This is a genomic window from Streptacidiphilus alkalitolerans, assembly GCF_042511045.1.
Lineage (GTDB): Bacteria > Actinomycetota > Actinomycetes > Streptomycetales > Streptomycetaceae > Streptacidiphilus > Streptacidiphilus alkalitolerans.
This window is the reverse complement of the sequence record NZ_JBHEZX010000017.1, coordinates 53,114-109,013: the sequence shown is the minus strand read 5'-3', so window position 1 is coordinate 109,013 and position 55,900 is coordinate 53,114. Positions and strand designations below refer to the sequence as shown.

The window sequence follows — 55,900 nt, the reverse complement described above, 5'->3', positions numbered from 1 at the left end:
CGGCCAGGACCCAGTAGGGCTGGTCGGCCAGCTGCGCCGCGACCAGGTTGCGGGTCACAAAGGTCTCCGCGAGCACCACCCGGGCCGGGACGGCGCGTCCCAGCGACCAGACGTGGTGCTCCCCGGGCGCGGCGAACAGCGCCAGACCGTCCCCGGCGTAGGCGAGGTCCACCGGGTCTATCTGCGAGGCCGCCTGGTCCAGCTGATCGAGGACGGCGATCCGGTCCGCGCGGGAGACCGCCGGGTCCGCCTGCACCAGGTCCTTCGCCTCGGCGAGGAGATTGCGCAGCCGCACCGGGTCCTGCGCGTTCTCCGGCTCGCGCCGATGGGTCGGCACCAGGACCGAGACCGCGGGGTAGCCGCGCGGGCGACGCAACTCGCTGAGGATCTGAGCGCTGAGATCGGGATACATGGCGGAGCCCTTCTGACATGGGTGCGTCGCCCAGGGCGAGCCCCCTTCAGATCACGACAGGCCCGCGCCGGTATGGACGTAGATAAATCCATTTGTTCATATTCCGAGCCCGGGCGCAGTTCGGCAGGGGGAGTGCCAAGCTCAGCGAGTATCGGGTGTCGCTGTGCGAAGCCGCTGGTAGAGGACGTGTCGGGACTGCCGGGTGCGGGTGACGAGCCCGGCGCGGTGGAGGATCTGGAGGTGGTAGGAGACGGTGGCCGGGCTCAGATAGAGCCGCTGGGCGATCTCCGTGGTCGATCGCGGTTGGCTCAGCTCGGCCAGGAGCTTGAGCCGCATCGCACCGATCAGCGGGTGGTCCTGCGCCGGAGGGTGGGCGTCGACCTGCGCGGTGGGGTAGACGATCAGTGGCGTGCGTGGGGCCGGCGCTCCGGGCGGCTCCGCGGCGCAGAACACGGCTCGGTCGGCGAAGACGCTCGGCGTCATGATCACTGCGTCTGCGTCCAGCGTCAGGCGATGGATGCTGCCCGGAGAGAGGTGGATGACCAGTTCGCCTTCGTGGCACTCCAGGTTCGGAGCCAGGCGGTTGAGGGCCTGGGTGAGTCCGTGGTGGGCGATCTGGGAGGCCCGTGCGGTGACGTCGGCTTCCAGGCGGGCCCGGATGGCTGGCCAGGAGGGCGCCAGTGCCGTGTGCCAGAACTGTGCCATCTCGTCGGCCAGGCGGCGGGCGAAGTGGTCCTCTCCGCGGTCGAGGGCCTGGAGGAACTGCCGCGGGGCGGGACGGGTCGACTCGGGATCCCAGGAGTGGCCGTTGACGGCCTCGGATAATTCGTAGCGGATCCGCTCGTGGGGAGTCGTCGCGATCTGGTGCAGTTGGGTGTCGGTGTCGGTCTGGAAGGCTTGGGGCTCGGGTCGGAGGAAGTCCGGGGTGTAGCCGAGCGGACCCCCGGCGCCGACCACGGCCAGCAGCCCGAGCCGGTGCCGGGAGAGGGCGTGGCTGGTCCTGCTCCGCCAGGGCTGCGCCAGCTTGCCGGGGCTGGAGCCGATGAGGCTGAGCAGGTCCTTGGCGGAGCCCAGCGGTGGAACGGCGAACCTGACGCTTCCCAGGCCCTTGGCCCCCAGGCGGATCCGGATCACAACTATTCCCCCTTCGCCAGTTCCTTCGAGAGCAATCGAATCATTCGGTCGGTCAATTGGCGTGGTGTTCCCTGGATTCACAGCGCAGACCAGCGGCTTTCCCGTCGGTGCCACGAGTCATGGCTGGTCCGCGTTTCGATCGACTGCGTCCGCATGGGTGCGGTCCCACCGAGGGAGAACGATCATGAATGTTCGCAGGAAGCTCGCGGCAGCAGTCCTGACCGGAGGCGTCCTGGCCGGCGGCATCGCCATGGCGGCGCCGGCCAGCGCCATCACCCAGGTGAGCTGCCCCACGCAGGGGATCACCATCTACTACAGCGGTGGCCACAAGGCCTACTGCTACGCGGGCAGTGTCGGCTACGGGTACGCCGACATCCAGGGCGTCACCAGGGTCACGTCGGGGGTGAACAACGGGGAGATCAGGCTAGAGGACCCCAACGGGGACACCTCCTTGGTGTTCTTCGGGCATCCCTACGACCACTCCTTCCCCAACGTCTGGGTGACCGGGGTCTGGATCAACTGACGTTCCGTCCCATCACCGCTTGGCCCGATGCAGCCTCCCGTGGAGCGCCGGCCCCGGGGGGCTGCGCCGAGCGGAGATTGACGGTAAGTCAGACGCGGGGAGCAGGCGGTGGCTCAGTGCGCGGCACCGCCAGGGGGTATCGTGCGGCGATGCCTCACCGATGCCGACTTCAGCGTCATCACCGACTGGATGCCCCGCAGCCGATGATCCGCCCCACCGGTCACGTTCAGTAGCCAATAGACTGAACGCCGCTGGCCGGCGTCCATGGTGGGAGGAAATCTATGCGGGTGCTGGTGACCGGTGCGTACGGGTTTGTGGGCAACGCTGTGGTGCGGGAGCTGGCGCGGGCCGGGCATGAGGTGCATGCGCTGACCAGGGGGTCGGGTGCTGGTGGGCTGTCGGAGCTGCCGGTTGCCCGGGTCTGGCGTGGGGATCTTCGGGACGCTGCGGCTCTGCGTCCGGCGCTGGAGGGGGTGCAGGGGGTGTGCCACCTGGCCGCGCTGACCGGGGTGCGCGAGGTGGTCGGGACGGACGACTACAGCGCGGTGAATGTGCGGGGGACCGAGACCCTGCTTGACGTCCTGGCGGAGTCCGCCCGGGCGTCGGGGACGGTGCCCGCCGTGGTGCTGGCGTCCAGCGCGGCCGTCTACGGCCCGGCGGCTGAGCCGATCACCGAGGGGGTGCCGCCGGAGCCGGCGAGTCCGTACGGACGGTCCAAGGTGGAGGCCGAGGCGGTGCTCCGCGAGCGGGCAGAACGCGGCGGGGTCGCGGGTGTGGCGCTGCGCTGCTTCAACATCTCCGGGGCGGTCGCCGGGGTGGGGGACCGGGACGAGAGCCGCATCATTCCGAAGACCCTGGCGGTCGCGGCCGGTCGGGCGGCGCAGCTGACGATGAACGGCGACGGGACGGCGGTGCGCGACTTCGTGCACGTCGGCGATGTGGCGGTGGCCTTCCGTCTGGCGCTGGAATCCACCGCAGGGGAGCGGTACCGCTGCTACAACGTGGGTGCGACCGGTGCCGGCATGGGCGAGATCGTGGCCCTCGCCCGGGAGGTGACGGGCCGGCCCATTCCCGTCACGATGCGCCGTCCTCCGTTGCCGGAGATCCCGGTCAGCCTCGCCGACACCGCGCGCATTCGCGCCGAGCTCGGGTGGCTGCCGAAGCGGTCCTCGCTGCGGGAACTGCTTGCAGACGCCTGGAACGCCGCCGGTTGCTAGGCGGGTTGTGTACGAGGGATCACGAAGCAAGAAGGGAATGGGGGCGGTGAACGTTCGTTGAACAGCGGGTAAGAGGGGCGATTTGTCCGCTACGGGCACGGCAGACTCACAGGGTCCGGTGCCGATGGCACGCCTGACCTGCTGCCGCTGACCGTGGCGGCGTGCGGTAGGAGTTCCCCCTTGAACGCTGCTTCCCGCTTCCGGGGTGCCGGCGTTGCCTCCGTCGTGACCGGTCGACTGCGGCGCGTTCCGGCGCGCCTGCGGCTGCCCCTTGCGGTGTTCGCGGCCTGCCAGACGATCTATCTGCTCTGGTGGGCGGCGTTCTTTCCCGGGCTGATGAGCTATGACTCGATCACCTATGTGTGGGAGGTGACGACCAACCACTGGATCTCGGACCATTCGATCCTCTACGACAGCCTGGTCTGGCTCTCGCTGGAGGTCAGCGGCGACCTGTGGCCGCTGACGCTGCTGCAGACGGTCGCCGCGTCCGCGATCCTCGCCTACACCTGCGTGGCCCTGCGCGACCTGGGGGTGCGCGGGCGCTGGAGCGCTGCCGCCGCCCTGGCCGTGGCGCTGCTGCCGTCGACCGGTACCTTCACCGAGTTCGTCTGGAAGGACGCCGCGTTCACCCTCTCCACCCTGCTGGCCTTCGCGGCCACGGCCCGACTGGTCGCCCGCAGGATGCGTGGCCGGGAGGCCGTCCGCGACCGCTGGTTCTACCAGCAGATGGCGCTGCTGGCGGCCGGTTTCATCGGCATCGCGCTGTTCCGCAACAGCAGCATCACCGTGGTGCTCGCGGCCCTGCCGCTGCTCCTGCTGGCGCTGCGGAAGATGCGGCTGTGGATCACCGGCCTCGCGGCCATGGCCACCGCGCTCTACTTGGTGCTCAACTTCGCGGTCTATCCGGCGGTGGGCATCGCGTCACCCGACATCACCTCGTACTACGCGTTCAACTACGCCGACATCGCCGTGGCCTACGGCACTTCGCCGTCCAGCTTCACCGCCGCCGACAAGGCCGTGATGCGGCAGGTGGCCCCGCTCAAGGCGTGGGGCGGACGGGCCGCCAACTGCTGGGACGTCGACTGGACCATGCACGCGCTGGACCGAAAGGCCGCTGCCAGGCTCAACAGCCAGCTGATGCACGTGTGGTGGGAGGTCGTCCAGCGCAGCCCCGGGACGGTGGCCCACGCGCACCTCTGCCGGTCGCAGATCGCCTGGGGCATCTGGCCCGGTCCGGCCGCCCTCAACGGCGACACCCTGATCGTCGGGTCCAACATCCCGGCCGACCTCTTCGGGCAGGCGGCCGATTCCCACTCCCGGATGGCGCACAGCCAGTACCGCCCGGTGCTGCGGCCCCGGCCGCTGGTGCAGGCCCTGCACACGGTCGCCCGGCCGCTCTACCGGAAGAGCAGGCTTCCGCAGTTGCAGTGGCTGGTCTGGCGCGGGGCCTTCTGGAGCTATGCCAGCTACCTCGTTGTCGGGCTGGTCGCCCTGCGGCGGCGTGGGGCGGGGGCTGTGGTGCCGCTGCTGGGGCTGGTCTCGATCGTCTTCGGCATCCAGGTTTCCATCATGATCGCCAACCCGGCTCCGCTGACCCGCTACATGCTGCCGGCCGTCATGATCGGCATCATGACCCTGCCCCTGCTCAGTCTGCTGCGTCGGCCGCGGGGACGGCAGCGCCCCCCGGAGCCGTTGACGGCGCCTGCGGCCACGCCGCGCGAGAGGTCAGTCCTGGCGCCGTAGGGCGCGGTCGACCAGGGGCCCGGCGGCCCCGGTGTAGTCGGCCGGGTCGAGCAGCCGGACCAGCGCGTCGGCGTCGAGGTGCTCGGTCACCGCGTCCACCTCGGCGAGCACCTGGGCCAGCGGGCGGCCGGTCGACTCCGCCGTGTGGGAGGCCTCGGTGAGCAGTTGCCGTGCCCTGGCCTTGCCCAGCAGCGGGGCGAGCACCGCCACCAGCCGCTCGGAGACCAGTTGACTGCCCGTCAGGCCGACGTTGGCGCTCATCCGTTCGGGTCGGACGACCAGGCCCGCGCTGAGTTCGACGGCGGTGTGCGCGGCCCCGCCGGTCAGCCGCAGGCACTCGCGCAGCAGCAGCCACTCGGCATGCCACACCCCGGCCGAGCGCTCGTCCTCGGCCAGCAGACACTGGGTCAGGCCCATTGCCAGACAAGGGACTTGAAGCGCAGCGCTGCGGATCAGCGTGGCCAGCACCGGGTTCCGCTTGTGCGGCATCGCGGACGAGCTGCCGCGCCCGGTCACCGCCGCCTCGGTGACTTCGCCGACCTCGGTCCTGGTCAGTGACTGCACATCAACGGCGATCTTGCCGAGCGCGCCCGCGGTGAAGCTCAGCGCGGCGGCCAGGTCCGCGATCGGCGTACGCAGGGCGTGCCAGGGGAGAACCGGCCGGTTGAGGCCGGTCTCCGCGGCATAGGCGGCGGTCAGCCGGTCCGCGAAGTCGCCCGGGTCGGGCTTTCCGGCGGTGGCGTCGAGCGCCGCGTACTCCAGGTAGCCGGCGAGGGTCCCGGCGGCGCCGCCGAGGGAGACCGGCAGGCCGTGGTCCTGGACCCGGCCGATCCGCTCCGCCGCGTCCAGGACCAGGTCCCGCCAGCCGGCGGCCTTGAGGCCGAAGGTGGTGGGCACGGCGTGCAGGGCGAGGGTCCGGCCGGCCATCAGGGTGTCGCGGTGCTGCTCGGCGAGTTCGCCCAGCGCGTCGGCGGTCCGTTCCAGGTCGGCCCTGACGATCGCCAGGGCCCGGGCGCAGACCAGCATCACCCCGGTGTCGAGCACATCCTGACTGGTCGATCCCCGGTGCACATACGGCGCCGCGTCCGGGTCGGTCCGGCCCACCGCCTCGGTGAGCGCCGCCACCAGGCCGACCACCGGATTCGCGGTCTCCCGGGCGGCGAGGGCCAGCGCCCGCAGGTCCAGCAGTTCGGCCCGGGCGGCGCGGGTGATGGCCTCGGCGGCGGACGGGGGGAGCGTGCCGAGTCCGGCCTGTGCGCGGGCCAGGGCGGCCTCGGCGTCCAGCATGGCCTGCAGATAGGCCCGGTCGCTCACGGCGGCCTCGACCGGGGTGCCGACCCGGACCGGGGACAGCAGCCCGGCGTCCAGGTCCGGGGCGCTCTCCGCCGCACCCGTGTCCTGTGCGCTCATATCATGGCTCCCTTCAGATCGGTGTGCGGCTGCTCGTCCCGCCGGGGCGCGCCACTCGGGACGCTGCTCAGGATCGCGCGGGCGATGGCGTCGGAGTCCCCGAGGGTCACCGAGTTGACGCCCGGCCGGATGCCCGCGGCGGTCACCCAGTGCACGGTCTCCGTGGGGACACCGTAGGCGAACAGCCGTGGATGCACCTGGCCTTCGCCGTCGATCACCCGGTACGGGCGGCCGGTCACCGCCAGCCCGCCGGTCTCGTACTCCGCCCCCTGCCCCACCGCGATGCGGTGGGTTCGGCACCGGGCGGTGCGGAGCAGCTGCTCCAGCAGCGGATCGGCGGTGCGTCGCAGGTCGGGCTCCGGCAGTCGGGCCTCGATCAGCGCGGTGGCCCGGACCGGCTCGCCGCCGACGGAGGGGGACTCCGCCGTGAACGCGGGCCCGTCCGGGTCGATACGGACGCGCATGCCGGGGCCGACCAGCTCGACAACACCCGCTTCCAGTAGGGCCATCAGCTCCTCGATTCGCGAGGCGGGCGGACCGATCGAGACAAAGGCGTTCAACGGTGTGTACCAGCCCTGGAGTTCGTCCCGGTAGGAGTTGCCCTCCAGGCCGCCGTGGTCCACCGCGAGCCGCAGCTCATTGCGCAGGTCGCGGAGGACGTCCAGGGCCGCCTTCACCGGGCCGCTGACATTGCCGGCCCGCGCCTCACGGACGTCCTCGGCCAGGTAGTGCAGCAGCCAGCCGCGGAACTCCTCCCGGTCGGCGAACTCGGCGCCGCCGTGCGGCAGTGCGATCCGGTCCCAGTTCCAACGCTGGTCGGCGCTGATGCCGTAGCGGTCCAGCAGGGCTTCTGCAGAGGCATTCTGAGTGATGGTCAGAAAGGCTTCGGTGAAGCTCGGTTGCTCATCTCCCCGTCCCTGAACGGCCAGCAGCGCGCCGTAGTAGACGCTCTCCACCTCGCGGGCGATCAGCGGCCACAGGTCCGAGCCGAAGTACACGTGCCCACCGGCCGCCGCGCGGGCCCTCAGCTCGGCGATGAGTTGCGGTGTCAGCAAGCGGGGGTGGTGGCGGCCGTGGGCGCCCTTCTGGTTGTCGCCACGGGCGTGGTAAGGAATCCCGCGCCGGGAGCCCGCGTACATCTTCGGCTCCTGCCCCGAGGGCAGGTAGACGAGTCGGCCGTCCTCCCGGGTGAACTCCCCGCCGCGGCCCACCGTCAGCAGTGCCATGTGGTCGAAGAAGTTCAGGCCGAGGCCGCGCAGCAGCAGCGCCTCGCCGGGCTTGACCGCGGAGAGGTCCAGATCGGCCGGGTTGGCCGGGAGCAGATAGGTCAGCCCATGGGCGTCCGCCGTGCGGGCCAGCTCCGCCTGACGCTCCGTCGGCCGCGCCGGGACGTGGCCCTGCGCCAGCACGATCGCGTCCAGGCCGGTCAGCCGGGTGCCGTCGGCGAGGGTGAGAATCTGTGTGCGGTCGGGGCCGAACTCCTCGTGCAGGCCCACCGCCAGTGTGCTGTGGACCTGGACCGTCACCTGCCGCGGCGCCCCGGACACCACCCGATCGAACACATGCTCAAGGTAGCGGCCGTAGAGGGCGCGGGTGGGGTAGTCGTCCGGTCCCAGCCGGTCGGCCTCGGACCGGAAGTCCTCGTCGAGCGGGGGCGCGGACCGCGCCCACTCGTACAGGCTCGGGCCGGGCTCGACCGGCCCCGCCATCTCCACACTGTCATCGGTGAACGCCGTGACCTGCGAGGACACGGTGTTCATCAGCAGCTGGCGGGACTGGCTGCTGCGCCACACCTGGCCGGGCCCGGGACGGAACGGGTCCACCAGATGGATCGTCATCGGTGCCCGCCCGTCGGAGTGGAGGCGCGCATTGGCACACAGGCGCTCCAGGACGGACAGGCCGCGCGGGCCGGCGCCGACGATGCAGACCTGGAGGTAACCGCTCGGCATGTGCGTTCTCCGTGAGGTGTGGGGGAGCGACGAGCAGGGGAGTGGACGGGGCGGGCGGTCAGTCCGACTGGAAGCGTTCCCGCAGGTAGCGCGCTGCCTGGAGGTTGGCGGTCCGGGCGGCGTCGACGGTGCCGGCCATGGCGAAGAACCCGTGCGCCATGCCGGGGTAGCGGCTGAGCTCCACCGGCACTCCGGCCGCCGTCAGCCGCTCGGCGTAGGCCTCGCCCTGGTCGCGCAGCGGGTCGTACTCGGCGGTGATGACCAGGGCCGGAGGCAGTCCGCCGAGGTCGGTCGCCCGCAGCGGCGAGGCCAGCGGGTCGGCGGCGTCCTCCGGCTTGGCCAGGTAGTGCCGGATGTACCAGGCCACCGAGTGGTGGTTGAACAGCCAGGGGTCGGCGTTGTCGTGCATCGACCGGTCGTCGGCCAGCTGGTCGGTGTTGGGGTACACCAGCAGTTGGCCGACCAGTTCGAGGTCGCCCTCCGCACGGGCGAGCAGGGTCACCGCAGCCGCCAGGTTGCCCCCGGCGCTGTCGCCGCCGACGGCGATCCGGGCAGGGTCCGCGCCGAGTTCCCCGGCGTTGTCGGCGACCCAGCGCAGAGCGGCGTGGCAGTCCTGCACGGCGGCCGGGAAGGGGTGCTCGGGGGCCAGCCGGTAGCCCACGGTGACGACCAGGCAGCCGACCTCCTGGGCCAGGGTGCGGCAGAGCACGTCGGCGGTGTCGATGCTGCCGAGGGTCCATCCGCCGCCGAAGTAGTAGAGCAGCGCGGGCAGCGGTCGCTCGTCGCTGGGCCGGTAGATCCGGACCGGCAGCTCGCCGTCGGGTCCTGGCAGGAACCGGTCGACGACCTCGTACACATGGGGCGGCTTTCCGGCCGCCGCCTGGATCGAGGCCAGATCGGCGGCCCGGGCCCGGTCCACCGAGAGGGTGTAGAGCGGGGCCGCGCCGCTCCCGGCGCGCTGCTCCCGCAGGGCCTGGATCTGTGGATCGAGGGGCATGCCGTGTTCCTCCGTCGGGGTGGTCGTTCGTCAGGTCCGGGCGGCCGTCAGCCGGTTCGGCCGCCGGCTGCCGGGCCGGGCCAGGTCCAGCGGCGCCAGACCACCCGGTAGCCCCCCGGCCCGGCCAGGGCGACGGCCGCCCGGTAGCCGCGCGGCGCGGGCACGTCCGTGATGCGGTAGCCGCGGGACCAGGCGGCGTCGGGGCCGCCCGGCACCCTGCCGGGGGTGTGCACCGGGATCCGCAGCCCCTGGGTCAGTCGGCCGCCGTGTGCTTTGACCAGGGCTTCCTTACGGGCCCAGAGCCGGGCGAAGCGGTCGGCCCGGCTCTCGGCGTCCGGCGCCGCGCGGATCAGACGGATCTCCTCGGGCGGGAAGTAGCGGTTGGCCATGGCGGTGGCGTCCACCCGGGGCAGCACCCGCTGGACGTCCACGCCGACCCGCCGCGTGGTGCTGACCGCGACCATGCTGACCTCGTCCGAGTGGGACAGGTTGACCTGCGTCCCGGTCCAACGGCCGGTCAGTTCGGGTTTGCCGTGCGGCCCGCGCTGCCAGCGGAGCTCCTCGGCCGGGGCGCCGAGGCAGCGGCTGACGATGTGTCGGACGGCGCCGTGGGCGACGATGAACCGGCGGCGGTCGTCGGCCGAGCGGTAGGCGTCGGCGCGGCGCCGTTCCTCGGCGTCCAGCACGGCCAGCAGGTCCGTCAGCGTCGCCTCGGACCGCTGGTCGGGCACCAGCCACACCTGGACGGCGTCCGCGACGCCGTCGGACCCGGTCACCGGGCCACCGCCGGTTCGGGCTCCGAGCGGTCGCGGACCAGCGCGGCCAGGCGGCGCACGCCCTCCTCGATCTGCTCCGGTGCCAGCGCGCTGCAGGACAGCCGGATCGAACGGCGTCCTCCGCCGTTGCTGTAGAAGAAGCTCATCGGGGTCCACAGCACCCCGTAGTCGCGCCCGGAGACCTCCAGCAGCTCGGCGTCCGCGGTCAGCGGCACGTCGACCACGGCGAAGAAGCCGCCGTCGGGCGCGTTCCAGCGGACCCGGGGGTGGTCGGCGAAGCAGCGCTCCAGCGCGGCCAGCAGGGTGCGCAGATTGTTGCGGTAGAACCGGATCTTCTGCTGTCCGGCGGCCCGCAGGCTGTAGTCGGCCTCGATCAGGAAGCCGCCGATCAGGGCCTGGGCGACCGGCGAGGTGTTCACCGTGAGCAGGCTCTTGACCGTGGAGAGCTCCTCCGCCAGCAGGGACCGCCGCCCGTCCGCGTCGACCACGGTCTGGTCGGCGACCAGGAACCCCACCCGGGCGCCGGGGAAGCAGGACTTGGCGAAGGAGCCGAGGTAGATCACCCGTTGCCGGGTGTCCAGCGCCTTGAGCGCGGGCCGGGGCTCGTCGTCGAGGCCGAACAGGCCGTAGGGGTCGTCCTCCAGGATCAGCAGGTCGGCCTCCGCGGCCACGTCGAGCAGTCGGCGCCGGGCCGGCACCGGCATCGAGGCCCCGGACGGGTTGGCGAAGCTCGGCACCAGGTAGAGGGCCCGCGGACGCCGTCCGCTCGCCCGGACGGCGCGGGCCACCTCCAGGACCGTCTCCGGGTCCAGCCCGTCGGCCGACTCGGGCACCGGAACGACCTCCACGCCGAGCAGCCGGGCCGCCCCGGTGAGCCCGACATAGCAGGGCTCGACGGCCAGCACCACGTCGTCGGGCCCGGCGCAGAGCCCGCGCAGGGCGATGACCATGGCCTCCTGGCAGCCCGCGGTGACCATCACCGCCTGCTCCGGCACCTCGATCCCCTCGTCCACGGCGAGCATCCGGGCGATCAGCGCGCCGATGGTGCCGTTGGTCCGGCCGTACTGCAGCAGCTGGCGCTGCCGCTGTTCGTGGCTGAGGCCGAGCTCCTCCAGGTGGGCGAGGTAGGTCTTGAGGTAGCGGTCCAGGTCGTCGGTGGTGTGGAAGCCCTCGTACGGGCGTCCCGCCGCGAGCGAGACGGCGTCCGGGAACCGGGCGGAGACCTCGTTGAGGAAGTTCATCGACGCCGACGCCGGGTCGGACACCGACTCGTGCAGCGCCTCGCGGGCCAGTTCCACCGTCACAGTCCCTTCCTGAGAACCACTGCGGACCTGTCGACCGCCGCCAGCCCGGGACGGCCGGTGAGTGCCATGGTGTGGGCCAGTTCCTCGGTCGCCAGCTCCAGTACGCCGGCCACCCCGGCGGCGCCGGCCGCGGCCAGCCCCCACAGCACCGGTCGGCCCAGCAGGACGCTGCGGGCCCCCAGCGCGAGTGCGGCGAACACCTCGGTGCCGCCGCGCACCCCGCCGTCGAAGAGCACCGGGCAGTCGGCCCCGACCGCGTCCACCACCTCGGCCAGCGCGTCCAGGCTGGCGGTCGCGCCGTCGAGCTGCCTGCCGCCGTGGTTGGAGACCACGATGGCGTCGGCGCCGTGCTCCACGGCCAGGAGGGCGTCCTCCGCGGTGAGGATGCCCTTGAGCACCAGCGGCAGACTGCTCCGGGCCCGCAGCCAGGCCAGATCGGACCAGGTCACTGACGGATCGACAGCTTCCGCGGTGTGCACGGCCAGCGCGGAGCGGCCGGGGTCGGCGCGGTGGGCCGAGGCCATCAGCGCGGCGTCGAGGTTGACGGCGGAGATGCCGGAGCCGATGGCGAAGCCGTTGCGGGCGTCCCGGTGGCGGCGGCCCAGCCGCGGCGCGTCCACGGTCAGCACCAGCGCCCGGAAGCCCGCGGCGGCGGCCCGGTCGACCAGGGCGGCCAGCACCTCGCGGCGGCGCAGCCAGTAGAGCTGGAGCCAGAGCGGCCCGGTGGCCGCGGCGGCGATGTCCTCCAGGGTGCGGCTGGCGAAGATGCTGACCACGTAGAGCGCCCCGGCCGTCCCGGCGCCGAGGGCGGTGGCGACCTCGCCCTCGGGGTGGGCCAGCCGGTGGTAGGCGGTCGGCGCGATGCCCACCGGTGTGGCGAGTGGGGCGCCGAGGAGTTCGGTGCGTGTGTCGCAGTGGGAGACGTCGACCAGGACCCGGGGCCGCAGGGTGACCCGTTCGAAGGCACGCCGGTTGGCGCCGAGGGTGCGTTCGGTCTCGGCTCCGCCCTCGATGAAGTCCCAGACGTCCTGGTCGAGTCGCAGCCGGGCCAGGCGCCGGTAGTCCTCGACGCAGACCGGGGGCGGGAGCACGGGGGCGGTCATCGCAGCGGCCCGCCCACCCGGACCTCGGCCTCGGCGCCGGACTCGGCGCCGACCCCGATCGCGGCCAGCGAGAGGTAGCGCAGCCCGGGGTCGTAGTCGGCCAGCAGCAGGCGTCGGGGCTCGGCGGCCGGATCGGCCAGCTCGTCGGCCAGTTCCCACCACACCCCGGTGCCGGGCTGCCCCGCGGCGGCGACCGTCAGCTGCTTCACCCCGTCCAGCGCCGAGGACTGGGCCGGGAGGGTGGCCCCGAGGATGGCGGTCACCGGCTCCGACGCCTCGCCGAACCCGGCGAACGCGCCCAATTCGGCGTCGATCGCCGCCTCGGAGGGCAGGGCGTGGGTGGCCACCGGGCCGAGCCGGGCCACCCGTTCGCCCGGGGCCGGCTCGCCGAACAGCAGCGCCACGCCGGTGTTGCCGGCCGGGACCGCGACCGGGACCCCGGGGTCGTAGGGCAGCGAGTCCTGCTCCACCACCAGCAGCAGTGCCCGTCCGAGCCCGCCGCCCCCGGCGTACGCGCGGATCAGCCGCAGCGCGGTGAAGGCCCCCGCGCAACCCTGGTCGCTGACCGCGAACGCCATCGGGCCGCCGGGGCAGACATGGCTCAGATAGGTCGTGGTGGCCCGGCCGGGGGTGATGTCGGGGACGGAGTACGCGAGCACCAGCAGGTCCACCGACTCGCCCTCGGGCACTGCGAGTTGAATCAGCGCCTCGGCCATCTCCCCGTACGACTGGCCGCCGCGCTCCAGCGCGCCCGGGTCGAGGCCGAGCCCGTACGGGCGCAGCAGGTCGGTCAGGTAGACCCGCAGCCGCTCGGTGTGGACGGTGTCGCCCACCAGGGCGGCCGGATCCGGGAAGGCCAGCCGCACGGCCCGGCGGATGCCCCAGCCGTCGGGGACCCCGGTTCCGGCGCGGCCGGGCACGAAGCTGCGCACAGTCAGGCCTCCGGGAGCAGGTTTCCGGCGACGTAGTCGGCCAGCGAGCCGACCGTGCCGAAGTCGTCGCGGCCCAAGTCCTCAACGCTGATCTCCAGTTCGAGCCGTTCCTCCAGTTCCAGGACGAGTTCGAGCCCGGTGGTCGAGCTCATCCCGAGGGCCTCCATCAGCGTGGTGTCGGCGGTGGCCCCGGTCACCTCGCGCTTCAGGACGTGGGGCAGCAGGGCACAGATGCTGTCGACCAGCTGCTCGCGCAGGGCCGGGTCGATCGCGGCAAGGGCGGTGTCCCGCTCCGTCATCGTGGTTCCCTTCAGTGGGTGTTCAGTTGCGTCAGCGCGGTTCAGTGCCGGAGGGCCATGGCCGAGAAGGTGGCGCCGCGTCCGGCGCCGGCGGCGGCCATCACATACGGTTCGCCCGGACGCAGCAGCCCCCGCTCCTGCGCCGTGCGGTAGTTGACGAAGGTGTCGGCGCAGAAGACATGGCCCGCGGTCGCCACGTTGTCCAGGACCACGCGCTCGCGCGGGTAGTCGAGGGTCCGGCAGACCTGGTGCCAGGCCACGTGGTTGACGTTGTGCGGCAGGATCAGACTGACCGCGTCCATGGTCAGTCCGGCCCCGGCGACGGCGGCTTGGATCGCCTCGGCCAGCGCGTCGGCGTAGATGCGCTGGAACTCCAGGGCGGCCTCCTCCTCGTCGGTGTCGAACTCGCCCCGCAGGTCCGCGGCGTAGGAGAGCAGCCGGTCGCGCTCCCCGGCCGGGGCGACCAGGCAGGCCGAGGCGCCCTCGCCGAAGAACGAGGTGTCCGGGACCATCCGGGCCTCGGGGGTGAACGCCTTCTCCCCGGCCAGCACCAGCGCCAGGCCGTCCGGGTCGCCGTCGGCGTCCAGCAGCCGCCCGGCCGCGTCGATCGCCAACAGTCCGGACGCGCAGGCATGGTGGCCGACGGCGAACACGGTCGCGCGGTCGAGGCCCAGCTCCTGGCACAGTTCGTGGACCGGGTTGTGCGGATAGGGCACGACCGTGGGGAAGGTCCGGGCGTGCAGGACGTAGCGGACCCGGTGCTCCTGCCCGCGCAGTGCGTCCAGGCCGGCCACCGCGCCGCGGAGCAGGTCGAGCAGGCTGCCCTGCGGGTCCCGGCCGACCTGGCCGAGCTTGTGGTAGCGGCGGAAGATCTTCATCTGCATCGGGGACAGCTCGAACTGCTCGGCCAGGTCCTCGATCGGCACCCGGTCCTGCGGCAGGTAGCCGGCCACCGCCAGCAGCGCGGTCATCGGGCCGGCTCCGTGGGAAGGGCCGGGTCGAGCGCGGCCTCGACGGCGATGGCCTCCATGCCCCGCGCCAGTGCCTCGGTGTCGGCGGGGGAGAAGAAGTGGGTGTCGAAGTGGATCTCGATCAGCAGACCGTCGGGGGCGTCGTCGACGCTGACGAAGAGCCGCTCGATCGGGTCCTCGCGCTGGGCGGTCCAGCGGAAGACGGTGTCGCCCTGGGCCTTGCGCAGCGCCTCGTCCAGCTCGTCACCGCTCAGGGCCAGGTCGTCCGGTGACTTCCGGTGGGTGCTGCGGTCGTTGAAGAAGCAGGCCACGTCGACCTCCTCGCCCCGCTCCCGGGAGACCTGGGCGATCAGTCGCCGTACGTGCTCCGGGTGGAAGTAGGCGTACTTGTAGGCGGACATGGTGCCGCGCCGGGCCCGCTCGACCACCTGGTCCACGGTGGCGTCCGCGACGTCCAGCACGCAGATGCCGGCCTGGGCGACCATGCAGACCACATCGGCCAGCGCGGGCCGGAAGCGGTTGTTGACGACGGGTCGGACCACCACCGGGTTGACGCCGGTGATCCGGTTCAGCGCGACCGCGTACAGGGACAGCAGGACGGTCGGGGTGTCGGTGCCCGTCCGCGCGGCGATCACCGGCAGGGCGGCGGTCAGGGCCGGTGAGCGGAAGTCGGCGCTCCAGTGGCGCGGGCTGCGCGGGTCGGCGGAGCCGGCGAACCGGCCGGCCGGGATGGTCCGGAGGATGCCCTCCCAGTGCCGCAGCGCCTTGTCGTTCTGCCGCTGCCCCGCCGGGGAGTGCTGCCACCGGGCCTGCTCCAGCTGCTGCATGCCGGTGACCGGCGTGGTCACCCGGTCCTTCACCTCGCGCAGCATCATCATCGCGCCGAGGGCGTCGGTGACCAGGTGGTCCATGATGGTGACCAGGTGGCTGGGCAGGCCGTCCTGCCGCACCACGGCCATCCGCACCGGCCACTCGTCCACATAGTCGAAGTCGGTCTCCCGCCAGCGCAGTTCGATGGCCAGGGCGAGCTGGTCCGGGTCGGCGTCGCCGGCGTCGTAGACCTCCAGGGCGGTCCGGCCGGAGCCGAAGAGCTGCTGGGTGGGCCAGCCCTCGGCGTCGAACCTGAGCCGGGTGCGCATGGACGGGAAGCGGGTCATCAGATAGCGCAGTTCCTCCGCCACGTCGGCGACGGTGGTGCCCTCGGGCAGCGGGACCCGGCCGCCGATGGGCAGCGAGCTGTTCTGGCCGGACATCGCGTGCCAGATCTCCCACATGCCCCAGGACAGTTCGTCGACGCCGGCGCCTTCCCCGGTGAAGTCGACCGGCACCCGCTCGGTGACCGGGGGGATGGCGCTCGGCGGGACGGGGACCGGGGAGGCGGCGACCAGGGTGGCGGGGACCGGGCCGGGTCTCGCGCCCGTGTCATCGGTGTCCATTCAGACCGCCGCCATCTCGGCCCGGTGCCGCTGCCGCATCAGGAACTTGCGCACCTTGCCGGTCGGGCCGACGATCAGGTCGTCCTCGGAGATGACGACCACCCGGCGCAGTGTCGCCGCCGCGGCCTCGGTCAGCGCGGCACGCACCGCGGGGGTGCGGTCGGCGTCCGGGTCGGCGCTGCCGTGCAGGGCGAGCAGCACGTCGGTGACCACCCGGCCGTCCACCTCCAGCGACACCACGGTGCAGTCGTGGACGTCCGGGCAGGCGGTCAGGATGCGCTCCTCGGACATGGCGGTGTAGAGCCACTCGCCGCCGCCGAGGTCGACCGCGTCCACCGCCCGGTCGACGTGGAAGTAGTAGCCCTCCTCGTCCCGGTACAGCAGGTCGCCGGTGAGGTAGTAGCCGTTCAGCCGGGTGCGGTAGGTGGCGCCGGTGTCGTTCCAGTAGCCGGGGGCCAGGGTCGGCGCCTTCAGCCCGAAGTGGCCGACCTGGCCGACCGGGACCTCCCGGCCGGTGGCCGTGTCCAGCAGGGCGACCTGGGCGAAGCTGTGCGGCACGCCGACGCAGCGGCCGTAGCGCTCGGTGCTGCCGCTGTGGGTGATGTGGAACGCGGAGTGGCCCATCTCGGTGGAGCCGAGGCCGTCCACGAAGCTGGAGCCGGGGATCCGCCGGACGCCCTCGCGGCTCACCGTCTGCTGGGAGCCGGCCGCGACCAGGTTGCGGATGTGCGGTTCGTGCGCGCAGTCGCCGGTGTTGAACCACAGCGCCACCGAGCTCAGGTCACGGGTGCTCAGGTCGTAGCGGGCCAGCTGGGCCCAGGTGGCGGCGAAGCCGAAGACGCCGGTCGGCTGCCAGCGTTCGATGGCGTCGACCACCGCCGCTCCGTCGTTCTGGGTGGACAGGAACATCAGGTCGCTGCGGTTGCACAGGGCCAGGTTCAGCGCCGAGATGCCGGCCGCGTGGGCGGACGGCAGGGCGCTGAGGATCCGCGCGGCCCCCTGGGCGCGCGGCGCCGCCAGCCGGAACAGCCGGGTGGCCGCGAACAGGCTGTTGTTCGAGTGGACCACCGCGGTGGGCATCCGGGTGGTGCCGGAGGAGTGGGTGATGGCGATCGGGTCGTCGCCGTCGTGCTGGTACGGCGGCGGCGCCTTGGTCGGGTCGCCGGTGCCGGTCGCGGCGGTGTCGCCGTGCACGGCCAGGCCGAGGTCCTGGCCGGCCAGGCGGGTGCGGTGCTCGGGGTCGGTGAGCAGGCCGACGCCGCGCAGCCGGCGGATGTACTCGGCGGCGATGTCGCCGGGGACGTACTGGTTCACCAGCGCCGGGATCGCGCCCAGCCAGGTCAGGGCCAGGAAGTTCAGCAGGCAGTCGGCCGAGCTGGACACATAGACGGCGACCGGGTCGCGCGGACCGATGCCCTGCTCGTGCCACCAGGCCGCCCTGGCCGCCACCCGCTCCCGGAGCTGACCCAGGGTCAGCTGCTGCCAGGCCGGGAACCCGTCGACCGGGACGTCGAAGCCGGCGCCGGGACCGTCCGGGTCGGCCCCGTGCTCGAACAGTTTGGGCAGGACGTTGCCCGCGCCCAGGCCGGGGTCGGCGGCCAGTCTCGCTCTGATGTTGCCGCTGGTCACTGCGCTCTCCTTTGTGTGCCATCTCGTCCTGGCGACCGGCCGCTCATCCGGCGCCGACCACTTTCTCGACCGCCGCCCGCAGTTGGGCCCGGGTGGGCTGGCAGGCCAGGTCGAGCTCCCGGGCGAACGGCAGCACGGCGCCGTCCGGCCGGGTGATCCGTCGCGGCGGTGCGATCAGCCGCATCTCCTCGGCCGCGGTGGCGATGATCTCGCCGCCGATGCCGCAGGAGCGGTTGGAGTCGTCGACCACGACCAGCCGCCCGGTGCGCTCCAGCGACGCGGCCAGCCCGGACCAGTCGAAGGGGTGCAGCGTGCGCGGGTCGAAGACCTCGACCGAGACCGTCCCGGCCAGTTCCTCGGCCACCGCGAGGGCGTCGTGGACCAGGTGGCCGACCGCCACCACGGTGACGTCGGTGCCGCTGCGGTGGATCCGGCCGACCCCGAGCGGGATCGGCGCGAGCTGCGCGAAGTCCAGGTTCTCCCGGACGCCGAGGGCCCCGGAGGGCGCGAAGACCACCACCGGGTCGTCGTCCCTGATCGCGGTCGCCAGCAGCCCGTAGGCGTCCGCGGCGGTGGCCGGCACCACGGTCTTGACGCCGACGTGGGCGAACAGGCTGTACGGGTGGTCCGAGTGCTGGCCGGCCCAGCTGTCCCGGGAGCCCGAGCCCGGCAGCAGATAGGTCACCGGGACCCGGGTCTGACCGCCCGTCATCAGCGAGAACTTGTGCGCCTGGTTGGCGATCTGCTCGAACACCAGGAACAGCAGCGCCGGGATCTGGAACTCGATCAGCGGGCGCAGCCCGGCCATCGCCGCGCCGGTGGCGAAGCTGGTGAACGCCTGCTCGGAGATGGGCGTGTCCAGCACCCGGTCCGGGCCGAAGCGCTTGAGCAGCCCGGCGGTGGCGTGGGTGACGGCGACGCCGACGTCCTCGCCGAACACGCAGACGGCGGGGTCGCGGTCCATCTCGTCGCCGATGGCGCGGTTCAGGGCCTTGAGGTAGGAGAGGTTCGGCATCAGAGCGCCCCCGCCCTGGCCCGCATCCCGGTGGCGTAGAGGTGGTCCAGGGCGCCGGCCGGGTCGGGGTGCGGTCCGGCCAGGGCGAACCGCACGGCGTCGTCGAGCAGGGCCTCGACCTCCGCGTCGATCGCGGCGCGGGCCGCCGCCGGGATCCGGGCGCCCTGGATCTCCAGCGGATCGCGGGAGCGGCCGATCGCGACCTCCTCCTCGGTCCGGTAGCGGGGACGCGCGGTGTGCTCCCAGGTGTGGTGGGCGTCGAAGCGGTAGGTGACGCACTCCAGCAGCGACGGGCCGGCCCCGGACCTGGCCCGGGCGACCGCCCCGGCGGTGGCGTCGAGCACCGCCTCGGGGTCCATCCCGTCCACGGCGGCGGCCGGGATGCCGAAGGCCTCGGCCCGGCCGAGGATCGTTCCGGCCACCGTCTCCGCAGTCCGCATCGAGGTGGCGAAGCCGTTGTTCTCGCAGACCAGGACCACCGGGACGCGCCACAGCGCGGCCAGGTTGAAGGTCTCCAGCACCACGCCCTGGCTGACCGCGCCGTCGCCGAAGTAGGCGAGCGCGACCCGGTCGGAGCCGGACCGGCGGAAGGTCCAGGCGGCGCCGGTGGCGATCGGCACGGCCGCGCCGACGATGGCGTCGGCCCCGAGCACGCCCACGCCGAAGTCGGCGGCGTGCATCGAGCCGCCCCGGCCCTGGTTCAACCCGGTGGTCCGGCCCGCCAGTTCGGCCATCATCCGGGCCGGGTCGGCGCCCTTGGCGAGCACATGGCCGTGGCCGCGGTGGGTGCTGGTGATCACGTCGTCCGGGCGCAGCGCCGCGCAGGTGCCTGCGGCGATGGCCTCCTGGCCGGTGTAGGGGTGGATGCCGCCGCGGATCACGCCGGAGCGGACCAGCTCCACCGCCCGCTGCTCGAACCCCCGGATCAGCGCGACCGTCCGGTAGAGGCCGGCCGGGTCAGCCATGGTCGGCCGATCCGTCGGCCGACCAGAGCACCGGGCAGAACGCCGGGTCCGCGTAGTCGGGGCGGCCGTCCGGCAGCCGCCGGACCAGCACGTCGTGGTTGTACGCGGCGACGCCGCCGTCGCTCAGCTCGAACCTGCGGTACTCGTTGCCGCCGTCCTGGAGGTGGAACGAGACCGCGCGGCGCGGCCGGGGACTGCGGTTGGGGCCGCTGCCGTGGTAGGTCAGGCAGTGGTGGAAGCTCATGTGGCCCTTCGGGATGACCAGCGGCACCTTGCGGATCTCGGTCCCGTTGTACGCGGCGTTCTCGGCCAGCACCCGTTCCAGGTCGGCCTTGTCGCGCTCGGCGAAGTGCTTGGTCATCGAGTCGTCGCGGCCGGTCTCCTTCCACAGGTGGCTGCCGTCGACGACGGTGAGGGTGCCCATCTCCTCGTCGCAGTCGTGGAACGGGATGAACGCGGTCAGCATCCGCTCGGAGGTGCAGGTGGACCAGTAGTGCTTGTCGAAGTGCCAGGGCACGATGTTGCTGGGCTCGCCGCTGACGGCCGGCTTGAGGATCAGCGTGGACTGGAACACCCGGATCTCGGCCGCCCCGGCCAGCCGGGCCGCCACCGCGCCGATCAGCGGCTTGCGCAGCAGCCCGGCCAGCGGGTCGCTCTCGTAGTGCACGTAGTCGTTGTGCCGCTGCACCGGTCCGTCCGAGGGCTGCCAGGCGGCCAGCCGCGGCGGGCGCACCGGCAGGGTCCGGCTGCGCTCGCCGGCGTAGTAGTCCTCGCTGGCGGCGACCAGCCGGTCGACCTCCTGGTCGGTGAACAGCTTCTTCGACAGGTACCAGCCGTGCTCGGCGTAGAAGGCGACGTCGTCGTCGTCCGGCAGCAGCGCGAGCTCCTGCTCGGTGAGGGTGAAGCTCCGGGTCGGGGTGGTGGTCATCAGCGGGCCGCCTCGGTGGAGTGGGCCGCCTGAACGGGCAGAGCCGCCTGGACTGTCTGGCGCACGGTGGCGAGTTCCCTTTCCTTGGCCTCGTAGAGGGCGGGGATGTTGCTGGTGCCGAAGGTGCGGGCGCCGTGGCGCTCGATCAGCTCCCAGAAGAAGGTCCGCCGCACATGCAGGGACTTGGCGAAGATCTGGTACATCTGGCCCCAGTGGTCCCGGTCCACCAGGATTCCGCGCGGTCGCAGCCGGTCCACCGGCAGGTCGACCGGGCCGAGCCGCTGGTCCAGGGCGGTGTAGTAGCTGTCCGGGGTGGAGGCGAACCCGACGCCGCGCTCGCCGAGGGCGTCGACGGCGGCGATGATGTCGCGGCTGCTCAGCGCCAGGTGCTGGACCCCGGGGCCGTCGTGCCAGGCCAGGAAGTCGTCGATCTGGCCGGGGGAGCGGCTCAGGTCGGGCTGAATGAGCGTCAGCGTGACGCCGCCGCCCTGGCTCTGCACCACCTGGGAGAACATGCCCTGCTTGCCGACCTCGATGTACTCCTCGAAGATCAGATGGAAGCCGAAGGCCTTGCGGTAGTAGTCCACGGTGGTTTCGAGCTGCCCGTCCGGCACGCAGACCGCGGCGTGGTCGATGGTCAGCAGCAGTTCGGGACCGGTCGGCGGCGGCAGCTCCAGCATCTCGATCGCGCCGGGCAGGAACTCCTGGTCGGAGCCCTCCCGTTGGACCAGCCGGTGCACCACGTCGCCGAACCCGGAGACGGTCGCCGTCACCACCGAGGCGCCGTCGCGCTCGAAGGTCTGCGGCGCCTCGATCGCGGTCGCGCCGCCGGCCACCGCGCCCTGGTACGCGGCGGCGGCGTCCGGGGTGCCGAAGGCGATCACCGCCACACCGTCGCCGTGCCGGGCGACGTAGTCCACGGCCGGGTGGTCCGGCTGCAGGCCCGAGGTCAGCAGCACCCGGCAGTCGCCCTGGCCCAGCAGCAGGCTGCGCTGCCCGGGCAGGCCGGTCTCGGGCCCGCCCTGCCCGTAGAGGCGGAAGCCGAACGCGGAACAGAGGACGAACGCCGCCTGGCGCGCGTCACCCACGTAGAACTCGACATGATCGACGCCGAGGAAGTCCATTGTCGCTGCTCCTAGGTCGAACGGGACAGCCGAGTGCTCGGCCGGCCGTAGACGAGACTGATGTTGTGGCCGCCGAACCCGAACGAGTTCGACAGCACGTGGCTGATCTCCGGGGCCTGGCGCGGGGCCTTGCGGATGTGGTCGAGCTCGCAGGCCGGGTCCGGATCGTCGAGGTTGTGGGTCGGCGGCAGCAGCCCGCGCCGCAGCGCCAGGATGGAGACCGCGGACTCCACCACCCCCGAGGCGCCGAGCATGTGGCCGGTGACCGCCTTGGTGGCGCTGACCGGCGGGGGCTGCTCGCCGAAGACCTTGCGGATCGCGGTGACCTCGGCCAGGTCGCCGAGTTTGGTGCTGGTGCCGTGGGCGTTGATGTAGCCGATGTCCTCGGTCCCGACCCGGGCGTCGGCCAGCGCCCGGCGCATGCAGGCGGCGGCGCCCTCGCCGTCGGGACGCGGGGTGGTGGCGTGGTGCGCGTCATTGGTGGCGCCCCAGCCGAGCACGTCGGCGTACCCGGCCGCGCCACGCGCGTCCGCGTGCTCGGCGCGCTCCAGGACCAGCACGCCGGCCCCCTCGCCCAGCACCAGGCCGTTCCTGCGGCGGTCGAACGGGCGGCTGGCGCCGGTCGGATCGTCGGCCCAACCCCGGGCCAGCGCACGGGCGTTGCCGAAGGTGTCGGCCAGCGTGGGGAACAGCGGCGCCTCGCCGCAGCCGACCACCACCACGTCGGCCTCGTCGGCCCGCAGCAGCCGCAGGCCCTCCCCGATCGACTGGGCCCCGGCCGCGCAGGCGGTGCCGATGGAGGAGCTGTAGCCGCGGATGCCGTGCCGGATGGCGACCCGGGCGGCGCTCATATTGGGCAGCATCCCGGGCAGCAGATAGGGACTGACGCCCAGTCGGCCGCGCTGGGTGCGGATGATGACCTGGGCCTCCAGCGTGGCCAGACCTCCGGCCCCGGACAGGATGACCCCGATCCGGTAGGGGTCGACATCGCGGCCGACCTCGATGCCGGCGTCGGCCAGCGCGTCCGCCGCGGCCCGCATGGCCAGCACGATGTAGCGGTCCACCACCCGGCTGTCGGGGCCGGAGAGCAGCGAGGCGGGGTCGATCGGCGGCGAGAAGGCGGCCACCTCCAGCGATCCGGTCAGCGGCCCTTCGGGGGGACGGCTCAGTCCGGACCGGCCCTCGCACATGGCCGCCATCACCTCGGCGGCGGTGCTGCCCACCGGGGTGACCAGGCCCATCCCGCTGACGACCACGTCCGCGCGGCTGCCGGTCCCGGGTTGTGCGTCGGTCACAGCTGTTCTCCCTCGGGGTCGTGCAGCAGGACGGCGGCGGCGCGGTCGTCGGCGCCGGCGGTGTGGGCCTGGTCCACCCGGATCAGCAGCGCCCGGTCGGCGTCCCGGTCGGCGAGCAGCAGGGCCGCCACCTCCAGTCCCGAGCGGGTGTCGCCGACGCACACCACCGGTCCGGTCAGCTGCCACAGCGCGGCGACATGGCCGGCCACGGCATTGGGGACGGCCTGGAAGAACAGCAGCGGTCCGACCCGGCCGCCGCTGTCGACGGCCTCCGCCACATGCACCGCCCCGGCGAGGTCGCCGAGCGGACTGACCAGGACCACCGCGGTGACCGGACGGTCCGCGGACGGCCCGGCGGGCTGACTCCGGGTCAGGCAGCGGCGGGCCACCTCGGCGGCGAGCGGGCTGAACGAGGACACCACGAACCCGGCGATCGGGGGCGCGGTGCGGTCGGCTGCCGACTCCGGCCAGTCCGCCGAGGCGAGCACCCGCAGCCCCGCCGCCGTGGCGGCTGCGGCCAGGGCGGTGCCCTCGGCTTCAGCGTCGGATGCGGCCTCGGCCGGTGCGTCGATCATGGTGTCGGTCACGGTGTGCCGACCAGCAGCGCCGTGTTCGCCCCGCCGAAGGCCATGGTCAGGCTGAGGCCGTAGTCGGAGCTGCTGTCCGCCGCCCGGTCGAGGACCAGGTTGAGCGGGCAGCCGGGGTCGGGGCCGAGGTAGCCCGCGTTGACCGGGAGCCTTCCGGCCCGCAGCGCGGACATGGTGACGAGCAGTTCCAGCAGCGCCCCCGCCTCCAGCGCCTGGCCGTGCACCGACTTGGTGGAGCTGACCGGTACGGTCGCGGCGCTGTCGCCGAGGGCCAGCTGTAAGGCGGCGGCCTCGGCGGTGTCGCTGACTGGGGTGCCCGAACCGTGGGCGTTGACATAGCCGACCTGCTCGGGCCGCACCTGCCCGCGCTGCAGCGCGTCGGTGATCGCCCGGGCCAGACCGCTGCCGTCGGGCCGGGGTTTGACGACATGGTAGGCGTCCCCCGCGCGGCCCCAGCCGGACACCCGGGCCAGCGGTTCGGCCCGCCGGGCCCGCGCCGCCGCGGCGGACTCCACCACCACGGCGACCACCGCGTCGCCCAGCAGCAGCCCGGTGCGCTCGGCGCTGAACGGGCGGACCCGTCCGTCCCGGGCCAGGGCGCGTCCGGCGTCGAACACGGCGAACTGGTCGGCGTCGACCAGGTAGCCGGCCGCCACCACGATCCGGTCGGCCCGGCCCCGGGCGATCGCCGCGGCGGCGTCGGCCAGCGCGGTGCTGGACGCCACGCAGGCCGAGGTGTAGGCCCGGGCGCTGCCGGACAGTCCGCCGCGCCGGGCCACCGCGTCGGCGAAGGCGTCCGCGCCGTGGGCGGGGCGGTCCGTCTCGGCGGCCCGGGGCAGGTCCGGGTCGCCGTGCACGGCCAGGTGCAGCGGGCAGTCGGCGCGTTGGGCGGCGGACAGCCCGGCCCGGTCGCAGGCCTGGTCGATGATCCGGGTCAACTCGGTTGCCAGCACCGGGTCGCCGGGGTGCGCGGCGGCCTGGCCGACCCGCCGGCCGGAGACGTCGAAGCGCCGCACCGGCGCGAAGGCCGGTGTGCCGTCGAGCGCGGCGGACAGCAGCGGCTCGATGCCCTCGCCGAAGGCGCTGAGCACGGCGGCCCCGGTGACCACGACGGATTCGGCTCCGCGGCGGGCTGCTGACACTGTCTCAGTCATCTGCGGTCACCTCGTTCCGTGCCTCCGGCCGGAGTTCGTCGAGCACCTGGAGCACCCCGGAGACGGTGGTCATCCGGGCCAGGGTGTCGTCGTCGAACCGGCCGCTGTAGCCGTGCTGTTCTTCGATCTGGTGGACCAGCCAGGCCAGTTCCATCGAGTCGATGCCCTCCGGCACCTGCTCGGGCGTACGGTCGCCGAAGGCGGCGAGCATCGCGACGACCTCGGCGCGTCGGGGTTCCGTCGACACGCTCAGTGGCCCGCGGCCGGCGTGGCCAGGATCCGGGCGGCCACCGCCGCACCGAACTCGCCGACCGTCATGGTGCCGAGCAGTTCGGCCTCGTCGTCGTCGAAGGTGACGCCGAAGCGCTCCTCGACCCTGACGCCCAGTTCGGCGAGGGAGAGCGACTCCAGGTCGGCACCGGCCGGACCGAGCGGGGTGTCGTCGTCGACGCCGGTGATGTCGTAGTTCATCTCGGTCAGCGACGCGAGCACGAACTCTCGGATCTCCTCAGTGGACATCGCGGTGGCTCCCTTTCCGATTGGCCGGTTCTTGTTCGGGTAGTTGGTTCGGGCGCTGGCCGGCGTCACGCAGGACGGTCCGGTCGCGGACCAGTTTTCCGGTGGCGGTGCGCGGCAGTTGATCGACCAGATGCAGCAGCCGGGGCCGTTTGTAGGCGGCCAGCCGCTCGGTCAGCTGCTCCGTCAGCCGGGCCTCGACCTGCGCGTCCGCGCCGGTTTCGCGCGGCACCACATAGGCCTCGATCGAGGTGCCGAAGACCACGACGGCCGCCGCCACCTCGGGCAGGGCGGCCAGGGTGTGCTCGACCTCGGTGAGGTCGACCTTGAGGCCGCCGATCGACACCTGCGAGTCGCGCCGCCCGAGGACCCGGACCAGTCCGCTGTCCGGGTCGACGGTGCCGCCGTCCCTGGTGTGCAGCCAGCCGTCGGACCAGCGGGACGGGTCCGTGGTGCCCAGGTAGGGCGACTGCTCCCGGGCGATCAGCAGTTCGCCGTCCTGCTCGCGCAGGGTGATGCCGGGGGCCGGGGTCAGTTCGGGGCGGTTCTTGCCGAACAGGTCGGTGGCGATGACGCCGACCTCGGTCATCCCGTACATGCTGCCGAGCCGGATGCCGTAGTGGTCCACGAAGGCGTCGTGGACCTGGGCCCGGACCAGTTCGCCGCCGGTGGTCATGCCGGTGAGCTGCGGCAGATGGGGCGGTCGGCTGACCCAGGTGAGCAGTTCGATGTGGAACGGCACCCCGAGCAGGGTGGTCGGTTCGGGCCCGGCGGCGACCGTGGCCAGGATGCCCTCCGCGCTGGTCCGCTGCGGGACGGCGAGTCGCACCCCGGCGTGCAGGGAGTGCAGCAGTCCGCCGACCAGGCCGAGGACGTGGACCATCGAGGCCATCGAGACGATCCGCTCGCCGGCCCGCGGCACGCCGTCGATCTGCGCGTAGCGGTCGATCTCGGCGACCAGGTCGGCCGCGGTGCGCCCGATGATCTTCGATGGACCGGTGGATCCCGAGCTCAACTGCACCACCGCGTGCGGGGTCCGGGCCGGGCGGCCCGCCCGGGTGGTGACCACCTCGCGCAGGTCGTAGAACCCGCGGGCCGGCCCGGCGCCGACCGGCTGCGCGGCGGAGACGACCACCTGGGGGTCCAGCCGGGCGAGCGCCTGCTCGGTCTCGAAGGCGGTGAGCCGGTGGTCGAGCAGGGACGCCTGTGCGCCGAGGCGCCACGCGGCCAGCAGGTTGGTGACCAGGGCCAGCGAGGGGGCCAGGCACAGCGCGACCGAGCCGCCCCGGCCGAGGCCGGCCGCGGACAGTTCGGCCTGCCGGGCCGCGACCAGGCGGCGCAGCTCGTCCCGGCTGACCGGGGCGTCGAAAAACAGGCACTGCTCGGCACCGGCGCCCCTGAGGAGGACTTCGTCGACCCAGGACGGGTCGAGCGGTGGCGGGCCCGGGCCCTTCGACGGAGTTGTGGCGGCAGCCTTCATGAAGAACCAGAACCTCTTCCCGGTCTTGATCAAAAGAGCTGACTGAATTCCCACGCCGAACTTTCAACTCTGAATTGTTCCCTGTCAAGACCCGGTATCGGGCGGCGCCATTTCCGCAACTCGCCGGGTGGTCGATCGGCCCGCGAAGGTCTTTTTTGATGCATTGACTAGAGAACGCTCTCGCCGCTAGTGTGGCCGCCGGTTGGCCAACTGCCGTGATCCGGCAGTAAGTTGCCATTCCCTAACTACCTGTCAGTAACGTTCACCCCCGGCCCTGCGGTTCACTTCTTTCAATGCCGCTGACAATGCGGCCGGTTTTCGGCATGCTTTTCCGGTGGCAGGCTTCGTGGTGCGCCTCCGCCTGGAATAGACCACTCGGTATTCTTTCCTTCGGCTTTTATCTACGCGTTCATGCCAACTTTTCGAGGATTGGCCATCAGTGGAACCAGGGATTGACTCCGGCCTGAACACGGCCGTGGAGCGCTACTACGACATCACCCTCGACCTGTACGAGGACCTGTGGGGCGAGCACGTCCACCACGGTTTCTGGGATCCGGGAGAGGTCCCCGGCCTCAACGGGGCCGACCGGCACGCCGCCACCGACCGACTGGTCCGCGAACTGGTCGACTTCGCCGGCGTCCCGGCCGGGGCGGCGGTGTTCGACCTGGGCTGCGGCATCGGCGGACCGGCGCTGCACCTGGCCGGAGCGCTGGGCTGCACCGTCGAGGGGGTCACCCTGAGCGCGCAGCAGGCGGCCCGGGCCAATGAGAAGGCCGAGGCCAACGGGGTCGCCGACCGGGCCCGCTTCCACCAGCGCGACGGGCTCGCCAACGGCTACCCGGACCAGGCGTTCGACGTGGTCTGGGCGCTGGAGAGCCTGATGCACCTCCCGGACCGGGCCGCCTTCTTCGCCGAGGCGCTGCGGCTGCTGCGCCCCGGCGGCACCCTCGCGGTCGCCACCTGGTCCGTCCGGGACGGCGAACTGACCGAGGACGAGCAGGAGTTGGTCCGGCAGATCCTGCAGCACCAGGTGATGCCCGACTTCTCCTCGCTGGAGGAGCACGAGCAGCTGGCCCGCGCGGCCGGCTTCACCGACGTCGCCGTCGTGGACTGGAGCAAGGCCGTCGCCAACTCCTGGGACCCCGGCTTCGCGCAGATCCAGCAGTACGAGCAGGGCCGCTCGGTGATGCGGAACCTGGCCCGCGAACGCGGCGTGGACGTGCTGGGGTTCTTCCACGCCGGACCGCTGATGAAGAAGGGCTTCGACACCGGCGTCATCACCTACGGCGCGCTGCGGGCCACCAAGCCGCAGCCGCCGCAGGATTCGCGGCCCGGTCGGACGCCATGAGCACCGGCACGGCCGGGGCCGGGCTGGTCCGGCCGGTCGCCGCACTGCTGCAGGACATCGTCGGCGAGGACGCCGCCTGGCTGGACGCGGTCGGCCCGGACACCCGGATCGACGGGGACCTGCTGGTGGAGAGCCATGAACTGGCCGCATGGAGCCTGGCGCTGCGCCGGCACTACGGGGACCGGATCGACCTGGTCGACCATGTCGCCGGACTGGACATCGACCAGATCATCGACCTGACCGTGGCCGACGTCGCCGAGTACGTCGCCGCCCGGCGGGCCGAGGCCGGGCCGCCCGCGGTCGGTGGCTGATGGGGCGCTACCTCTTCGTCGCCCTGCCGCTGACCGGCCATGTGAACCCGATGGCCGCGGTGGCCAAGGTGCTGGTCGAGCGCGGCCACCAGGTGCTGTGGGCAGGGTCCGAGTCCTTCCTGCGCCCGGTGCTGGGCCCCGACGCCGCCATCGCCCCGATCCCGCTGCGGGCCCACCGCGGCCAGGCCGACCGGGGGATGGCCGCGGCCAAGTCGCGCTGGGACGGCTACATCGTCCCGCACGCCAGGACCACGCTGCCCGGCATCGAACGCGCGGTGGCCGACTTCCGCCCCGACGTCCTGGTGGTGGACCAGCACGCGGTCGCCGGCGCGCTGGCGGCGCACCGGGCCGGACTGCGCTGGGTGAGCATGGCGCCGACCACGATGGAACTGACCCGGCCCTACCGCGCGCTGCCCAAGGTCGAGGCGTGGATCCACGAGCGGATGGCGCTGATGTGGACCGCCGCCGGACTCCCCGGCGAGCCGCCGCACGACCTGCGCTTCTCGCCGCACCGGCTGATCGCCTTCACCGGCCTGGCCCTGACCGGCCCGCTGGACTGGCCCGACAACGCCGTGCTGGTCGGCCCCGCGCTGGCCCCGAGGCCGCCGGACCCGGGCTTCCCCTGGGAGTGGCTCGACCCCGCCCGCAGGCAGCTGCTGGTCACCGTGGGAACCCTGTCGATGGACCTGGCCCAGGAGTTCCACGGCCGGGTGGTCGAGGCGCTGCGCCCGCTCGGCGACAGCGTCCAGGCGATCGTGGTGGCCCCGGACGGGACCGTCCCCGACCCGCCCGACCACGTGCTGGTCCGCCCCCGGGTGCCGGTGCTGGAACTGATGCCCCGTCTGGACGCGGTGGTCAGCCACGGCGGTCTGAACACCGTCTGCGAGGCGCTGGCCCACGGTGTGCCGCTGGTGGTCGCGCCGATCAAGGGGGACCAGCCGATCAACGCCGCCCAGGTGGCGGCGGCCGGCGCGGGCCGCCGGGTCCGGTTCGCCAGCGTGCGGCCGAAACCGCTGCGCGAGGACCTGCTGGCCGTGCTCGACGACCCGTCCTACCGCGCCGCGGCGCAGCGGGTGCGCGAGTCCTTCGCCGCCGCCGGCGGCGCACCGGCCGCGGCCCGGCAGCTCGAAGCCGTGCTCACCGAGACCGTACTCGTCTAGAAGAATGGGAAGCGCACACACGTGAAGACGTTCCGCGACATCTGGCTGGTGTTCCAACGGCACATGCTGCTGATGGTCAGGTCACCGCTCTCGATCATCCTGGGCGTGTCCCAGCCCGTCGTCTACCTGGCCCTGTTCGCACCGCTGCTCAAGCCCGCGCTCTCCTCGATGGGCGCGGGCTCGATGACCGACGCCTACCGGATCTACGTGCCCGGCATGCTGGTCGCGCTGGCCCTCGGCGGCGGCCTCTACGTCGGCTTCGGGCTGCTCGCCGAACTGAGCTCGGGTGTCATCGAACGGGCCCGGGTGACCCCGATCAGTCGGGTGGCCCTGCTGCTCGGCCGGTCGCTGCGGGACGTGGTCACCCTGGTGATCCAGGCGGCCATCATCATCATCCTGGCGATGCCGCTCGGCCTGTTCGTACGGATCCCCGACCTGCTGCTGGCCTACGCCCTGCTGGCGCTGATCACCCTGAGCAGCTCGGCGATCTCCTACGGGATCGCGCTCAAGGTCAGCAACCCCAATGTGCTCGGCCAGGTGGTCAACAACCTGGCGCAGCCGCTGATGCTGCTCTCCGGCACGCTGCTGCCGCTGGCGCTGGCACCGCTCTGGCTGCGCCGGGCCTCCGACTGGAACCCCTTCAGCTGGGCGGTCGTCGGCATGCGCTCGCTGTTCGCCGGGCACCCCGGCGACGCCGCGGTCTGGGAGAGCCTGGCGCTGATGGCTGGCGTCGCGCTGCTGGCGCTGGCCTGGTCGTCCCGCCTGTTCGCCCGCTCGGTCCGCTGACCTCCGACGGCCGACCGCCGACTCCACCACGCGACAAGGACATATCGATGATCGAGACCAGCGGACTGCGGAAGTCCTTCCAGACCGGGCGCCGTCGGAAGACCGCCACCGTCGACGCGGTGACGGGCCTCGACCTGACCGTGGCCGAGGGCGAGATCTTCGGGTTCCTCGGCCCGAACGGCGCCGGCAAGACCACCACCCTGCGGATGCTCGCCACCCTGCTGCCGCCCGACGGCGGCAGTGCCGTCATCGCCGGCGCCGACCTGCGCACCGAGCAGGCGGCGGTCCGCCGCAACATCGGCTACATCGCCCAGGGCGGAGGCACCTGGGACGATGTGACGGCCCGTGAGGAACTGGTGCTGCAGGCGCGGATGCACGGCATCGGCAAGGCCGAGGCGCAGAGCCGGGCGGTCGCCGCCCTGGACGCCTTCGACCTGACCGAGTACGCCGACCGCAACTGCCGTACCTACTCCGGCGGCCAGCGCCGCCGGGTGGACATCGCGCTCGGCGTCATCCACCAGCCCAAGGTGCTCTTCCTGGACGAGCCCACCTCGGGCCTCGACCCGCAGAGCCGCTCGCACATGTGGGACGAGATCCGCCGGCTGCGCGCCGACGGCATGACCGTCTTCCTGACCACGCACTACCTGGACGAGGCCGACGCGCTCTGCGACCGCATCGCCATCATCGACGGCGGCGCCATCGTGGCCGAGGGCACCCCGGACGCGCTCAAGCGGTCCATCGACGGCGAGGTGGTCACCGTGGGCGTCGCCGACGCCGAGGTCGCGGAGAAGGCGGCCGAGGTGCTGGCCGAGCAGAAGTGCGTGCGGTCGAGCGAGGTGCGCGAGGACGGCGCGCTGCGCCTGTCGGTGGACCTCGGCGAGACCGCGATGCCGCAGATCATGCGGGCGCTGTCCGACGCCGGGATCGAGCTGGCCACCATCGAACTGCACCGCCCGACCCTCGACGACGTGTTCCTGACCAAGACCGGCCGCTCACTGCGGGAGTCCTGACCAGATGGCGCACGGCATGGGACCCGGTACGACGACGAAGGGGACGGACATGGACGAGGGCGGGAGAGTGCGCCGCGCGGTGGTCACCGGGGGCGCCGGTTTTGTCGGATCGCACCTGTGCGACCGGCTACGGGAGGAAGGGGCCGAGGTCGTCTGCGTCGACAACCTGCTGACCGGCTCGCTCGACAACATCGACGGGCGGCGCGACGACCCCGGCTTCACCCTCGACCGCAGGGACGTCTCCGACGCGTTCGACGTGCCGGGACCGGTCGACCTGGTGCTGCACCTGGCCTCCCCGGCCTCCCCGCACGACTACGCCAGGCACCCGCTGGAGACGCTACGGGCCGGTGCCCACGGCACCCAGAACGCCCTGGAGCTGGCGCACCGGAAGGGCGCCCGCTTCCTGCTCGCCTCCACCTCCGAGGTCTACGGCGACCCGCTGGTGCACCCGCAGGTGGAGTCCTACTGGGGCAATGTGAACCCGGTCGGCCCGCGCAGCCAGTACGACGAGGCCAAGCGCTACGCCGAGGCGCTGACCACGGCCTACCGCAGCACCAAGGGCGTGGACACGGTGATCGTGCGGCTGTTCAACACCTACGGTCCGCGGATGCGGCCCAAGGACGGCCGGGCGGTGCCGACCTTCATCACCCAGGCGCTGGCCGGCGAGCCGCTGACGGTGGCCGGGGACGGCGCCCAGACCAGGTCCATCTGCTACGTCGACGACACCGTCAGCGGGATCCTGGCCGCGGCGGTCAGCGGGCAGCAGGGGCCGATCAACCTCGGCAACCCGGTCGAGCTGAGCGTGCTCGACCTGGCCCGGCACGTCCGCGACCTGTGCCGGTCGGAGTCGCCGATCGTCTTCGTCGAGCGGCCCGGCGACGACCCCAGCCTGCGCCGGCCCGACATCGGACTGGCCCGCTCCGTGCTGGGATGGCAGCCGGTGGTGGACTTCGACAAGGGCCTGGCGCTGACGATCGACTGGTTCTCCCGCCTCCCGGTCAGCGGTCGCTGACCGCGCCCACCCCGGTCCCGATCCTGGAAGTGCTGTCGGCCGCCTCTGCCAGGGCGGCCGTTTCCATGCCGCGCACCAGCGCCTCGCCGTCGGCCAGGGACAGGCAGTGACTGTCCATCACAAAGGTCATGTGCACCGCGTCGGGCACGTCGTCGACCTGCAGGAACAAGGACTCCAGGGACGGGCTGTCCTGGCTGAGCACCCAGCGGAAGGTGCCGGGGCGCGGTCCTTCGCCGTCCTCGGGAGCGGTCGTCGAGGGGTCGGGGCGTACCTGCGTCTGCATGGCGGCGCCGCGGCGGTCGTTGAAGAAGCAGGCCGTCTCGACGGCGGTCCCGCGTTCACGGGCCACCCGCTGCTTCAGCTGCTCCATCGAGGCCGGGTCGTAGTAGCCGTGCTTGTAGGCGCTCATCAGCGAGCGCTGCGCCTGCTGCACGGTCTCGTCGAAGGACTCCGCGGACGCGTCCAGCACACAGAGACCGGCCTGGGCCAGGGTGCAGACCACACCGGACAGGCCGGGTCGGAAGCGGTTGCCGACGATCGGCCGGAGCAGCACCGGGTGGATGCCGGTCACCGCGCTCAGCGACTTGGCGAACAGCGCCAGCAGGACCGTGGACGAGCCGAGACCGGTGCGCTCGGCGATGGCCTGGACCGCGGGCAGCATCGCGGGGGAGTCGAACTCCCCCTGCCAGTAACGGGCCTGGCCGGGGACCGGCGGCTGCTCCCGGTAGCGGCGGGGAGCGGCGTCGCGGAGGATGCCCTCGTGGTAGCGCAGCGCGGCGTCGTTCTGCCGCCGCCCGGAGGCGGAGTTCTGCCACGCCGCCTGCGCCAGCGGCTGCAACTCGGGGACGGGCGTGGTGACTCCCGCCGCCACCTCGCTCATCATGATCAGGGCGCCCGCGCCGTCGACCGCCAGATGGCTCATCAGCACCACCAGGTGTGTGAGTTCACCCTTGTGCCGGACCACGCCCATCCGCACCGGCCACTCGGTGGTGAAGTCGATCTCGGCGCTGCGGTAGCGCTCGCTGAGCGTCTCGGCGACCTGGTCCGGGTCGCTGTCGCCGGCGTCGACGACCTCCAGCGCGATCTCCCCGGACCCGCTCACCACCTGGCGCGGCAGGCCGTCGGCGTCGAACCGCAGCCGGGTCCGCATGGGTTGGTAACGGCCCATCAGGTAGCGGAGTTCGGCGGCGATGTCGGGGATGCCGGTGCCGGCCGGAAGGGGTTTGACCCCGCCGAGCGGGAACCAGTTCCCGATGGCCTGGATCGTCGACCAGTTCTCGCTCTGGCCCCATGACAATGGGCCCTCTCCGGCGCCGTCGCCTTCGAATGCGACGACTATCCGCTCGACCGAACCCGTCATTCCGTCAGCCTTCCCGTGTGGCTGCAGGGGCCTGCCCCGGCGGTCCGTCAGATAGTAACGTCTGCGACGGGGGGCGTGGTGCTGATCGGTATAGCGGAGAGGTTCCGGAATCCCTTGCCGGGATGGGGAATTGGTTGCGGAACACGGAGGAGCCCGAGGGAATTGTCATGGGCATTCCGAATATCCGGGAATTCCGCGGCGGGGGCCGCCCGGGGCGGGCGGAGCGGGCGGCCGTCGGCTACCGGGCCCCGAACAGTGCGGCGTTCTCGGTGAGGAATTCCTCGACCGTCCGCGGCTCGCGGCCGAGCAGTTCCCTCAGCGCGGTGGTGACGGCGCCGATCTGACCGGACTCGGCGCCGGTCTCCAGGCTGACCCGGAGTTCGACGAACCACTCCGGGGTGCCGAGGGCGGCCAGGGCCGAACGGCGCTCCTGCGCGGACACCTCGCGATAGCTGACGGCATGGCCCAGGATCCGGCTCAGCAGTTCCGCGACCTCCGGGGCGGTATAGGCGTCGGGGCCGGTCCAGTCATGGATCCCGCCCTGCAGGGCGGGATCGCGCAGGACGAGGGCGGTCGCCTCGGAGAGGTCGCGGATGTCGATGTAGGACACCCGCCCGGTGGGCGCGGCCCCGGCCCAGCTGTGCGCGGCGGCCACCGGCGCGGCGGCCATCAGCAGATTGTTGCTGAAGCTCGCCGGGCGCAGCAGCGTGTGGGGGAGTCCGGAGGCGGCGAGATGGGACTCGATCTCGGCGTGCAGCCGCCCGACCAGCAGGGCGGAGTCGGGGCCGGCGCCGATGCTCGACAGCTTCACCAGGTGCGGAAGCCGCGCCTTCGCCGCGCCGTCGATGAGCGCCTGCTCCAGGCGGATCTGGTCGGGGCTGCTGCCCACGGCCAGGAGCGCGGCCTCGACGCCGTCGAAGGCGCGGGCGAGCAGGTCGCCGTCGTCAAAGGCGCCGTCGAGGATCTCGACGCCGTCGAGGTCCGCGAAGGCCTTCTCGGCCTTCTCGCGGTCGCGGACGAGAGCGCGGACGTCGGCGCCGGCGGCCCGAAGGTGCCGGACGACCCCGGCGCTGGTGCGACCGGTCGCACCGGTGATGAGAAAGGTCATGGGATTCGCCTGACTGTGTGGAGGTCTTCCCTGCGACATAAGCTTATAGCTTGTGATTGTGTCAATCCTTGGAGTGCTCGCTGTTGTGTGGAGGTTTTTGACAGATGCTGGTGTTGTAGACTTGTTTCGACATCTGTCTGCGAGGAGGCACCATGGCCAAGCCGGACGCTGGACTGACCGGACGTTTTCAGCTGGCCTCGGCGCCGGCCGGGCTGCGGCTCGCCCAGGATCTGGTCAACACGGCGGTCAGTGCCAAGGCGGGTGATCCCGATGCGGACCACCTGGCCGACATCGGCACGGCCCGCGCCTGGTTGCGGGAGGCCCTGGTGCGCTGGGCCGACGCGACCGGGGCGGCGGCGGTGCCCGAGGTGGAGCTCGAGGAGGCCGACCTCGCCAGGCTGAGCGAGTTCCGCGAGGCGCTCCGGGAACGGCTGCGGGCGAGTTCCGACAACGCGGGGCCCGCCCCGTCCACGGGCCCGGGCCCCCGCGAGCGTGCCGCCGACATCCGACTGTCGGTCATGCCGGACGGCCGGATCGAGTACCAGCCGCTGGGTGTCGGCGCCGGGGCCGTGGCCGCCCTGGTCACGATGGAGTCCTTGCTCGCGCAGACGGCGGGCACCTTGACCCGCCTGAAGACCTGCGCGCATCCGGTCTGCGGGGTCTGCTTCTACGACACCTCGCCCAATCGGTCGCGCAGCTGGCATGACACCAAGACCTGCGGAAACATCAACAACCTGCGGGCCTCCCGGGCCCGCAGGCGATCGGGCGGCGGCGATCCCGTCGCAGCCGGGGCGGTGTAGCGGGGCCGGGGCTCGGGCGGGCGCCGCCAGCCGGTGCTGGGCCCGGAGCCAGGAACCCGGAACCGAGCGAGCGCCGGATCCGTCCAACTGCCGGACCGGGGCGGGGTGGTGACGGGGGGCGCAGGTGCGCGTGGCGGCTTCGGCGGTATCGGTGCTGGTCGGCCTGACTGCGCTGGCGGCAGGATGCGCCGCGCCGGTCGGGAGCGGCCATGGGGTGGCGGCGGCTGCGGCCCCTCGGCAGCTCGTTCGGTTGGCCGACCTGGCGGCCATGACGGCGCGTGCGGAGGGTGGCACGGCCGCGTCGGCCCGCGCCGTACGCACCACGCGCGGTCGAGCCGACCAGGTGCTGACCGGGGACACGGTGACGGACGACGCCGGTGAGCCGGTCTGGGCGATCGAGATCGTCGGCACGTCGGAATTCGTCTGCACCTCCTGCAAGGGCCCGTCGGGTGCTACGGCGCCGCGCGGATCGGTGATCACCCTGATCGTCCAGGCCTCGACACTCGCCACGCTCGACTACGGCCTGTCCGACCGTCCGGGCCGACTCACCACGCTCGGCGTCCCGGTGATCCTGCCGCTCCACCCCTGAACGGCCCGGCGCAGAGTCTGGCTTGTCGCCGGAGTCGGTCCCGGTCGGACACCCGCAGCTGGCGAACGGCGGCGAGGGGGCCATCGTCATGAGAGTGCACTTGCATAAGGAGTGCGAGCGTTCTACTCTTATGAGAGTCGGCCCCCAGGAAGGGGGTTGGCGCCCAGGAAAGTACTGCTCTCCACAGCAAGGGATTCCTCACCATGACTGCCTCCGCTCCCACCAGCACCACCCGCACGATCACGCTCCGCAACGGCCTGTCCGTCACCGTCGACGAGTACGGGGACCCCGCTGCCGGCGGCGGCACCGGGGCACTCGTGCTGCACGGTGGCGCCGGACCACGCTCGGTCGCCGGCTTCGCCGCGGCCCTCTCCCAGCACGCGTACGTGGTCGTCCCGACCCACCCCGGGTTCGACGGCACACCCCGGCCCGAGTCGACCGACTCCATCGCCGACCTGGCCGTGGCCTACCTGGATCTGATCGACGAGCTCAACCTGCACGCGGTCATGGTCCTCGGCAGCTCGATCGGCGGCTGGATCGCCACCGAGATGGGGCTGCGTGACAACCGCGCCCGGATCAGCGCGCTGATCCTGCTGGCCGCGACCGGCGTGAAGCCCGAGGCCCCGCTGGAGATCGCCGATCCGGCGAAGCTCGGACCGGTCAGGACCGGCGAACTGGCCTTCCACAAGCCGGAGTTGCGCCTGAACCCCGCCACGCTGAGCGAGCAGCAGAAGGCCGGGATGGCCGCCAATCAGCGCACCCAGGCGATCTACGCGGCCGTCAGCTACGACCCGAAGCTGCAGGGCCGCCTGCACCGGATCGCCGTCCCGGTGCTGGTGCTCGCCGGCGAGCAGGACGGGATCGTCCCGCTGGCGTACGAGCGGGCCCTCGCCGACTCCTTCCCCCGCGCCACCTTCCGGTCCATAGCCGAGGCCGGGCACTTCCCGCACATCGAGCAGCCGGGATCGGTCTTCGAGGCCATCGGTGACTTCGTCGACAACGAGGTCAAGCCCGACGGTGAGTAGGAGGAGAGGGGGCGGGGAGTAGGGGCGCCGCTAGCGACGAAGCCGTGCCAGCCGGAGCCACGGCGTCCCAGTGGCTCCGGCAGGCACGGCGCACGGCCCGCATCCCTTATCCCGCATCCCTTGTCCCACAGCGCATATCCGAACCGGGCGACCACTCACCCAGGAGAGCCGGCATGATCGCCACCGAGCCAGACGTGGACCCCGCACACCGACGCAGACTGCTTGTCCTGGCCGTGTGCTGCCTGAGCCTGCTCATCACGGTTATCGACGCCACTGCGGTGAACGTCGCTCTGCCGGCTGTCCAGCGTGATCTGAATGCCCAGGTCAGCGGCCTGCAGTGGGTCATTGACGGCTATACCCTGGCGATCGCCGGTTTTATGATGCTGGCCGGATCCACTGCGGACCGGATCGGGCGGCGCCGGGTCTTCCAGGCCGGGTTGGCGCTGTTCACCGTCGGCTCGCTGCTCTGCTCCCGGGCGCCCGGCCTGTCCTGGCTGGTCGCCTTCCGTGTGGTGCAGGGCCTGGGCGCCAGCATGCTGAACCCGGTCGCCCTGTCGATCATCACCAGCACCTTTCCCGACGCCCGGCAACGAGCCCGTGCCATCGGGGTATGGGGTGCCACGGTCGGGGTGTCGCTGACGCTGGGCCCGGTGGTCGGCGGTCTGCTGGTGGGGTCGGCTGGTTGGCGCGCGGTGTTCTGGATCAACATCCCGGTCGGTCTGCTGGCTCTGGCGCTGAGCGCCGTCCTGATATCCGAGTCCAAGGCCGCGACCGCGCGTCGCCGGGACCCGGTCGGGCAGGTGCTGGTCCTCACCGTCCTGGCCTCGCTCATCTTCGCGATCATCGAAGGCTCCCACCGGGGTTACGGCAGCGCTCTGATCGTCGGCCTGCTGGTGCTCGCCGCGATCGCGGCCGTGGCCCTGCCGCTCTACGAACGACGCCGTGGCCAGCCCCTGGTCGACCCGGTGTTCTTCCGCTCCATACCGTTCACCGGTGCGTTCATCACCGCGATCACCGCGTTCCTGGCCCTGTCCGGCTTCCTGTTCCTCAATACCCTGTACCTGCAGGATGTGCGTGGTTACAGCGCACTTGAGGCCGGGCTGCTGACGGTGCCCATGGCCGTCGGTACCGCGATCGCCTCGACGGTCTCCGGGCGGCTGACCGCCACACACGGTCCACGTCCGCCGCTGGTGGCCGCGGGCGTGCTGGTCGCTGCCGGCGCCCTGTTGCTGACCGGCCTCAGCCCGGGCACCGCGCAGCCGTTGCTGCTGGTCGCCTACCTGCTCTTCGGCTGTGGGTTCGGCCTGGTCAATGCGCCGATCACCAGCATGGCCGTGGCCGGGATGCCACCCGCCCAGGCCGGGGTGTCGGCCGCGATCACCACGACGGCACGTCAGATCGGCAACAGCCTCGGCGTGGCCGTCCTCGGCTCGATCGTCACCGCGCACGCCCGCGGTCCGTTGCACCAGGGGTTCACCTCGGCCAGCCACCTCGCCTGGTGGATCCTGGCCGGGTGCGGCGCCCTGATCGCCGCCCTCGGCATCCTGACCACCACCGCCCGTGCCACCGCCGGAGCCGCACGGATCGCTGCCCGCTTCCCGGCGCCGCGTTCAGTCGTCGATGCGGGCCTCGTCGATGCGGGCCTCGTTGATACGGGCCTCGGCCAGGCCGGCGAGAATGAGGTCCACGGTCTGCCCCGGGGTGTGGTCCGTCGTATCCAGCCATAGTCCACGTCGTGGGGTCTCGTGCCGCAGCGAGTGGTCGAGCAGGCCCACGGTCCAGGGCCCGCCGTAGCCGCTCTTGTGACGTTCGGCTTCGCGGACCGCGACCGCGTCCGGAGCCGGGGCCAGTACGACCAGGTACAAGGGCCGTGTCCTCACTGCGGCGAGATACTCCGTCAGATACTCGCCCAGGACGACATCCTGGACGACAACGGTCCACCCGGCTTCCGCGTACAGGTCGGCGGTGAGAGCGGAGGCCCGGTAGCGCAGCCGGAGTTGACGGGTGGCCTCGGCGGTCGGCTCGGGAGTGAACTCCTCCCGGCCCGACACGATCATGCGCCGAAAGCTGTCGCCCCGCAGATGGACCGAGCGCGGCAGCCGCTCCGCGAGCAGTTGGGCGACCGTGGACTTCCCCGACGCCATGACCCCTGTGACGAGCACGACCGCGGACGCGAGTTCCTGCGTCATGGATCTCCCATGTTCCATCGGGGCCGGCTGGTCAGACCGCGTCGCCGGCGGCGGGGAGGGCGGCCCGGGTCACGGCCGTGGCGGTGTGGATGATGCTGGCGACGGCGGCCTCCCGTTCCAGCCGGCACAGGTCGGTCAGGCAGAACAGGGCCTCGGCGCTGACGATGACGGCGAGGTCGTTCTTGAGCTGGGCCAGGGCGGCCGGGTCGTTGGCGCCCAGGGTGTCGTCCAGCGGAGCGAGCGCGTGGTCGATCAGTCCGAAGCGCAGCCCCGGACGGGTGCCTGCGGTCGCGGGGCGGGTGATGGTGGCCGCGATCATGGCGCGGGTCGCCCCCTCGTAGGTGAGGACGGTGCGCAGCAGGTGCTCGGTCACGACGGCGATGCGCTCCACCGGGTCGCGGGAGTCCGCGACTGACTTGAGCGCCTCCGCCGGGGTGGGCATCTGCCCGGCCATGGCCTCCTGCAACAGGCTGGCCAGGTCGGGGAAGTAGCGGTAGGCGGTGGCCTCGGACACCAGGGCCGCCACGGCGACCTCGAGCATGGTCACCTCGCGGCCGGTGCGCATCAGCTCGACCGCGGCCTGCAGGATCGCGTTGCGGGTGCGCAGCTTCTGGTTCGCGCGGCCGGTGCTGTTCCACGCTGTCTTCGTTTCGCCGTTCTGCATGGATCCAGGATAGCAAGTAAACCCCGATAATGAGAGGTAACTTGCATGATGGGCGCAGCCGGGAATACCCTCATGAGGGTAAACCCTCACAAAGGAGTACGCCATGAACGAGGTCTCGATTGTCGCCCCGGACGGCGGCGAGGTGATCGAGCTGGGCCCGGCCCGGATGCGCATCCTCGAAGACGGCGCCACGACCGCGCACCGCCTCGGCATCGGCGAGATCACGCTCGCCCCGCGCAGTGAGGGGCCGCCCCAGCACCGCCACGCGGAACACGACGAGGGCTTCTACGTCGTGGCCGGCACCGTCAGGTTCACGGTGGGGGAGGCCGTGCACGACGCGCCCCCCGGCACGCTGGTGATGGTTCCCCCCGGGGTCCCGCACACCTTCGCCAATCCCGGCGACCAACCGGTCGTAATGATCAATACCTTCACCCCGGACCTGTATGTGCAGTACTTCCGCGATCTGCGCGACCTGGTCGCGGACGGTCGGCGGCCGATCGCGCAGGCCTCCGCCGAGGTGATGGTCCGCTACGCCACCACCCCGGCCACCGACCACGCCTGACGCCTGGCCACCGCCGGGAGCCGGGAGTTGGGCGCCGGGCGGCGGCCTCAGCGGCGGGCCGGCTGGAGCAGCAGGCTGCCGGCCGGGTCCTGGTAGACCGCGTCCAGCGCCAGGCAGGCCCCGCCGCGGGCCGCCGCGGTGAAGCCCAGCGTGGAGAGGGCGATCTCGCAGCCGCCGGCGTCCGGCGCCATCACCGTCTGGTGCACCGTGTGCCGGACCTGGTCGATCAGATACTGGCCGAAGAACGCGAAGTGGCCGCCGAGCACCAGTAGTTGCGGATTGAGGACGTCCAGGAGCAGGGCGATGCCGGGGCCCAGGGCGGTGGCGATGGCGTCCAGGGCGCCCAGGGTGCGCGGGTCGCCTGCCTTGGCCCGGCGCATCAGCTCGGCCAGCCGCTGCTCCAGGTCCACGGACGGGTCGCAGACCGGGTCGTCCGGGTCGGCGGCGGCGCGCAGCAGGGCGGCCAGTCCGACCTGGGTCTCCCAGCACCCGCGACGGCCGCAGGCGCAGAGCCGGCCGCCGGGGTCCAGCGGAAGGTGGCCGACCTCGCCCGCGTGGCCGGCCGTGCCGCGCAGCAGTTGGCCGCCGGCGATGATGCCCGCGCCGACGCCGATCTCGCCGGTGAGATAGAGCAGGTCGTGCATGTCGGGGGCGGAGACGGCCAGGTACTCCGCGATCGCACCGAGTTTGGCGTCGTTCTCCAGGTGCAGCGGCGGGGCGTCGGGGCCGAGCCGCCGGGCGAGGCCGGCCAGGGCGTCCACGTCACGCCAGCCGATGTTGGAGGCGTAGCTGACCCGACCGCGCTTCATGTCGATGACCCCGGGGGCGGCCAGGGTGACGCCGATGGTGCGGATGCCGTCGGCGCGCAGCTCGTCGACGGTGCGGCGGATGGTGTCCGCGATGGCGTCAAGGACCGCGTCGGGGCTGGCGGTTCGCACATCGAAGGCGATGCGGCGTTCGGCGGTGACGGTGCCGCGCAGGTCCAGGGCCAGGATGCTGAGGTAGTCGACGTTGATCTCCGCGCCGATCCCGCACACAGTGCTGCCGTCGATCTCGACGGCCAGACCGGGCCGTCCGACGGTGCCCTCGCGTTCGACCTCCCCCTCCCTGGCCAGGCCGCTCTCGACAAGTTCGGTGACCAGGCTGGAGACGGTGGCCTTGGGCAGGCCGGTGTCGGTGGCGATCCTGGCCCGTGAGCGGGGGCCTTCGTCGCGCAGCAGGCGCAGCACCAGGCCGAGGTTGCTGCGTCGGATCGAGGAGCGGTCACTGACCTTGGGCAGGCCGGCCATGGCCAGCTCTCGTGCACCGGTGCCGTGCAGATCGGCTTTCACCGTTTGATCCTCCCTGGTTCATCGGTGCCGGCTCAACCTGTTGACATCGCCGTGATTAGTTCGAACAATAGCCGAACTAATAGCCCAGGGGAACCACGGGACGGGCCCGGCCGCAGACCTCCTGCGGCCGGGGTGAGTGGAAAGAGGCAGACAGTGACGATGCGATCCGGCATGCGCTCCGCGACGAGAACCGCGACGAGCACCGCCATGAGAACCGGCCCAACCGGCCGGCGGTCCGGTATGCGTTCGGGCACCCCCTCGGTGCGGGCTGCCGCACTGGCCACGCTGATGATCGCGGCGCTGGCCGGCTGCTCGTCGAGCGGCTCGGGCGGTGCGGCGAAGACGAACGCGGACGGCACCGGCGCGGCAGCGGTGAAGCTCGACTTCTGGGGCTGGGCGCCCGGGTACGACCAGTCGGTGGCCCTGTGGAACAAGGCCCACCCCGGCATCCAGGTCTCCTTCGACAAGACCGCGTCGGGCTCCAAGGGCGGCTACACCAAGATGCTGACGGCCGTTCAGGCCGGCAACGCCCCCTGTCTGGCGGAGGTCGGCTACGAGACGCTGCCCAGCTTCGCCGCGGCCGGCGCACTGCAGGACGTCACCGCGTACGCCTCGGCGGCCCGCGGCCAGTTCGCCGCCTGGACCTGGAACCAGGTCACCATCGGCGGCCGGACCTACGGCGTGCCGGTGGACACCGCGCCGATGGCGCTGCTCTACCGCAAGGACCTGTTCGCCAAGTACGGCATCACCCGCCCTCCAGTCACCTGGGACGAGTACGCCGCCGACGCGGCCCTGGTGCACAAGGCCGACCCGAGCGTCTACCTGGGCGACTTCGGCAACGACGCCTACAACTACGCGGGCCTGGCCTGGCAGGCCGGCGCCAAGTGGTTCGGCACCTCGGGCGACCAGTGGCAGGTCTCCCTGGGCGACGCCGCCAACCAGAAGGTGGCCACCTACTGGCAGGGCCTGCTCGACAAGAAGCTGCTCAAGACCGACCCGAGCTACGACCCCTCGCTGTACGCCGACATGGCCAGTGGAAAGATCCTCTCCGACGTCAACGCGGTGTGGGACACCCCGATCCTGGCCAGCAGCGTGAAGGCCACCTCCGGCAAGTGGGCGGTCGCGCCGATGCCGGTCTGGGACGCGGCCAACCCCGTCTACGGCAACGACGGCGGCTCCTCCACCGCCGTGCTCAAGGGCTGCGCCCACCCCGAGGAGGCCACCGAGTTCGCCCAGTGGATGAGCACCGACCCGGGCAGCCTGAGCAACCTGATCAAGGTCACCGGCATCTACCCCGCCGCCACCGCCGGGCTGTCCAACCCCGCGCTGAGCGCCGCCGACCCCTTCTACGGCGGCCAGCACGTCTTCGACGTGTTCAAGGACGAGACTGCCCACATCGACACCAGCTGGCAGTGGGGCCCGACCATGACCCAGACCAGCACCGACCTCGGCGACGGCCTCGGCAAGGCCGAGACCAGCGGCGCCAAGCTCACCGCCGTACTGTCCGGCGTGCAGGACAAGACCCTCGCGCAGATGAAGCAGCAGGGCCTCTCGGCCGCCGCGGGTGCCCAGGGATGAGCACCGTCCGGCTCGCGCGGCCACCGCGCCATCTGCGCCGACGCGGCCGTACCGTCGCGCTGTTCCTCGGCCCGTTCCTGCTGCTCTTCGTCACCATGTACCTGGCTCCCATCGGCTACACCCTCTACCAGAGCTTCTTCCGGATGCACCGCGACGGGCTCGGGCTGACCGCGCCCACCCGGGTCTTCGCCGGGCTGTCCAACTACGGCACCGCGCTGGGGGACCCGTCCTTCCGCGGCTCGCTGCTGCGGGTGCTGCTGATCGGCCTGGTACAGGTGCCGCTGATGCTGCTGCTGGCGCTGGGCCTCGCACTGCTGCTGGACGCGCGGTCCACGCCGTTCAAGCGCTTCTTCCGGCTCGCCTTCTTCCTGCCGTACGCGCTGCCCGGGGTGGTCGGCGCGCTCATGTGGTCCTACCTGGTCGCCCCGGGGCTCAGCCCGATCACCGCGGCGGCGCACCACCTCGGCCTGCACCTGGACCTGACCTCGGACGCGATGCTGGCCCCCATCATCGGCAACATGCTGACCTGGGGCTGGACCGGCTACAACATGCTGATCATCTACTCCGCGCTGCAGGCGATCCCGGCCGAACTGAGCGAGGCCGCCACCATGGACGGCTGCTCCGCCTGGGGCACCGCCTGGCGGATCAAGGTGCCGCTGGTCCGACCGGCCCTCGTGCTGACCACCGTGTTCTCCATCATCGGGACCGCCCAGCTCTACAACGAGCCGGCGATCCTGCACAACGTCGCCCCCAACCTCAGCAGCGCCTACACCCCGATCCTGGCCGCCTACGGCCAGATCGACGCCAACAACTTCAATGCGGCAGCCGCCGAGTCGGTGCTGCTCGCGGCCCTCGCCTTCGTGCTGTCCTTCGGCTTCCTGCGCATCGTCCAACGACGGGGAGCCGCGCTGTGACCACCGCACCCACCCTCGACACCGCCACCGACCCCGCACCCCAGCGCCCGGTCCGCGGCGGGGTCGGCCGCCCGCGGCAGCACACTCCGCGCGCGGCGCGGTGGATCACGCTCGCGGTCATGGCCTTCGCCGCCGTCTACTTCCTGACCCCGGTGTGGTGGCTGCTGGTCGCCTCGACCAAGACCAACTCCGGGCTGTTCACCGGCAACGGCTTCTGGTTCGGCCACTTCGCGCTGCTGGACAATCTGCGCGAGGTGTTCACCCGCCAGGGCGGCATCTACTCCACCTGGCTGCTCAACAGCGTGCTCTACGCCGTGGGCGGGGCCGCGGTCAGCACCCTGGTCTCCGCCCTGGCCGGCTACGCCCTGGCCAAGTACGCCTTCCGGGGGCGGGAGCTGACCTTCAACATGGTGCTGGCCGCGGTGCTGGTGCCGCAGCCGCTGCTGGCCATCCCGCTCTACCTCATGTTCACCCAGGTGCACCTGGTCAACACCTACTGGGCGGTGCTGCTGCCCAGCGCGGTCAGCCCGTTCGGCGTCTACCTGAGCCGCGTCTACGCCGCGGCCTCGGTGCCCGACGAGCTGATCGAGGCCGGGCGGATCGACGGGGCCGGGGAGATCCGGATCTTCGCCGCCATCGCGCTGCGGGTGATGTCCCCGGCGCTGGTGACCGTCTTCCTGTTCCAGTTCGTCTCGATCTGGACCAACTACCTGCTGCCGGTCCTCATGCTGGCCAACGACCGGCTGCAGCCGGTCACCGTGGGCATCGTCGGCTGGCAGGCGCAACGCAGCATCGGCCCCTCGGCCGTACCCACCAACATCGTGATCACCGCCGCCATGGTCTCCGTGGTCCCCCTGATCGCGCTGTTCCTCTCGCTCCAGCGCTTCTGGCGCTCGGGTTTGACCGCAGGCAGCGTCAAATGACCGGCCGTCAGAACCGCCCCCCGACCACCAGGAGTTCCGCTTTGCAGGCCAGGTACCATCTGCGCTTCCAGATCCACCCCACCGCCGACGCTGCCGCCGATGCCGCGGAACTCGCCCGGTTCTGCACGGACGCCGGAGTCCAGGAGGCGGTGCTGCTGCTCAATGCCGAGGAGCTGTACACCGGCCACTCGGACAAGCGGGAGCTGGACCGCTGGTTCGACGCGACCGCGGCGGCAACGGAGGTGCTGCGCGGCGCGGGCATCGAGGTCAGCCTCAACCCCTGGGTGACCAGCGGCCACGCGGACCGGGGCCGGAGCAACCCGCTCGGCTTCACCCCGATGGTCGGCTCGACCGGGAGGACCGCCGCGTCCCAGGCGTCGTTCGCCTGCCCGCGCTGGCGCGAGTGGATCGTCGGCTACTACGGCCGCTTCGCCGAACTGGAGCCACGGGTCCTGTGGTTGGAGGACGACTTCCGCTACCACAACCACGCCCCGCTGGCCTGGGGCGGCTTCGAGCAGCCCATGCTGGACCGGCTGGCGGCGCTGGTGGCACGGACCGACTCCGGCGCGCCGGTATCGGAGGAGCCGGCGACCGACGCGCCGGCGGCGGACGCGTTCACCCGCGAGGCGGTGCTGGCCGCCGTCACCGCGCCCGGGCCGCCGCACCCGTGGCGGGCCCTGCTGCAACAGGTATGGCGCACCGCACAGTTGGAGGTCGCCGAACTGGTCGCCGCAGAGGTGGCCGTCCGCTCGGAGGGACGCAGCCGGCTGGGCCTGATGAGCTCTCAGCTCGGGGTGGCCTCGGTGGAGGGCCGGGACTGGTCCGCCCTGTTCGAAGCCCTGGCGGTGAACGGCCGCACCGTCCACCGCCCGCACTTCGCCCGTTACACCGACGCTCCAGGGCGGGACCTCAGCTTCTCGGTGTGGATGCTGGAGCAGCAGCGGGCACTGCGGCCCTCCTGGGTCACCAGCGAACCCGAGATCGAGAACTGGCCGCACACCGCCTGGTCCAAGTCCGACACCCAGACCTGGTCGGAACTGGTATCCGCGCAACTGGCAGGCTCCGACGCACTGCTGCTCAACCTGCACCCGATGCAGGCCGGGCGGGCCGGACGGTTCCCGGCGGTGCGCGACCTGCTGGTCCGCTCCCGCCCGGCGCTGGACTGGATAGCCGAACGCCTGCCGAGCGACGCCGCCCGCGACGCCCCGGCCGAGGGCGTCGGCCTGCCGTTCGCGACGGACACGGCCGCGCAGGTGCGCACTGGCGGTGGTGATGGGGACCTCGACGCGTTGGCGGTCGATCCGGGCCCGGCCGCGGACTTCCTGCTGCGCTACGGCGTCCCGGTCACCGCCACTGGTGCTTCAACCGCCCCGGTGCGTGCTGTGTTCGGTCAGGCGGCCTGGTCCTTCGGCCTGGACGAACTGCGCACCATGCTGGCCGACGGCCTGCTGCTGGACGGCGCCGCCGCCGCCGTGCTGGGCGAACGCGGCCTGGGCGAGCTGATCGGGGTGCGGGTGAGCGGCATCGTCAGGAGGGACGAGCAGGCCGACCCCGGGCCCTATGCGGTCGAGCAGGTCCTGGCGGACGGCCCGGCGAAGGGCGCGGTGCTGAGCGTCAACAACCAGTCGGCGCTCGCCCGGCTGGAGCCTGCCGCCGGGGCAGTGGTCTGGACGCAGATCCTGACGGCCGGGCTCGAGTACTGGGGGGCCGGCCGGTGCGGCTTCACCAATGCGCTCGGCGGGCGGGTGGTCGTCCTGGCGGCGACCGCACCCGACGCGCTGCCCTACGACGACGACGGGCAGCACCTGCTGCACGCCGCGATCCGCTTCCTGGAGGGATCGCGTCCGCGGCTGCCGCTGGTCAGCGGTGGTCCGCACCTCATCCCGCAACTGACCAGAACTCAGCACGGCATTCGGCTCGCCATCGCCAACGGCAGCGCTGACCCGTCCAGCGTCCGGGTCGATCTGCCCGGGCCCGTGACGTTCCCTCGGGCGACCGTGCTGTCGCCGCTCGTACCACCGCGTCCGGTGACGGCCCTCACGTCGGCCGGGTGCGTGGAGGTTCCCCATGAACTGCCCCACCGGGGCTGGTTGGTCCTCGAATACCCCGACGAATACGCCGACACCACCCTGCTGAAGGAGTAGTCGTGTCACCTGTTCGCACAAGGTTCGCCGCCGCACTCGCCGCCCTGGGCCTGGCCCTGGCCGGCGGCGGCACCCTGGCCACGACCACCGCGTCGGCCAGCGTGCCGACCCCTGCATCGACCGCCTCGACCCCTGCCTCGGCCGCCGCCGCGGCCCCCGCCTACACGATCTCCATCGGGTCCACCGGGACGTACGCCTACCCGGACGACACTCCGGCCAGTGCCTACCTGGACAAGGACGGCACCTTCTACTTCCAGCAGTCCGACTCCCTGTACGGGGCGACCGACCCGCGCCAGTGGGACTTCTACACCGGCGCGAACTTCGACTCCGCCACCCGCTCCAGTGCGATCAGCAACGCGGTGAACCCCGCCAACGCCAACGACAAGAACAACGACACCACCTGGCGGTGCAACAACAGCCCGACCGGTCTGCAGGCGACGAGCGCGGGCTCTGGCTCGGGCTACTCCCAGAAGAACTTCTGCGACCTGCTCGGGGTCTGGGTCGACCCGGACACCGGGGACTGGCACGGCCTGGTGCACAACGAGTTCACCCCGCAGCCGTTCGGCGACGGGCTGCACTACGACTCGATCGACTACGCGGTGTCCACCGACCAGGGGAAGGTGTGGACCATCGAGGGGCATGCGATCACCTCCCCCTACAGCACCGCCCGCAACGACACCACGGCGTTCCCGAACCAGACCTACGACTACGGCGACGGCGACCCGCGGCTCTACGTCGACACGGCGTCCGGCTACTTCTACGTCTACTACGGTTCGCGGATCATCCCCAAGGGCGGAGTGGCAGGTAGCAACGGTGGCCTGGCGCACGTCGCCCGCGCTCCGATCTCCGGCAAGATGGCCACCGGCAGCTGGTCCAAGTGGTACGACGGCTCCTGGTCGCAGCCGGGAGTGGGCGGCCTGGAGAGCAATATGGTGCCGGCCACCACGGCCGACCCCTCCGGCTACACCCCGGTCGCCGACGACTACAGCCCCGCCACCACCGGCACCGTCGACCAGCAGGTGGCCGCCGGTCAACTGCCGCCGAAGTCGGACCTGTTCATCATGAACATCACCTACGACGCCTACCTCGGGCTGTACATCGGCGAACCCGAGGTCGTCACCGGGACCGCGCCGCAGCGGTTCTACGCCACCGACAACCTCGCGACGCAGCAGTGGCACCTGATCGGCGACTCCGGCAGCTACACCTCCGGATCCTGGTACCGCTGGTTCGTCGACACCGCGAACCGGACCAGCTCCACCGTCATCGGCAAGACCTTCCGCTCGTACTGCTCGATCGCCTGCGCCGGTTCCGACGGCGAGTACGCCAATGTCACCGTGGACTCGACCGCCCCCGCCGCGCCGTCGTTCGACCCGTCCAGCACCTACCGGATAGCCAGCGGGGACGGCAGGGTGCTGGCCCAGGCGTCCGGCAGTACGGCGACCACCTCGCTGGCCGCCGGGACCGGATCCAATCTGGAGGCGTGGTCCTTCGCCGGCAACGCCGACGGCTCCTACCGGATCGTCAACGCCTCCACCGGTCAGCTGCTGGGCGTCGACTCCACCGCCACCGCCGGTCGCGCCTGGGGGACGAGGCCGACCGTCACCGCGCCCGGAACGGGCGGCTCCACGGTCGGGCAGCAGTGGTTCGTCATCCCTGACGTGTCCTCAACCGGCGCCCGCACCGGGACGTACCGGCTGGTCAACCGCTACAGCGGCCTGGTCCTCGGGATGTCGTCCAGCTCCGGCCGGGCCGCCGAGACCACACCCGGCCGCTACTGGACCAATGCCACCGGCAGCACCGTGGGCGGATCGCGCACCGCGGCCGAGCAGACCCTCACCATGACCGCGGTCGGAACCACCGGCGGCAGCCTGGCCGGCACCCACACCCTGGTCACCGGCGGCAAGGCACTGGACGACCCGAACCACAGCACAACCGCCGGCACTCAGCTCATCACCTGGAGCGCCAACGGCGGAGCCAACCAGAGCTGGACCTTCACCCAGCAGCCGGACGGCTCCTACCAGCTCGTCAACGGCGAGTCGGGGCTGTGCGCCGACGTCAGCGGCGGGTCGACAGCGGCCGGCGCCAAGGTGATCCAGTGGACCTGCACCGGCGGCGGCAACCAGCACTGGACCGTCACCAAGCAGAGCGGCGGGACCTACACCGTGGCGTCCGTGGCCAGCGGACTGCTGCTGACCACGGCCTCGACCTCCGACGGATCCCTGGTGACCCAGCAGCCGAAGTCGAACTCCCCGCAGCAGCAGTGGACGATCGGCTGAGCGGCTGAGGTACCCGCGGTATCTGACCGCCCGAGACGGCGCGGCACCCGGACCGGTGCCGCGCCGACCGGCGGTGTGCGCTGCGGCGTACGATCGGTCAATGCCCCAAGATCCGAGCGACGCGGCAGCTCCGCTGACGGCCGTCGACCGCACCCCGGTACACCGTCTGCCCCGGCTGGCCGCTCTGCTGGGCATGCAGCAGGACGCGCTGTGGATCAAGCGCGACGATCTCACCGGGCTGGCGGGCGGGGGCAACAAGGCGCGCAAGCTGGTCCCCCTGCTCGCCGCCGCCCGGGCGGCCGGGGCGGACACGCTGGTGACCGGTGGCGGTGCGCAGAGCAACCACGCCCGGATGACGGCCGCGGCTGCCGCCATCCACGGGATGGGCAGCCACCTGGTGCTGAACCGGCCTCCGGTGCCGGACCAGGGCGGCAACCTGCTGCTTGACGGACTGTTCGGCGCCGGGGTGACCTGGACCCAGGCGCTGCCCTTCGCCGACCTGCAGACCGCCATCGAGGAGTGCTGCGAGAAACTGCGGGCCGGTGGACGGAAGCCCTACTCCATCCCGGTCGGGGGATCGTCGGTGCTCGGAGCGAGCGCCTACCTGGACGTCGCCCAGGAGATCGGCGAACAGCTGGACCCCGGTCTTGTGGTGGTGGCCACCGGCTCAGGGGGAACCCACGCCGGGCTCGCCGCCGGGTTCGGCGACCACGCGCGGGTGCTGGGCGTCGACGTCGGCGCCCTGCCGGACGTCGCCACGGTCGTGCGCGACCTTTCCACCGCGGTCGCCGCCCACGCCGGACGCGAGGCTCCGCGCGGAAGCGTCTCCCTGGACCGCGCCCGGATCGGCGACGGCTACGGACTGCCCACCGAGGCCGGGCATGAGGCGCTGCTGGCCGCCGCCCGTTGCGACGGCATCCTGCTGGACCCGGTCTACACCGCCAAGGCCATGGCGGGACTGTTCGCGGCCCGCCGGGACGGCCGGATCGAGGCGTCGACCAGGGTCCTGTTCCTGCACACCGGCGGCCTCCCCGGACTCTTCGCCCACCGCTACGCCGACTGGGCCGGGTCCCTGCTCTGAGCGTGTGGACCGGGGCAGGCGAGGGCCCGGCCGACGTCGTCGGTCCCGGACCTGGCGCTGTCCCTGACGGCCGGTCCGCAGCAGCGTCGAAACGAGGGCTGCGGCCAGGACCACTGCGGCGGCCAGCAGCAGGGCCTGGTGGTAGCCGTGGTGCAGCGAACGCGTGACGGCCAACGGGCCCAGGATCTGGCCGGTGGAGTAACCCGCCGTCAGCAGGGCCACGGAGCGGGGGAATCGCAGCTGGGCGCCGATGGCCAGGGCGATGGTGCTCACGCCCAGGAAGGTGGCGCCGAAAAGGAACGCGGAGACCAGAGCGGCGGCGACGCCACCGGTCAGGGCGGGCAGGGCGATGCCGACGGCCTGGATCACCAGGGCGGCGGCCAGCAGGTCCGGCCGTGACCAGCGGCGCCCGAGCCATGCCCACAGCGCGGAGGACGGCAGGGCGGCGATTCCGACCAGCACCCAGGCCCCGTTGCCGATCCAGCCGGGGGAGCTCTGCTCGATCGCGGCCACCAGGAAGGTACCGGCGACGATGTAGCCGATGCCCTCAAGGGTGTAGGCGACGAACAGGGCGGCGAAGAACCACCGGTGCGGGTGCGGCCCGCGCTCCCGGCCCACCCCTGGAGCGGTGGGCGCGGTCGGGCTGATCGTCCGTTCCGGGGCGGGTTCGGGGCGCAGGTTCCATGCGGCTGCGGTCAGGAGTGCGGCCAGCGCGGCCGAGGCCCACCAGGCAGCGCGCCAGTCGGCCACGGTGCGCAGCACCATGACCAGCAGGCCGGATCCGGCGATGCCCGCGCCGATACCGCCGAAGGCCCAGCCGGCCAGGTGAGCCGGATGTTCTCGCAGGTGGCTCAGGAGCGCGCTGACGGCGAAGACGAAGACCAGGGCGCTGGCCACGCCCGCCGGCAGACGCAGGGCGATCCACCCCGAGGGGCTGTGGGTGAGGGGCATCGCGGCCAGCGTGGCGGTCAGCAGGACCAGGCTGCCGCGCAGCACGGCGGGGGAGCGCAGCAGCGCGGGGGCGAGCGTGCCGACCAGCGCGCCGATCAGATAACCGACGTAGTTGGCCGTGGCCAGGTTGGCGCCGGCGCTTGCGGACAGCCCGGCCTGAGTGTGCATCAGCGGCAGGATCGCGGTGTAGACGAATCGGCCGATCCCCATCCCGGCGGCCAGCGCCGCTGCCGCCTGGGCGACGTGCAGCCACGCTGACGGGATCGGGCCGCCGGCCCGGCTGCGGGACGGGCTCAGGGTCACAGCGCTCATGGCGGAGTCTTCCGTGTCGGGTCGGCGGTGGTGAGGGTGAAGCTGTCAGCGGCCGTGCGGCTATGCGGTGGGGTCGGCCTTGCCCGGGTCGTTGGGGTGGGACTCCACGGGCGTGACGACCAGGGTCATCCACGGGCGCAGCGGAAGCGTCCCGAGGACCTTCTCGTGCAGCTCCGCCTCGTCGGCGGCACGCCACAGGCCGATGCTGCGCAGCTCGCCGACCGGCCGCCACAACCGGGCCAGCTGGCCGGTCGCGGCGAGCTCCCGGGCGCGGACGGCCTCCGCGGCACGCCGCCGGTCGACCTCGGCGGGGTCGGTACCCTCGGGGACGTGGGTGGTGATCTCGACGAGGAACTCCTGCATGGTCCTCACTCCGTTCGGTGCGTGGTGCCGCGTGTCCATGGCTTCAGACTGCGCCTGCCGCCTGATGGGCGCCACGACCGGCTTCCTCGCTGGTGATAGGCGCAGCCTCCTACCGCACGTAGCATGGCGGGCATGGAGCTGCGCCAGTTGCGGTACTTCGTCGCCGTCGCCGAGGAGCTGAACTTCGGACGCGCGGCCCGGCGGCTGCTGATCGCCGGGCCCTCGCTGTCCCAGCAGATCAAGGCGCTGGAGCGGGATCTGGGCGTGCGGCTGTTCGACCGCGACCGCCGCACGGTGGCGTTGACCGCGACCGGCGCGGCGTTGCTGCCGCACAGCCGTGACCTGCTGGAACGGGCGGACGACCTGCGCCGCCGGGCCGCCCGGATGTCCGGCTCGGAGGCGGTCCGACTCGGCTACGTCAACTGGCTTCCCCCGGACGTGACCGCCCGCACCTCCGCCGTGGCCCAACTGCATGTCGACGCGTGGATCGCGCCCTCGCACACCCAGGCCGCCCGGGTCGCGGACGGCAGTCTGGACCTGGCGGTGTGCTGGGTACGCGCCGAGGACCTTGAACGGCACGCCCTGGAAGCCCGGCTGATCGGCGCCGACCGGCTCTACGCAGTCGCCGTCGGGCGGGACGCCGGCCCGGCCAACGGCCCGGACCCCGGTGACGTCCGGGCCAGGGACACTGTCGTGCTGCTGGACGACGACACCACCTCCTGGTCCTCGTGGAACCTCTACGCCGAGCAGTTCGCCCGCGACACCGGCGCCCGCACCGTACGCATCGGCGACGGTGGCATCACTGGCCCGGCCTTCTTCGACCACGTCCGCCGCAGCCGCCGCCCGGTCATCAACTCGCCCAAGGGGCAGACCTCACCGCTTCCGCCCGACCTGGTCCGGCGCCGGGTGGTCGCACCGGCCCCCTACTGGACCTGGTCCCTGGTGTGGCGCCGGGGTGAGGTGCGGGCCGCCGTCCTGGCCGCCGCCGACGCCCTCACCAGCGGGGCGAACAGCGGCGCGAAAGACGGCACGAACGACGGCGACCGCCTCGGCGTCCACGCCCCGGACGCCTGGCTGCCCGAGGGCGATCCGCATCGGAGCACGGCGCAGGGGAAGATGGGCCCATGGTCATGAACAGCCTGCTCTCCACGCTCGGCATCACCGCGCCGGTCCTGGCCGCACCGATGGCGGGCGGCGCCAGTACCACCGCCCTGGTCGCGGCTGCGGCCCGCAGCGGGGGCCTCGGCTTCGTCCCGGCCGGCTATCTCGACGCGCAGACTCTGGCTGACCGGATCGCCGCCGTCCGCGCCGAGCGGATCCCGTTCGGGGTCAATGTCTTCGCCCCCAATCCGCTGCCCGTGGACCGCGCCGCCTTCGACGCCTACGCCGCGCTGCTCCAGGCCGAGGCCGACCGCCACGGCCTGGATCTGACGGCGAGCGCGCCGGTCGAGGACGACGACGCCTTCGCGCAGAAGATCGACCAGCTGACCGCGGACCCGGTGCCCCTGGTCAGCTTCACCTTCGGCATCCCCGCCCGGTCTGTGATCGCGAAGCTGCAACGCGCCGGGACGCTGGTGGCGCAGACCGTCACCAGCCTGGACGAGGCGCGTGCCGCAGCCGAGGACGGCGCGGACATCCTGGTGGTGCAGGCCGCCGCCGCAGGCGGCCACTCCGGCACACTGACGCCGCGGGTGCCGCTGAGCCAGGTGCCGGTCGCCGATCTGGTCGCCATGATCCACCATGCCGTCGACCGGCCGATCATCGCGGCCGGCGGCCTGGCCACGGCCGCCGACGTCGCCCAGACCGTGGCGGCGGGCGCGCAGGCGGCGATGGTCGGCACCGTGCTGCTGCGCACCGACGAGAGCGGGGCCTCGGCCGTGCACCGGGCGGCCCTCGCCGACCCCGAGGCCCGGGAGACCGTGCTGACCCGTGCCTTCACCGGTCGCCCGGCCCGCGCGCTGCGCAACCGCTTCATCGACCTGTTCGACCGTCAGGCCCCTTACGGCTACCCGGCGCTGCACCATCTGACCGGCCCGCTGCGCAGAGCCGCCGCCGCGGCGGGCGACGCCGGCGCCGTGCACCTGTGGGCCGGCACCGGCTACCGCGAGGCGCGGCAGGAGCCTGCGGAGCAGACCCTGACCCGCCTGGCGGCGGCGCTCTGAAGGCGAAAGGGCCGCCGCCGGATCCGGCCCGGGCAGCGGGGTTCAGCGCGGATGGGCGGTGAAGACCTGGTGCAGGATGTCCATGTAGGCGCCGTGGCCGCTGGCGCTCGGCCAGTCGGTGGATGACTCCGCCGCGGTGCCCTCGCCCCATTCGTTGTAGGTGACCAGGAGTTGGAACGGCTCGCCGGAGGTGGCGACTGTGGTGGCGTCCTTGCGGAAACGGGTGAGATCGCGCGGGACGCTGGGTGTCGCCTGGTCGTTCTTCCAGAATCCGGGCGACAGGATCGCGGAGTAGCCCTTCTGGATGTCCAGGCTGGAGGCGTACTGGTGCCAGCCCTGCGGCTGGTCCGCGCAGTTGAGGTAGTTGCCGAAGACCTTGAGGACGACGTAGTAGCCCTCGGTCTTGTTGGCCTGGGCCCACCGTGTGGCCATGCCGCAGCCGTCGTCGCCCCCGCCGTAAACGAAGATCACCGGCTTGCCGTCGATGTGCAGCCAGGTCTTCTGGCCGGAGTACTTGCGCAGATAGACCAGATCGCTCCTGATCTGCGCCGAGGTGGGGTCGCCGTAGGCCTCGTTCTCGTAGTAGACGGTCCAGGAGAAGCCGAGTTTCGCGCCCTCGGACATCAGCAGCGGCAGCCGCTTGTCCTCGCGTTTGCCCACGCCCCACCAGGAGGAGATGCCGGCCTGCAGACCCGCGTACTGCATGTCCTTGATCTGGCGGTCGACGGTGGACGGGACGTCGACGCTGTACTTGCCGGCCGAGGGGGTGTACTTGCTGCCCCCGCCGCTGAAGTTCTCCGGGTACCACGGGTAGTAGAAGGCAGCTCGCAGCGGCAGCCTGGTATTGACGATCGCCGCCGCCTTGGGGGCCGCGGCCGTGTGCGACGGTGTGGCGCTGGGCTTGGCGGTAGTGGCGGTCGCGGAGGGCGTGGTGGACGGCGGCGGGACGCTGGAGGGCCGGACGGCGGCGGGCGCCGCGGTGCCTGCGGTCCGGTGCTGCCGGCCCTGGCTGGACGGTGCCATGGCGTAGGCGGCGGTGGCG

At 72.2% G+C, this 55,900-nt stretch carries 52 protein-coding genes and 1 pseudogene (2 of these 53 cut by a window edge); 22 read left to right on the top strand and 31 right to left on the bottom strand.

All coding sequences use genetic code 11. From position 1 onward, the window contains the following. Nucleotides 1–412, bottom strand: the beginning of a protein-coding gene (locus ACEZDG_RS30385; protein ID WP_380515673.1) for a baeRF3 domain-containing protein. It extends 695 nt beyond the left edge of the window; the window shows 412 of its 1,107 coding nt (coding positions 1–412); the start codon lies at nt 410–412; the stop codon falls past the left edge of the window. Nucleotides 413–553: 141 nt separating this feature from the next. Next, nucleotides 554–1,546, bottom strand: a complete 993-nt coding sequence (locus ACEZDG_RS30380; protein ID WP_380515671.1) for an ArsR/SmtB family transcription factor — start codon at nt 1,544–1,546, stop codon at nt 554–556. 184 nt (nt 1,547–1,730) lie between these two features. Between ACEZDG_RS30380 and ACEZDG_RS30375 the strand changes: the two genes are divergently transcribed. From ACEZDG_RS30375 to ACEZDG_RS30365, 3 genes are all read left to right on the top strand, one after another. Next, nucleotides 1,731–2,069, top strand: a complete 339-nt coding sequence (locus ACEZDG_RS30375) for a hypothetical protein (protein WP_380515668.1) — start codon at nt 1,731–1,733, stop codon at nt 2,067–2,069. 281 nt (nt 2,070–2,350) lie between these two features. After that, nucleotides 2,351–3,286, top strand: coding sequence for an NAD-dependent epimerase/dehydratase family protein (locus tag ACEZDG_RS30370; protein WP_380515665.1), 936 nt, complete (start codon nt 2,351–2,353; stop codon nt 3,284–3,286). Nucleotides 3,287–3,466: 180 nt separating this feature from the next. Further along, a complete protein-coding gene (locus ACEZDG_RS30365; protein WP_380515662.1) occupies nt 3,467–5,029 on the top strand; it encodes a DUF6020 family protein in 1,563 nt (520 codons plus the stop codon). On the opposite strand, the gene pcaB is transcribed toward ACEZDG_RS30365, so the two are convergent. Genes pcaB through ACEZDG_RS30260 form a run of 21 tightly spaced genes read right to left on the bottom strand, consistent with a single transcriptional unit; the run spans nt 5,012 to nt 26,899 of the window. Continuing rightward, nucleotides 5,012–6,439: a 3-carboxy-cis,cis-muconate cycloisomerase gene (gene pcaB / locus ACEZDG_RS30360; protein ID WP_380515660.1), complete on the bottom strand. Its 1,428-nt coding sequence runs from the start codon at nt 6,437–6,439 to the stop codon at nt 5,012–5,014. The genes ACEZDG_RS30365 and pcaB overlap by 18 nt on opposite strands. Next, nucleotides 6,436–8,388, bottom strand: coding sequence for an FAD/NAD(P)-binding protein (locus ACEZDG_RS30355; RefSeq protein WP_380515657.1), 1,953 nt, complete (start codon nt 8,386–8,388; stop codon nt 6,436–6,438). Before ACEZDG_RS30355 ends, pcaB begins: the two co-directional genes overlap by 4 nt. Nucleotides 8,389–8,446: 58 nt before the next feature. Next, complete coding sequence (locus tag ACEZDG_RS30350; protein ID WP_380515654.1) at nt 8,447–9,385, bottom strand: alpha/beta hydrolase; 939 nt, start codon at nt 9,383–9,385, stop codon at nt 8,447–8,449. A gap of 47 nt (nt 9,386–9,432) precedes the next feature. Beyond that, complete coding sequence (locus tag ACEZDG_RS30345; RefSeq protein ID WP_380515651.1) at nt 9,433–10,161, bottom strand: 4'-phosphopantetheinyl transferase family protein; 729 nt, start codon at nt 10,159–10,161, stop codon at nt 9,433–9,435. Beyond that, entirely contained in the window at nt 10,158–11,465 is a 1,308-nt protein-coding gene (locus ACEZDG_RS30340; RefSeq protein ID WP_380515648.1) for an aminotransferase-like domain-containing protein, read from the bottom strand. The genes ACEZDG_RS30345 and ACEZDG_RS30340 overlap by 4 nt, the downstream gene beginning before the upstream one ends. Further along, entirely contained in the window at nt 11,462–12,568 is a 1,107-nt protein-coding gene (locus ACEZDG_RS30335) for an alpha-hydroxy acid oxidase (protein WP_380515645.1), read from the bottom strand. The genes ACEZDG_RS30340 and ACEZDG_RS30335 overlap by 4 nt, the downstream gene beginning before the upstream one ends. After that, nucleotides 12,565–13,500 (bottom strand): hypothetical protein, encoded by a 936-nt coding sequence (locus ACEZDG_RS30330; RefSeq protein ID WP_380515643.1) that lies wholly within the window; start codon nt 13,498–13,500, stop codon nt 12,565–12,567. Before ACEZDG_RS30330 ends, ACEZDG_RS30335 begins: the two co-directional genes overlap by 4 nt. A 2-nt stretch (nt 13,501–13,502) precedes the next feature. Next, entirely contained in the window at nt 13,503–13,799 is a 297-nt protein-coding gene (locus tag ACEZDG_RS30325) for a phosphopantetheine-binding protein (RefSeq protein WP_380515640.1), read from the bottom strand. Between the two features lie 41 nt (nt 13,800–13,840). Beyond that, on the bottom strand, nt 13,841–14,770 hold the full coding sequence (locus tag ACEZDG_RS30320; RefSeq protein ID WP_380515638.1) for a 3-oxoacyl-[acyl-carrier-protein] synthase III C-terminal domain-containing protein: 930 nt from the start codon (nt 14,768–14,770) through the stop codon (nt 13,841–13,843). Beyond that, nucleotides 14,767–16,206 carry a condensation domain-containing protein gene (locus tag ACEZDG_RS30315; RefSeq protein WP_380515635.1) on the bottom strand — a complete coding sequence of 480 codons (1,440 nt, stop codon included), beginning with the start codon at nt 16,204–16,206 and terminating at the stop codon, nt 14,767–14,769. Before ACEZDG_RS30315 ends, ACEZDG_RS30320 begins: the two co-directional genes overlap by 4 nt. Beyond that, entirely contained in the window at nt 16,207–17,835 is a 1,629-nt protein-coding gene (locus ACEZDG_RS30310) for a class I adenylate-forming enzyme family protein (RefSeq protein WP_380515633.1), read from the bottom strand. Between the two features lie 43 nt (nt 17,836–17,878). Continuing rightward, on the bottom strand, nt 17,879–18,850 hold the full coding sequence (locus ACEZDG_RS30305) for an alpha-ketoacid dehydrogenase subunit beta (RefSeq protein WP_380515631.1): 972 nt from the start codon (nt 18,848–18,850) through the stop codon (nt 17,879–17,881). Next, entirely contained in the window at nt 18,850–19,815 is a 966-nt protein-coding gene (locus tag ACEZDG_RS30300; protein WP_380515628.1) for a thiamine pyrophosphate-dependent dehydrogenase E1 component subunit alpha, read from the bottom strand. Before ACEZDG_RS30300 ends, ACEZDG_RS30305 begins: the two co-directional genes overlap by 1 nt. Beyond that, entirely contained in the window at nt 19,808–20,743 is a 936-nt protein-coding gene (locus tag ACEZDG_RS30295) for a phytanoyl-CoA dioxygenase family protein (RefSeq protein WP_380515626.1), read from the bottom strand. Before ACEZDG_RS30295 ends, ACEZDG_RS30300 begins: the two co-directional genes overlap by 8 nt. Continuing rightward, entirely contained in the window at nt 20,743–21,867 is a 1,125-nt protein-coding gene (gene hppD / locus ACEZDG_RS30290; protein ID WP_380515623.1) for a 4-hydroxyphenylpyruvate dioxygenase, read from the bottom strand. The genes ACEZDG_RS30295 and hppD overlap by 1 nt, the downstream gene beginning before the upstream one ends. Nucleotides 21,868–21,878: 11 nt before the next feature. Continuing rightward, the gene (locus ACEZDG_RS30285) at nt 21,879–23,162 is read right to left on the bottom strand and encodes a beta-ketoacyl-[acyl-carrier-protein] synthase family protein (RefSeq protein WP_380515620.1); all 1,284 of its coding nucleotides are present in this window, start codon (nt 23,160–23,162) and stop codon (nt 21,879–21,881) included. Then, complete coding sequence (locus tag ACEZDG_RS30280) at nt 23,159–23,749, bottom strand: hypothetical protein (protein WP_380515617.1); 591 nt, start codon at nt 23,747–23,749, stop codon at nt 23,159–23,161. The genes ACEZDG_RS30285 and ACEZDG_RS30280 overlap by 4 nt, the downstream gene beginning before the upstream one ends. Further along, complete coding sequence (locus ACEZDG_RS30275) at nt 23,746–24,903, bottom strand: beta-ketoacyl synthase N-terminal-like domain-containing protein (protein ID WP_380515615.1); 1,158 nt, start codon at nt 24,901–24,903, stop codon at nt 23,746–23,748. The genes ACEZDG_RS30280 and ACEZDG_RS30275 overlap by 4 nt, the downstream gene beginning before the upstream one ends. Then, a complete protein-coding gene (locus ACEZDG_RS30270; RefSeq protein WP_380515613.1) occupies nt 24,896–25,150 on the bottom strand; it encodes an acyl carrier protein in 255 nt (84 codons plus the stop codon). Before ACEZDG_RS30270 ends, ACEZDG_RS30275 begins: the two co-directional genes overlap by 8 nt. Before the next feature lie 2 nt (nt 25,151–25,152). Next, complete coding sequence (locus ACEZDG_RS30265; RefSeq protein ID WP_380515610.1) at nt 25,153–25,422, bottom strand: acyl carrier protein; 270 nt, start codon at nt 25,420–25,422, stop codon at nt 25,153–25,155. Next, nucleotides 25,412–26,899, bottom strand: a complete 1,488-nt coding sequence (locus tag ACEZDG_RS30260) for a class I adenylate-forming enzyme family protein (RefSeq protein ID WP_380515608.1) — start codon at nt 26,897–26,899, stop codon at nt 25,412–25,414. Before ACEZDG_RS30260 ends, ACEZDG_RS30265 begins: the two co-directional genes overlap by 11 nt. Before the next feature lie 439 nt (nt 26,900–27,338). On the opposite strand from ACEZDG_RS30260, the gene ACEZDG_RS30255 reads away from it, so the two are divergent. The 6 genes from ACEZDG_RS30255 to ACEZDG_RS30230 are packed head-to-tail and all read left to right on the top strand — an operon-like array spanning nt 27,339 to nt 32,526. Further along, nucleotides 27,339–28,247 carry a methyltransferase domain-containing protein gene (locus ACEZDG_RS30255; RefSeq protein ID WP_380515605.1) on the top strand — a complete coding sequence of 303 codons (909 nt, stop codon included), beginning with the start codon at nt 27,339–27,341 and terminating at the stop codon, nt 28,245–28,247. After that, the gene (locus ACEZDG_RS30250) at nt 28,244–28,558 is read left to right on the top strand and encodes a hypothetical protein (protein ID WP_380515602.1); all 315 of its coding nucleotides are present in this window, start codon (nt 28,244–28,246) and stop codon (nt 28,556–28,558) included. The genes ACEZDG_RS30255 and ACEZDG_RS30250 overlap by 4 nt, the downstream gene beginning before the upstream one ends. Further along, nucleotides 28,558–29,718, top strand: coding sequence for a glycosyltransferase (locus ACEZDG_RS30245; RefSeq protein WP_380515600.1), 1,161 nt, complete (start codon nt 28,558–28,560; stop codon nt 29,716–29,718). The genes ACEZDG_RS30250 and ACEZDG_RS30245 overlap by 1 nt, the downstream gene beginning before the upstream one ends. Nucleotides 29,719–29,739: 21 nt before the next feature. Further along, the gene (locus ACEZDG_RS30240; protein WP_380515597.1) at nt 29,740–30,504 is read left to right on the top strand and encodes an ABC transporter permease; all 765 of its coding nucleotides are present in this window, start codon (nt 29,740–29,742) and stop codon (nt 30,502–30,504) included. A 47-nt stretch (nt 30,505–30,551) separates the two neighbouring features. Continuing rightward, the gene (locus ACEZDG_RS30235) at nt 30,552–31,514 is read left to right on the top strand and encodes an ATP-binding cassette domain-containing protein (protein WP_380515594.1); all 963 of its coding nucleotides are present in this window, start codon (nt 30,552–30,554) and stop codon (nt 31,512–31,514) included. Nucleotides 31,515–31,563: 49 nt separating this feature from the next. Beyond that, nucleotides 31,564–32,526, top strand: a complete 963-nt coding sequence (locus ACEZDG_RS30230; RefSeq protein WP_380515591.1) for an NAD-dependent epimerase/dehydratase family protein — start codon at nt 31,564–31,566, stop codon at nt 32,524–32,526. On the opposite strand, the gene ACEZDG_RS30225 is transcribed toward ACEZDG_RS30230, so the two are convergent. Both ACEZDG_RS30225 and ACEZDG_RS30220 read right to left on the bottom strand, forming a co-directional pair. Further along, nucleotides 32,513–33,823 (bottom strand): condensation domain-containing protein, encoded by a 1,311-nt coding sequence (locus ACEZDG_RS30225; RefSeq protein ID WP_380515588.1) that lies wholly within the window; start codon nt 33,821–33,823, stop codon nt 32,513–32,515. The genes ACEZDG_RS30230 and ACEZDG_RS30225 overlap by 14 nt on opposite strands. 301 nt (nt 33,824–34,124) lie before the next feature. Continuing rightward, entirely contained in the window at nt 34,125–34,994 is an 870-nt protein-coding gene (locus tag ACEZDG_RS30220) for an NmrA family NAD(P)-binding protein (RefSeq protein WP_380515585.1), read from the bottom strand. A 152-nt stretch (nt 34,995–35,146) separates the two neighbouring features. Between ACEZDG_RS30220 and ACEZDG_RS30215 the strand changes: the two genes are divergently transcribed. The 4 genes from ACEZDG_RS30215 to ACEZDG_RS30200 all read left to right on the top strand — a co-directional run bounded on the left by ACEZDG_RS30215 (nt 35,147) and on the right by ACEZDG_RS30200 (nt 39,135). Next, nucleotides 35,147–35,794, top strand: a complete 648-nt coding sequence (locus ACEZDG_RS30215; RefSeq protein ID WP_380515582.1) for a CGNR zinc finger domain-containing protein — start codon at nt 35,147–35,149, stop codon at nt 35,792–35,794. Between the two features lie 268 nt (nt 35,795–36,062). After that, a complete protein-coding gene (locus ACEZDG_RS30210) occupies nt 36,063–36,383 on the top strand; it encodes a hypothetical protein (protein WP_380515579.1) in 321 nt (106 codons plus the stop codon). 203 nt (nt 36,384–36,586) lie between these two features. Next, entirely contained in the window at nt 36,587–37,408 is an 822-nt protein-coding gene (locus tag ACEZDG_RS30205) for an alpha/beta fold hydrolase (protein ID WP_380515576.1), read from the top strand. Nucleotides 37,409–37,581: 173 nt separating this feature from the next. Then, nucleotides 37,582–39,135 carry an MFS transporter gene (locus tag ACEZDG_RS30200; RefSeq protein ID WP_380515573.1) on the top strand — a complete coding sequence of 518 codons (1,554 nt, stop codon included), beginning with the start codon at nt 37,582–37,584 and terminating at the stop codon, nt 39,133–39,135. Here ACEZDG_RS30200 and ACEZDG_RS30195 read toward each other — a convergent pair. Both ACEZDG_RS30195 and ACEZDG_RS30190 read right to left on the bottom strand, forming a co-directional pair. Further along, a complete protein-coding gene (locus ACEZDG_RS30195) occupies nt 39,019–39,597 on the bottom strand; it encodes an AAA family ATPase (RefSeq protein WP_380515570.1) in 579 nt (192 codons plus the stop codon). The genes ACEZDG_RS30200 and ACEZDG_RS30195 overlap by 117 nt on opposite strands. A gap of 31 nt (nt 39,598–39,628) precedes the next feature. After that, the gene (locus tag ACEZDG_RS30190) at nt 39,629–40,261 is read right to left on the bottom strand and encodes a TetR/AcrR family transcriptional regulator (RefSeq protein WP_380515567.1); all 633 of its coding nucleotides are present in this window, start codon (nt 40,259–40,261) and stop codon (nt 39,629–39,631) included. A 103-nt stretch (nt 40,262–40,364) separates the two neighbouring features. Here ACEZDG_RS30190 and ACEZDG_RS30185 point away from each other — a divergent pair, with 103 nt between their 5' ends. After that, on the top strand, nt 40,365–40,823 hold the full coding sequence (locus tag ACEZDG_RS30185) for a cupin domain-containing protein (RefSeq protein ID WP_380515564.1): 459 nt from the start codon (nt 40,365–40,367) through the stop codon (nt 40,821–40,823). Nucleotides 40,824–40,870: 47 nt separating this feature from the next. Here ACEZDG_RS30185 and ACEZDG_RS30180 read toward each other — a convergent pair whose 3' ends face one another. After that, nucleotides 40,871–42,154, bottom strand: coding sequence for an ROK family transcriptional regulator (locus ACEZDG_RS30180; protein WP_380515562.1), 1,284 nt, complete (start codon nt 42,152–42,154; stop codon nt 40,871–40,873). Nucleotides 42,155–42,361: 207 nt separating this feature from the next. Between ACEZDG_RS30180 and ACEZDG_RS30175 the strand changes: the two genes are divergently transcribed. The 6 genes from ACEZDG_RS30175 (at nt 42,362) to ACEZDG_RS30150 (ending at nt 51,070) form a co-directional block, all read left to right on the top strand. After that, entirely contained in the window at nt 42,362–43,732 is a 1,371-nt protein-coding gene (locus ACEZDG_RS30175) for an ABC transporter substrate-binding protein (protein WP_380515560.1), read from the top strand. After that, nucleotides 43,729–44,646 (top strand): carbohydrate ABC transporter permease, encoded by a 918-nt coding sequence (locus ACEZDG_RS30170; RefSeq protein WP_380515557.1) that lies wholly within the window; start codon nt 43,729–43,731, stop codon nt 44,644–44,646. Before ACEZDG_RS30175 ends, ACEZDG_RS30170 begins: the two co-directional genes overlap by 4 nt. After that, nucleotides 44,643–45,569, top strand: coding sequence for a carbohydrate ABC transporter permease (locus ACEZDG_RS30165; RefSeq protein WP_380515555.1), 927 nt, complete (start codon nt 44,643–44,645; stop codon nt 45,567–45,569). Before ACEZDG_RS30170 ends, ACEZDG_RS30165 begins: the two co-directional genes overlap by 4 nt. Nucleotides 45,570–45,610: 41 nt before the next feature. Further along, entirely contained in the window at nt 45,611–47,713 is a 2,103-nt protein-coding gene (locus ACEZDG_RS30160) for a hypothetical protein (RefSeq protein ID WP_380515552.1), read from the top strand. Between the two features lie 2 nt (nt 47,714–47,715). Continuing rightward, nucleotides 47,716–49,989, top strand: coding sequence for an RICIN domain-containing protein (locus ACEZDG_RS30155; protein WP_380515549.1), 2,274 nt, complete (start codon nt 47,716–47,718; stop codon nt 49,987–49,989). 100 nt (nt 49,990–50,089) lie between these two features. Then, on the top strand, nt 50,090–51,070 hold the full coding sequence (locus ACEZDG_RS30150) for a pyridoxal-phosphate dependent enzyme (protein WP_380515547.1): 981 nt from the start codon (nt 50,090–50,092) through the stop codon (nt 51,068–51,070). Nucleotides 51,071–51,217: 147 nt separating this feature from the next. Here ACEZDG_RS30150 and ACEZDG_RS30145 read toward each other — a convergent pair. After that, nucleotides 51,218–52,189: pseudogene (locus tag ACEZDG_RS30145) on the bottom strand (YbfB/YjiJ family MFS transporter); the annotation flags it as partial. 204 nt (nt 52,190–52,393) lie between these two features. Then, nucleotides 52,394–52,696: a muconolactone Delta-isomerase family protein gene (locus ACEZDG_RS30140; protein ID WP_380515544.1), complete on the bottom strand. Its 303-nt coding sequence runs from the start codon at nt 52,694–52,696 to the stop codon at nt 52,394–52,396. Nucleotides 52,697–52,819: 123 nt separating this feature from the next. Between ACEZDG_RS30140 and ACEZDG_RS30135 the strand changes: the two genes are divergently transcribed. Both ACEZDG_RS30135 and ACEZDG_RS30130 read left to right on the top strand, forming a co-directional pair. Beyond that, on the top strand, nt 52,820–53,830 hold the full coding sequence (locus ACEZDG_RS30135; protein WP_380515541.1) for a LysR family transcriptional regulator: 1,011 nt from the start codon (nt 52,820–52,822) through the stop codon (nt 53,828–53,830). Next, nucleotides 53,821–54,858, top strand: a complete 1,038-nt coding sequence (locus ACEZDG_RS30130; RefSeq protein WP_380515539.1) for an NAD(P)H-dependent flavin oxidoreductase — start codon at nt 53,821–53,823, stop codon at nt 54,856–54,858. Before ACEZDG_RS30135 ends, ACEZDG_RS30130 begins: the two co-directional genes overlap by 10 nt. 42 nt (nt 54,859–54,900) lie before the next feature. Here the strand turns inward: ACEZDG_RS30130 and ACEZDG_RS30125 are convergent, their stop codons facing one another. Continuing rightward, nucleotides 54,901–55,900, bottom strand: partial view of a sigma-70 family RNA polymerase sigma factor gene (locus ACEZDG_RS30125; protein WP_380515536.1) — the 3' end only. Its footprint extends 1,001 nt past the window's final position; only the last 1,000 of its 2,001 coding nucleotides appear in the window; the start codon falls outside the window, past its right edge; it ends in the stop codon at nt 54,901–54,903.

Excerpts from the sequence above, each read along its gene's own strand:
- ACEZDG_RS30350 (WP_380515654.1), bottom strand. The coding sequence starts at position 9,385 with ATGCCCCTCGATCCACAGATCCAGGCCCTGCGGGAGCAGCGCGCCGGG.
- ACEZDG_RS30325 (WP_380515640.1), bottom strand. The coding sequence starts at position 13,799 with ATGACGGAGCGGGACACCGCCCTTGCCGCGATCGACCCGGCCCTGCGC.
- ACEZDG_RS30335 (WP_380515645.1), bottom strand. The coding sequence starts at position 12,568 with ATGACCGCCCCCGTGCTCCCGCCCCCGGTCTGCGTCGAGGACTACCGG.
- ACEZDG_RS30210 (WP_380515579.1), top strand. The coding sequence starts at position 36,063 with ATGACGGCGCGTGCGGAGGGTGGCACGGCCGCGTCGGCCCGCGCCGTA.
- ACEZDG_RS30215 (WP_380515582.1), top strand. The coding sequence starts at position 35,147 with ATGGCCAAGCCGGACGCTGGACTGACCGGACGTTTTCAGCTGGCCTCG.
- ACEZDG_RS30305 (WP_380515631.1), bottom strand. The coding sequence starts at position 18,850 with ATGCCGAACCTCTCCTACCTCAAGGCCCTGAACCGCGCCATCGGCGAC.
- ACEZDG_RS30275 (WP_380515615.1), bottom strand. The coding sequence starts at position 24,903 with ATGACTGAGACAGTGTCAGCAGCCCGCCGCGGAGCCGAATCCGTCGTG.
- ACEZDG_RS30265 (WP_380515610.1), bottom strand. The coding sequence starts at position 25,422 with ATGTCCACTGAGGAGATCCGAGAGTTCGTGCTCGCGTCGCTGACCGAG.
- ACEZDG_RS30140 (WP_380515544.1), bottom strand. The coding sequence starts at position 52,696 with ATGCAGGAGTTCCTCGTCGAGATCACCACCCACGTCCCCGAGGGTACC.
- ACEZDG_RS30235 (WP_380515594.1), top strand. The coding sequence starts at position 30,552 with ATGATCGAGACCAGCGGACTGCGGAAGTCCTTCCAGACCGGGCGCCGT.
- ACEZDG_RS30200 (WP_380515573.1), top strand. The coding sequence starts at position 37,582 with ATGATCGCCACCGAGCCAGACGTGGACCCCGCACACCGACGCAGACTG.
- ACEZDG_RS30375 (WP_380515668.1), top strand. The coding sequence starts at position 1,731 with ATGAATGTTCGCAGGAAGCTCGCGGCAGCAGTCCTGACCGGAGGCGTC.
- pcaB (WP_380515660.1), bottom strand. The coding sequence starts at position 6,439 with ATGAGCGCACAGGACACGGGTGCGGCGGAGAGCGCCCCGGACCTGGAC.
- ACEZDG_RS30185 (WP_380515564.1), top strand. The coding sequence starts at position 40,365 with ATGAACGAGGTCTCGATTGTCGCCCCGGACGGCGGCGAGGTGATCGAG.
- hppD (WP_380515623.1), bottom strand. The coding sequence starts at position 21,867 with ATGGACTTCCTCGGCGTCGATCATGTCGAGTTCTACGTGGGTGACGCG.
- ACEZDG_RS30260 (WP_380515608.1), bottom strand. The coding sequence starts at position 26,899 with ATGAAGGCTGCCGCCACAACTCCGTCGAAGGGCCCGGGCCCGCCACCG.
- ACEZDG_RS30295 (WP_380515626.1), bottom strand. The coding sequence starts at position 20,743 with ATGACCACCACCCCGACCCGGAGCTTCACCCTCACCGAGCAGGAGCTC.
- ACEZDG_RS30170 (WP_380515557.1), top strand. The coding sequence starts at position 43,729 with ATGAGCACCGTCCGGCTCGCGCGGCCACCGCGCCATCTGCGCCGACGC.
- ACEZDG_RS30205 (WP_380515576.1), top strand. The coding sequence starts at position 36,587 with ATGACTGCCTCCGCTCCCACCAGCACCACCCGCACGATCACGCTCCGC.
- ACEZDG_RS30150 (WP_380515547.1), top strand. The coding sequence starts at position 50,090 with ATGCCCCAAGATCCGAGCGACGCGGCAGCTCCGCTGACGGCCGTCGAC.
- ACEZDG_RS30230 (WP_380515591.1), top strand. The coding sequence starts at position 31,564 with ATGGACGAGGGCGGGAGAGTGCGCCGCGCGGTGGTCACCGGGGGCGCC.
- ACEZDG_RS30195 (WP_380515570.1), bottom strand. The coding sequence starts at position 39,597 with ATGACGCAGGAACTCGCGTCCGCGGTCGTGCTCGTCACAGGGGTCATG.
- ACEZDG_RS30355 (WP_380515657.1), bottom strand. The coding sequence starts at position 8,388 with ATGCCGAGCGGTTACCTCCAGGTCTGCATCGTCGGCGCCGGCCCGCGC.
- ACEZDG_RS30250 (WP_380515602.1), top strand. The coding sequence starts at position 28,244 with ATGAGCACCGGCACGGCCGGGGCCGGGCTGGTCCGGCCGGTCGCCGCA.
- ACEZDG_RS30135 (WP_380515541.1), top strand. The coding sequence starts at position 52,820 with ATGGCGGGCATGGAGCTGCGCCAGTTGCGGTACTTCGTCGCCGTCGCC.
- ACEZDG_RS30220 (WP_380515585.1), bottom strand. The coding sequence starts at position 34,994 with ATGACCTTTCTCATCACCGGTGCGACCGGTCGCACCAGCGCCGGGGTC.
- ACEZDG_RS30320 (WP_380515638.1), bottom strand. The coding sequence starts at position 14,770 with ATGACCGCGCTGCTGGCGGTGGCCGGCTACCTGCCGCAGGACCGGGTG.
- ACEZDG_RS30370 (WP_380515665.1), top strand. The coding sequence starts at position 2,351 with ATGCGGGTGCTGGTGACCGGTGCGTACGGGTTTGTGGGCAACGCTGTG.
- ACEZDG_RS30175 (WP_380515560.1), top strand. The coding sequence starts at position 42,362 with ATGAGAACCGGCCCAACCGGCCGGCGGTCCGGTATGCGTTCGGGCACC.
- ACEZDG_RS30315 (WP_380515635.1), bottom strand. The coding sequence starts at position 16,206 with ATGGACACCGATGACACGGGCGCGAGACCCGGCCCGGTCCCCGCCACC.
- ACEZDG_RS30300 (WP_380515628.1), bottom strand. The coding sequence starts at position 19,815 with ATGGCTGACCCGGCCGGCCTCTACCGGACGGTCGCGCTGATCCGGGGG.
- ACEZDG_RS30245 (WP_380515600.1), top strand. The coding sequence starts at position 28,558 with ATGGGGCGCTACCTCTTCGTCGCCCTGCCGCTGACCGGCCATGTGAAC.
- ACEZDG_RS30190 (WP_380515567.1), bottom strand. The coding sequence starts at position 40,261 with ATGCAGAACGGCGAAACGAAGACAGCGTGGAACAGCACCGGCCGCGCG.
- ACEZDG_RS30130 (WP_380515539.1), top strand. The coding sequence starts at position 53,821 with ATGGTCATGAACAGCCTGCTCTCCACGCTCGGCATCACCGCGCCGGTC.